The 57671-nt window shown below is 62.4% G+C and carries 33 protein-coding genes (2 of these 33 running past the window's edge); 18 read left to right on the top strand and 15 right to left on the bottom strand.

The annotated features are described in order from the left end of the window. Both SPH52_RS08095 and metG read right to left on the bottom strand, forming a co-directional pair. Positions 1 to 437, bottom strand: partial view of a diguanylate cyclase domain-containing protein gene (locus SPH52_RS08095; RefSeq protein ID WP_411794494.1) — the start only. Its footprint begins 1150 nt before the window's first position; 437 of the gene's 1587 nt are visible here — the first part of the coding sequence; it begins with the start codon at positions 435 to 437; the stop codon falls past the left edge of the window. Positions 438 to 610: 173 nt separating this feature from the next. Continuing rightward, positions 611 to 2653, bottom strand: a complete 2043-nt coding sequence (metG, locus tag SPH52_RS08090) for a methionine--tRNA ligase (RefSeq protein WP_411794493.1) — start codon at positions 2651 to 2653, stop codon at positions 611 to 613. Positions 2654 to 2886: 233 nt separating this feature from the next. Between metG and SPH52_RS08085 the strand changes: the two genes are divergently transcribed. Then, positions 2887 to 3156 (top strand): hypothetical protein, encoded by a 270-nt coding sequence (locus SPH52_RS08085; protein WP_411794492.1) that lies wholly within the window; start codon positions 2887 to 2889, stop codon positions 3154 to 3156. A gap of 206 nt (positions 3157 to 3362) precedes the next feature. Next, on the top strand, positions 3363 to 5738 hold the full coding sequence (locus SPH52_RS08080; RefSeq protein ID WP_411794491.1) for a DNA polymerase II: 2376 nt from the start codon (positions 3363 to 3365) through the stop codon (positions 5736 to 5738). On the opposite strand, the gene SPH52_RS08075 is transcribed toward SPH52_RS08080, so the two are convergent. After that, positions 5735 to 6874: an LBF_2804 family protein gene (locus SPH52_RS08075; protein ID WP_411794490.1), complete on the bottom strand. Its 1140-nt coding sequence runs from the start codon at positions 6872 to 6874 to the stop codon at positions 5735 to 5737. The genes SPH52_RS08080 and SPH52_RS08075 overlap by 4 nt on opposite strands. Positions 6875 to 7169: 295 nt before the next feature. On the opposite strand from SPH52_RS08075, the gene SPH52_RS08070 reads away from it, so the two are divergent. From SPH52_RS08070 to SPH52_RS08060, 3 genes are all read left to right on the top strand, one after another. Further along, complete coding sequence (locus SPH52_RS08070; protein WP_411794489.1) at positions 7170 to 7445, top strand: hypothetical protein; 276 nt, start codon at positions 7170 to 7172, stop codon at positions 7443 to 7445. 228 nt (positions 7446 to 7673) lie between these two features. Beyond that, positions 7674 to 8729: an efflux RND transporter periplasmic adaptor subunit gene (locus SPH52_RS08065; protein ID WP_411794488.1), complete on the top strand. Its 1056-nt coding sequence runs from the start codon at positions 7674 to 7676 to the stop codon at positions 8727 to 8729. Between the two features lie 36 nt (positions 8730 to 8765). Beyond that, positions 8766 to 11834, top strand: a complete 3069-nt coding sequence (locus tag SPH52_RS08060; RefSeq protein ID WP_411794487.1) for an efflux RND transporter permease subunit — start codon at positions 8766 to 8768, stop codon at positions 11832 to 11834. On the opposite strand, the gene SPH52_RS08055 is transcribed toward SPH52_RS08060, so the two are convergent. From SPH52_RS08055 to SPH52_RS08045, 3 genes are all read right to left on the bottom strand, one after another. Beyond that, positions 11831 to 15055: a transglycosylase domain-containing protein gene (locus SPH52_RS08055; protein ID WP_411794486.1), complete on the bottom strand. Its 3225-nt coding sequence runs from the start codon at positions 15053 to 15055 to the stop codon at positions 11831 to 11833. The two genes, SPH52_RS08060 and SPH52_RS08055, sit on opposite strands and share 4 nt — an antisense overlap. Positions 15056 to 15186: 131 nt before the next feature. Beyond that, complete coding sequence (gene thiI / locus SPH52_RS08050) at positions 15187 to 16662, bottom strand: tRNA uracil 4-sulfurtransferase ThiI (protein ID WP_411794485.1); 1476 nt, start codon at positions 16660 to 16662, stop codon at positions 15187 to 15189. A 132-nt stretch (positions 16663 to 16794) separates the two neighbouring features. Next, positions 16795 to 17079, bottom strand: a complete 285-nt coding sequence (locus SPH52_RS08045; RefSeq protein WP_411794484.1) for a hypothetical protein — start codon at positions 17077 to 17079, stop codon at positions 16795 to 16797. Positions 17080 to 17547: 468 nt separating this feature from the next. Here SPH52_RS08045 and SPH52_RS08040 point away from each other — a divergent pair, with 468 nt between their 5' ends. The 7 genes from SPH52_RS08040 to SPH52_RS08010 all read left to right on the top strand — a co-directional run bounded on the left by SPH52_RS08040 (position 17548) and on the right by SPH52_RS08010 (position 38546). Further along, positions 17548 to 19779: a TolC family outer membrane protein gene (locus SPH52_RS08040; protein WP_411794483.1), complete on the top strand. Its 2232-nt coding sequence runs from the start codon at positions 17548 to 17550 to the stop codon at positions 19777 to 19779. A 112-nt stretch (positions 19780 to 19891) separates the two neighbouring features. Then, positions 19892 to 22063: a type I secretion system permease/ATPase gene (locus SPH52_RS08035; RefSeq protein WP_411794482.1), complete on the top strand. Its 2172-nt coding sequence runs from the start codon at positions 19892 to 19894 to the stop codon at positions 22061 to 22063. Further along, positions 22063 to 23505 carry an HlyD family type I secretion periplasmic adaptor subunit gene (locus SPH52_RS08030; protein WP_411794481.1) on the top strand — a complete coding sequence of 481 codons (1443 nt, stop codon included), beginning with the start codon at positions 22063 to 22065 and terminating at the stop codon, positions 23503 to 23505. The genes SPH52_RS08035 and SPH52_RS08030 overlap by 1 nt, the downstream gene beginning before the upstream one ends. After that, positions 23502 to 24116 carry a LuxR C-terminal-related transcriptional regulator gene (locus tag SPH52_RS08025; RefSeq protein WP_411794480.1) on the top strand — a complete coding sequence of 205 codons (615 nt, stop codon included), beginning with the start codon at positions 23502 to 23504 and terminating at the stop codon, positions 24114 to 24116. Before SPH52_RS08030 ends, SPH52_RS08025 begins: the two co-directional genes overlap by 4 nt. 208 nt (positions 24117 to 24324) lie before the next feature. Beyond that, positions 24325 to 33609 (top strand): BapA/Bap/LapF family large adhesin, encoded by a 9285-nt coding sequence (locus tag SPH52_RS08020; RefSeq protein WP_411794479.1) that lies wholly within the window; start codon positions 24325 to 24327, stop codon positions 33607 to 33609. 236 nt (positions 33610 to 33845) lie between these two features. Next, the gene (locus SPH52_RS08015) at positions 33846 to 38126 is read left to right on the top strand and encodes a retention module-containing protein (protein WP_411794478.1); all 4281 of its coding nucleotides are present in this window, start codon (positions 33846 to 33848) and stop codon (positions 38124 to 38126) included. Between the two features lie 90 nt (positions 38127 to 38216). Then, positions 38217 to 38546: a tryptophan synthase subunit beta like protein gene (locus SPH52_RS08010; protein ID WP_411794477.1), complete on the top strand. Its 330-nt coding sequence runs from the start codon at positions 38217 to 38219 to the stop codon at positions 38544 to 38546. Between the two features lie 84 nt (positions 38547 to 38630). Here the strand turns inward: SPH52_RS08010 and SPH52_RS08005 are convergent, their stop codons facing one another. From SPH52_RS08005 to SPH52_RS07970, 8 genes are all read right to left on the bottom strand, one after another. Continuing rightward, positions 38631 to 40556, bottom strand: coding sequence for an EAL domain-containing protein (locus SPH52_RS08005; protein WP_411794476.1), 1926 nt, complete (start codon positions 40554 to 40556; stop codon positions 38631 to 38633). A gap of 76 nt (positions 40557 to 40632) precedes the next feature. Then, positions 40633 to 41352, bottom strand: a complete 720-nt coding sequence (locus tag SPH52_RS08000) for a transglutaminase-like cysteine peptidase (RefSeq protein WP_411794475.1) — start codon at positions 41350 to 41352, stop codon at positions 40633 to 40635. Between the two features lie 144 nt (positions 41353 to 41496). Next, the gene (locus tag SPH52_RS07995; RefSeq protein WP_411794474.1) at positions 41497 to 42672 is read right to left on the bottom strand and encodes a cation diffusion facilitator family transporter; all 1176 of its coding nucleotides are present in this window, start codon (positions 42670 to 42672) and stop codon (positions 41497 to 41499) included. Next, a complete protein-coding gene (locus SPH52_RS07990) occupies positions 42669 to 43862 on the bottom strand; it encodes a 1-acyl-sn-glycerol-3-phosphate acyltransferase (RefSeq protein WP_411794473.1) in 1194 nt (397 codons plus the stop codon). Before SPH52_RS07990 ends, SPH52_RS07995 begins: the two co-directional genes overlap by 4 nt. 33 nt (positions 43863 to 43895) lie before the next feature. Continuing rightward, a complete protein-coding gene (locus SPH52_RS07985) occupies positions 43896 to 44819 on the bottom strand; it encodes a recombination-associated protein RdgC (protein WP_411794472.1) in 924 nt (307 codons plus the stop codon). A 108-nt stretch (positions 44820 to 44927) separates the two neighbouring features. Continuing rightward, positions 44928 to 45347 (bottom strand): acyl-CoA thioesterase, encoded by a 420-nt coding sequence (locus SPH52_RS07980; protein ID WP_411794471.1) that lies wholly within the window; start codon positions 45345 to 45347, stop codon positions 44928 to 44930. 157 nt (positions 45348 to 45504) lie between these two features. Next, positions 45505 to 46056, bottom strand: coding sequence for a CBS domain-containing protein (locus SPH52_RS07975; RefSeq protein WP_411794470.1), 552 nt, complete (start codon positions 46054 to 46056; stop codon positions 45505 to 45507). Between the two features lie 90 nt (positions 46057 to 46146). Then, positions 46147 to 46446: a hypothetical protein gene (locus tag SPH52_RS07970; protein ID WP_411794469.1), complete on the bottom strand. Its 300-nt coding sequence runs from the start codon at positions 46444 to 46446 to the stop codon at positions 46147 to 46149. Between the two features lie 246 nt (positions 46447 to 46692). Between SPH52_RS07970 and gyrA the strand changes: the two genes are divergently transcribed. The 6 genes from gyrA to rpsA all read left to right on the top strand — a co-directional run bounded on the left by gyrA (position 46693) and on the right by rpsA (position 56645). Then, a complete protein-coding gene (gyrA, locus tag SPH52_RS07965; RefSeq protein WP_411794468.1) occupies positions 46693 to 49425 on the top strand; it encodes a DNA gyrase subunit A in 2733 nt (910 codons plus the stop codon). Between the two features lie 197 nt (positions 49426 to 49622). Next, positions 49623 to 50708 (top strand): 3-phosphoserine/phosphohydroxythreonine transaminase, encoded by a 1086-nt coding sequence (serC, locus tag SPH52_RS07960; RefSeq protein ID WP_411794467.1) that lies wholly within the window; start codon positions 49623 to 49625, stop codon positions 50706 to 50708. A 3-nt stretch (positions 50709 to 50711) separates the two neighbouring features. Continuing rightward, a complete protein-coding gene (gene pheA, locus SPH52_RS07955; protein ID WP_411794466.1) occupies positions 50712 to 51803 on the top strand; it encodes a prephenate dehydratase in 1092 nt (363 codons plus the stop codon). A 29-nt stretch (positions 51804 to 51832) separates the two neighbouring features. Further along, entirely contained in the window at positions 51833 to 54103 is a 2271-nt protein-coding gene (locus SPH52_RS07950) for a bifunctional prephenate dehydrogenase/3-phosphoshikimate 1-carboxyvinyltransferase (protein WP_411794552.1), read from the top strand. Then, entirely contained in the window at positions 54100 to 54789 is a 690-nt protein-coding gene (gene cmk / locus SPH52_RS07945) for a (d)CMP kinase (protein WP_411794465.1), read from the top strand. Before SPH52_RS07950 ends, cmk begins: the two co-directional genes overlap by 4 nt. Positions 54790 to 54968: 179 nt before the next feature. Next, positions 54969 to 56645, top strand: coding sequence for a 30S ribosomal protein S1 (rpsA, locus tag SPH52_RS07940; RefSeq protein ID WP_411794464.1), 1677 nt, complete (start codon positions 54969 to 54971; stop codon positions 56643 to 56645). 93 nt (positions 56646 to 56738) lie between these two features. On the opposite strand, the gene rimO is transcribed toward rpsA, so the two are convergent. Then, a protein-coding gene (gene rimO / locus SPH52_RS07935; RefSeq protein WP_411794463.1) for a 30S ribosomal protein S12 methylthiotransferase RimO crosses the window boundary here: on the bottom strand, positions 56739 to 57671 show its 3' portion. The gene runs 429 nt beyond the window's last position; the window shows 933 of its 1362 coding nt (coding positions 430-1362); the start codon falls outside the window, past its right edge; the stop codon is at positions 56739 to 56741.

Raw genomic sequence — 57671 nt, 5'->3', positions numbered from 1 at the left:
GACACGGCAAAGGCGGCCCAGTCACAGGGAGGCATCGTGCCGGGGCAGGAGGTGAATTCGCCTTCCGCGTCGTAGCCCATCACCCAGTAAGGCTCGTTATCGGCGTCCATGAAGAGCATCATCTCGAGATCCAGTGTCTCGAGGGTGGATTCGTAGAGGTTGGAGTCAATGTACTGCGGTCGCTCGCCGCGAACGAAGTCGTAGCTGTCGTCCCAGTGGGCCCAATCTTCCACCAGGCGGCGCATGTGATTGAGTTCGGCGCCTAAGGCGCGCCCGGCACGGTCGAGCTCGGCACTCGCGTACTGCTCTTCGTCCTCCAGCAGGATCGGCATGATCTGGTAGCGTGCGATGAGGACCAGGGCAAGCAGGGCCAGGCACAGCACGGTACACAATGACAGCAGGAAGCGATTACGCAATGAATTGAGCATTGATGTCATTGAGACGTGCCTGTTTCATGTACCGCCACCGAGTGTATGTGGTGTATCGGCACCGGTGTAAGCGATTTCTTACAAACTCTATCGGCTTAGGATGACAAATCTTTAGTGGAATTTGACCTCCGTACCTATGAAAAGCGCGGCCGAAGCCGCGCTTATGCCGGTGCCGTAGCTGCTCATCGCACCCGTTGGCCAGGTTCGGCACCGGAGTCCGGCGATAGCAGATAGATGCCATCGTCGCTCCCTGCGGCCAGTACCATGCCTTCGGACATGCCGAAGCGCATCTTGCGCGGTGCCAGGTTGGCGACCATCACTGTCAGCCGACCTTCCAGGGCTTCCGGGGCATAGGCCGAACGGATACCGGCGAAGACATTGCGTGTTTCGCCACCCAGGTCAAGAGTGAGTTGCAACAGCTTGTCGGCGCCCTCGACATACTCGGCCTTGGCGATGCGCACGATGCGCAGGTCGACCTTGGCAAAGTCGTCGAAGGCGATCGGCTCGGCAATGGGGTCGTCGGCGAGCGGCCCCTTGACCGCCTCCTTGAGCTTGCGTTCTTCCACCAGATCCTCCTTCGACGCCTCGATCATGGCATCGATCTTCTCGCGTTCGACGCGGGTCATCAGCGGCTTGAACTTGGCTATCTCGTGGCTGAGCAGCACCTCCTGGCGGCTTGCCCAGTCAAGCGACTCCAGTTGCAGGAACTGACGAGCCTGCTCGGCCATGGCCGGTACCACCGGAGCCAGGTAGACCATCAGCTGACGGAACAGGTTGATGCCCACCGAACAGACATCCAGCACTTCCTGCTCGCGACCCTCTTGCTTGGCCAGTACCCACGGTTCCTTGTCGGCGATGTAGGTATTGGCCTCGTCGGCCAGCTCCATGATCTTGCGTACGGCACGGCCGAACTCGCGGGCTTCGAAATCCTCGGCGATGCCATCACCGGCAGCAATGAAGCGAGCGACCAGCTCGGGCTCGGCACAGTGGGTCGAGAGCCTGCCGTCGCCCAGCTTCTTGACGAAGCCGGCACAGCGGCTGGCAATGTTGACCACCTTGCCCACCAGGTCGGCATTGACCCGGGCTGCGAAGTCCTCGAGGTTGAGGTCGAGGTCATCGACCCGCGAGGTAAGCTTGGCAGCAAAATAGTAGCGCAGGTATTCGGGGTTCAGGTGTTCTGCGTAGGTTGCCGCCTTGATGAAGGTCCCGCGGGACTTCGACATCTTGGCCCCGTTCACGGTGACGAAGCCGTGGCAGTTCACCGCGGTGGGCGTGCGGAAGTCGGCACCATGCAGCATGGCCGGCCAGAACAGGGCGTGGAAGTAGACGATGTCCTTGCCAATGAAATGATAGACCTCGGCCTCGGAATCCTTCTTCCAGAAGGCGTCGAAATCGATGCCGGTACGGTCGCAGAGATTCTTGAAGCTGGCCAGGTAGCCGATCGGCGCATCCAGCCATACGTAGAAGAACTTGCCGGGTGCATCGGGAATCTCGAAGCCGAAGTAGGGGGCGTCACGGGAGATGTCCCACTCATTGAGACCGGACTCGAACCACTCCTGCAGCTTGTTGCCGATCTGGGTTTGCACGTGGCCACTGCGGGTCCAGCCCTTCAGGAAGTCGGCGAAGTCCGGCAGCTTGAAGAAGTAGTGGGTGGAACTGCGTACTTCGGGCGTTGCGCCAGAGATGGCCGATACCGGGTCGATCAGCTCCGCGGGGGTATAGGTGGCACCGCAGGCCTCGCAGTTGTCGCCATACTGATCGGCGGTCTTGCACTTGGGGCAGGTGCCCTTGATGAAGCGGTCGGCCAAAAACAACCCCTTCACCGGGTCGTACATCTGCTCGATGTCGCGGGTGGCAATGTGGCCGCGATCGCGCAGGCGGGTGTAGATCAGCTCGCTGAAGTAGCGATTCTCTTCGGAATGGGTCGAGTGATAGTTGTCGAAAGCGACCCCGAAGGTAGCGAAATCGGCCTGGTGCTCCCGTGAGACGCGCTCGATCAGCGCTTCGGAGGAAATGCCTTCCTGCTCGGCGCGCAGCATGATCGCGGTGCCGTGGGCGTCGTCGGCACACACGTAGTGGCACTCATTGCCGCAGCTCTTCTGGAAGCGCACCCAGATGTCGGTCTGGATGTACTCCAGCAGGTGGCCGAGGTGGATCGAGCCGTTGGCGTAGGGCAGGGCACTGGTGACCAGGATCTTGCGCGGGGCGCTTGCGTTGTTCGACATATCGGCTCTGGAATTCCCAAGAAAAACAGACTCTCGATTGTATCTGTCTTCCCCTCCCGCTGCATCTGCCGCGGGGTGGGTTGGCACCTTGGGGGCAGGTTGAGGTAAAATGAGGATATCCGTCGTCGGATAGGTCAAACGGATGGACCGCCGCGACTGGACTCAACGCATTGCCCGTTACGCATCATCCAACAAACGAACGAATGACTGAAAACCTTCGTGAGGATGATACGATGAAACTGCGACTCGCTCTGCCCTTGCTTTTCATTGCCGCCCTGCTGGTGGGTTGTGGCACCAATGCCCTGGCGCCGCGCTATACCAGTGAAAACCCCGATATCATGCGCATCAGCAATGAACAGCCCGCCAATCCTGAGAAGACCACCGAAGACCTCGGCTCCTACTGCGTGGAAATCACCGAGACCTGGAACTCCCACGGTAGAACACCGGATGGACAGACTCTGTGGGCCAAGGACACTCAGCGTGCTGTCGTTCCATGTGACTGAGCCCCGGCCAGTTTGTTGAATTGGCAACCCTCGAATCGGCCCATGCCTCTGCATGGGCCGATTGCTTTGGGCGCGCAGCATTAGGCTCGCTTGCTGCCGCTGTGGCTTCTTCTGGGGGCTAGGAGAGTGATAGCGCTGGCAGTCGACGACATCGCGTTGGCCTGCCGGGTAGAATGGCAGGCATGACGGCGGGATAAGAGGCGGCGGTGGAGCAACTGGGGTTCGTGCTGACACGGCACTGGCGGGATACCGCGGCGGGGTGCGAGGTGGGGTTCTGGTTGGCGACCGACGCCGGGCCGCGCTATGTTCGCCTGCCGCCACACCCTTCGGTGGCGTTCTTGCCCGTCGAGCAGCACAGGCAGGCAGAGCGCCTCCTGAGAGGGGAGCAGGGGGTGGAACTGAAGCCGCTGAGTCTTGTCGACTTCCACCATCGGCCAGTGCTCGGGCTTTACTGCCACCAGTATCGCTTGCTCCAGCAGTTGGAGCGCCGGCTCAACGATGCCGGCCTCGATGTCTACGAAGCCGATATACGTCCGCCGGAACGCTACCTGATGGAGCGTTTCATCACTGCCCCGGTGCACTTCGCGGGAAAGGAGGGTGCCGATGGCTCGCTGAGCGATGCCCAGCTCAGGCCCGCGACCCACTACCGCCCCCGGCTCAGGCTGGCGTCGCTGGATATCGAGACCAGCGCTCAGGGCGATCTCTATTCCATTGCAATTGCCTGTGGAGAGCAACGCCAGGTCTTCATGCTGGGGCCAGCCAATGGCCAGGACGGAGAGGCTGAGCGCCAGCGTGACTTTGCCCTTGAGTACTGTGCGAGTCGTGAGGCGCTGCTCTCACGTCTCAACGACTGGTTCGCCCGACATGATCCCGACGTCATCATCGGCTGGAGCCTGGTGCAGTTCGATCTGCGCCTGTTGCAGCGTCACGCCGAGCGCCTGGGCGTTCCACTGCGGCTGGGGCGCGGCGGTGAGCCGCTTGGCTGGCGCGCCCATGGCAGCAACCCCAATCACTTTTTCGCTTCGGCCGCCGGACGGCTGATCATCGATGGTATCGAGGCCCTGCGCCAGGCGACCTGGAGCTTCGCCTCGTTCAGCTTGGAGCACGTAGCCCAGGAGCTGCTGGGCGAAGGCAAGGCCATCGACAACCCCTACCAGCGCATGGATGAGATCAACCGCATGTTCGCCGAGGACAAGCCGGCACTGGCCCGCTACAACCTCAAGGATTGCGAGCTGGTCACGCGCATCTTCGAGAAGACCGAGCTCATCGACTTCCTGCTCGAACGGGCCAGTGTCACGGGGCTACCAGCCGACCGCAGCGGCGGCTCGGTGGCGGCTTTCTCGCATCTTTACCTGCCGCGCATGCACCGGTTGGGCTTCGTAGCTCCAAATCTTCCCCAAGGGCGGAGCGAGGGTGACGACAGTCCGGGCGGTTTCGTCATGGACTCCCGCCCGGGGCTCTACGATTCGGTGCTGGTACTCGATTTCAAGAGTCTCTATCCCTCGATAATCCGTACCTTCCTGATCGACCCGGTGGGGCTGGTGGTGGGACTGGAGGAGCCCGAGTCTCAGACCGTGCCAGGATTTCGCGGTGCCCGCTTCTCGCGCACCCGCCACGCGCTTCCCGATATGGTGGAACGTGTATGGCAGGGGCGCGAGGCGGCCAAGCGGGAAGGTGATGCGCCGCTCTCCCAGGCGCTCAAGATCATCATGAACTCCTTCTACGGCGTGCTTGGTTCCCGCGGCTGCCGCTTCTTCGACCCGCGCCTGGCGTCGTCTATCACCCTGCGCGGGCACGAGATCATGCGGTGCACGCGAGAACTGATCGAGGCCGAGGGCTACACGGTGATCTATGGCGACACCGACTCCACCTTCGTCTGGCTGGGCAGCGCCCATGAGGAGAGCGATGCCCAGGCCATCGGGCAACGTCTGGCAGCGCGGGCCAACCGCTGGTGGCGAGAGCATCTCGCCGCGGAGCATGAACTCACGAGCGCTCTGGAGCTGCAGTTCGAGACCCATTTCCGACGCTTCCTGATGCCCACCATCCGCGGCGCGGAGGAGGGCAGCAAGAAACGCTATGCAGGACTGGTGCGTGATGCACAGGGAGGAGAGCGCGTCGTCTTCAAGGGGTTGGAGACGGTGCGCGCCGACTGGACTCCGCTAGCCAAGACCTTCCAGCAGGAGCTGTATCGGCGGGTCTTCGTCGGCGAAACCTATCGTGATTTCGTGCGCGACTACGTGAGTCGCACTCTGGCCGGGGAGTTCGACGAGCGCCTGGTCTACCGCAAGCGGTTGCGTCGCCGGCTCGACGAGTATCGCCGCAACGTCCCGCCTCACGTACGCGCCGCGCGCATGGCCGACGAGCTCAATGAGCAACTGGGGCGTCCGCGGCAATACCAGCACGGTGGCTGGATTCGCTACGTGATGACCACCACGGGGCCTGAACCGCTCGAGATGCGACGCTCCGCCATCGATTATCAGCACTATCTCAGCCGCCAGCTGCAGCCGGTGGCCGACGCCATCCTGCCCTTCCTGGGCGATGATTTTTCCAGCCTTATCGATCGCCAGCTCGGGCTATTCTAATTCGACGAATTCTGAGCGTTGCCGATTGGTTGCCCATCCATGAACTGGCGGCGCCAGCTGCGGACCTTTTCCTGCGGATAGTCCATGTCACAGGCCTCGAACAGCTCTTCGAGGAAGCGCTTGCGCTTGCCCTTGCACCTTCCGGCAAGCACCGTGGCGGCAATGAGAAGCTCCAGCACCCGGCGTTTCTCCCGGTGCTCCAGGCGATTGAGGGTGAAGCGTTGCTGGGGCCAGTCCACATCAATGCTGTGTTCGCGATTGCCGAAGGTCTCGAGCAGGCGCGAGAGCAGGTAGACATGGTTGGGGTGCGCATCCTGGTTGGCCATGATCAGGGCGCCAAGAGAGTGCAGTACGACGCGGTGGGCCCGCTCGCTCAACGGATCCTGCTCGAGCTGCACGATCAGCGTTTCGATGGCGAAAGGCCCCAGCGCGTGCTCACGGGCCTTGACCAGGATTCGCCAAGTGATGATGGCGTTCCATGCGGCATATAGCGGGCCGGTGACCAGCGGCAAGAGGCCGCGCAGCGCCACGCGGCCCAGCATGCGGCGCAACAGCACGCGCAGCAGGAAGCTGGTGGCTCCAACCTTCATGCGGTACATCACTGCCGTGGCGGTCAGCTTCCAGCGGCTCATCTGGGCATAGGGGTCGATGCCATAGATTCGATGCCGCGGACTGGGAAACTCGAGTGCGATCCGGCTCAATCCGAGCAGGAGCAGATTGGCCTGTGGGCTGTCGCGCAGTGGTGCATCGGCCAGACGACTGATGACGGCCACGCCGCGCAGCGCATTCCAATAGAGAAAGACGATCTCCACTGCGCTGATCAGCCCGGCCACGGCAAAGAAACCTGCCCAGTAGGGCAGTTGTTCTCGAAAGCTCATGTCCTGCATGCCGACGAGCATGCCCTGGCGCATGTACCATTCCATGCCGCCAATGACTCCGCCCGAGATGATGCCGGCCAGCATGGCCAAGGCAACGCCGCGGTGAAACGCCCGCTTGATGGCGGCGAGCTCCTGCCGGCCGCGAGCCTGACGGGGAATGGAACTGCCAGGATTGAGTCGTTGCAGGTAGCATGCGGCCCGGCGTTCGAACACGCTGGGTGCAGGGGCATATTCCCGGTCCGGTCTTGCTTCGGCCATGAATCGTCGTCACATCCTGACTGTGGCTGATACCTTCAGCGTAGCGTGGGTAGATGATCGGTACGAATTGCCAATTTAACGCGGTATCGTAGCCTCGAGAGCCAGGTTGCCTAGCTGCTCGACACGTTCCGACCATGAATGACCATGTGGGCCGACAGACAGTGCGCTATTCTTAGGTAAACTTTGAAAGAACAGTGTTCGAAAAAATATTGACGGCCTCGAAAGCAGGTGTTATCTAGCGCTACCGGCAATGCCTGCCGGAGCGAAATCGACACTTTTCGAGGGTTATGTGAACATGCCTCTGCGCCGCTGTTTGCCTGTAATACTGGTAGCTGCCGCACTGGTTGCCGGCTGTGCCAGCAACTCCACCATTGCTCCCCGCTACACCACCGACAATCCCGATCTGCTGCGAATCGGTGGCGAGCGTCCCTCCAACCCCGACGTCCGTACCGAAAACGCCGGTTCCTACTGCATGGAAATCAACGAGCGCTGGAACGAACACGGCAAGACGCCGGATGGCCAGGTGCTATGGGCCAAGGACACGCTGCGCAGGGTCGTTCCCTGCCAGTGATCGCTTGGTGAAGGTTTATTGCCAAGGCCCGGTGCTCTGCGCCGGGCCTTGTCGTTTTCGGGTCGCTGGTAGTCGACGCGGAGAAAATTCAAACGTATGCTTTAATCCTGCGGATACGGATCCATATGGCTTACATACGCTCCTGTATGGACTATGGTTACTCGTTCAAGTAGTCGGCAGAACATGTCGTAACCTTGCGCAAGAGTGTTTCTACAGGGAGGTCGGTTGATGAAGCGTGCAGTGCTGCTGTTGGCGCTTGTCGCCATGGCATTGGCTGGTTGCGACGGCGAGCGAGCCGCTGAAGACGAGCCCTCGGTTCGGGTGGTGAAGCTCTTCGAGGTAGGCGAGCACTCTCTCGTGCCGAGCCGACGCTTCGTGGGCCGGGTAGAGGCGGTGCGCACGGTCGACATGTCATTTCGCGTGGGCGGGCAGTTGGTCGAGATGCCGCCGCGCCAGGGCGAGCTGATTCCCCAGGGTGAGACGGTCGCCAGGTTGGATCCGACCGATTACGAGCTGGCCGTGCGGCGGGCCGAGGCCGAGTATCAACTCGCCAGGCGCGAAATGGAGCGTACTCGGCAACTGATCGATACCAATTCGATCTCCCAGTCGGCATTCGACGAAGTGCGCACCCAGTATGAACTTGCCGAAGTGCAGCGTGACAGCGCACGCCAGGAACTCTCCTATACCACCATCGATGCCCCCTTCGATGCGCTGGTGACTCGCCGACTGGCGGAGAACCACAGCAACGTGCAGCCCAATACTGCCATCGTGCGTGTACAGGATGTGACGGAGCTACGGGTCAGGATCAATGTTCCCGAAACGTTGATTCGTCATGTGACCGACCCCGAGCGCTTCGAGGTCGAGGCCGAGCTGCTGTCCCAGCCGGGCCAGGGTTTTCCGCTTGAGTACCGGGAGCACGTCACGGAACCCGACGAGGTGGCACAGACCTACGAAGTGGATTTTGCCATCGTCGATCCGGCCGCGGTCGGTGCGATGCCGGGCATGACGGCTTCGGTGGTGGTGTCCTTGGTCGACGCCGTCACCCATGGGGCGCTGAGCATCCCTGTCGCTGCACTCGACAAGGACAGCGAAGGCGGCTTTCGCGTCTGGGTATATCGGTCCGATGACCAGCGGGTGGAGCCGCGTAGCGTGATTGTCGGTGAGATCCATGGCGAGACGGTGCCTGTACTGGCTGGCCTGCAGCCAGGTGAGAACATCGTCGCCGCGGGGGGCCACTTGCTCCACGAAGACGCGCGCGTTAGAGCCATGGAAGAGACCCTCTAGTCGTTTTTTCAGGCGGAGCCTGGTCAGGAGCAGGATATGGATATCGCCAAGTCGTCCATCGAACGGCCGGTCGTCACCTGGCTCATTGTTGTCGTATGCCTATTCGGTGGCATCTGGGGCTTCAACAATCTTGGCAAGCTGGAAGACCCTTCCTTCACCATCCCCAATGCCATCATCAACACGCCGTATCCTGGTGCGACCGCCCAGGAAGTCGAGGAGGAGGTGACCGAGCGCCTCGAGATGGCCATTCAGGAACTACCGCAGATCGACGTGATCGAGTCGCTCTCCATGCCGGGACGCTCGCAGATCGAGGTCGAGGTGGCTTCCACCTACCGTAGCCACCAGCTACCGCAAATCTGGGATGAGCTGCGGCGCAAGGTCAACGACACCCAGTCCGCTCTACCTGAAGGCGCCTCTACCTCGCGGGTCAACGACGATTTCGGCGAGGTCTACGGAATTTTCTATGCCATAACCGCTCCCGGCTACGGTGAAGACGAGATCCGTGACATTTCACGTTTCCTTCAGCGCGAGGTCCTTACTGTGCCCAACGTGGCCAGGGTCACCACGGCGGGGGAGCGCGAGGAAGCAATCTACATCGAGATTCCCAATGAACGGCTCACCACCCTGGGCATCCCCGTCGATCATGTGATCAACACCATCCAGACCGAAAACCAGGTCACTGATGCCGGATCGATGCGCATCGAGGATGATCATGTGCGTATTGTGGTGCGTGCCGGAGTCGACAGCGTGGCCAACATCGAGTCGATTCGCATCGGCCGTCCCGGTACCACCGAGCAGATCTCGCTGGTCGACATCGCCAGCGTGACCCGGCAGGCGGTGGAGGTTCCCGGCCATTTGATTCGTCACAATGGCGAAGCCGCCTTCACCCTGGCGATAGCTGGCGTGGCAGAGGCCAACATCGTTGAGGTGGGCGAGGCCGTAGAGCGACACCTCGAAGCGTTGGAAGGGCGCATACCGCTTGGTGTGGAGCTGCATCCTATCTACGAGCAGCATCGCGTGGTCGACGAGGCGATCAACGACTTCCTGATCAATCTGGCCATGTCGGTATCCATCGTCATCGGCGTGCTGTGCCTGTTCATGGGCTGGCGCGTGGGAATGGTGGTCGGTGCAACCCTGCTGCTTACGGTACTCGGCACGCTGTTCTTCATGTGGGTGTTCGACATCGAGATGGAGCGGGTTTCGCTGGGGGCGTTGATAATTGCCATGGGCATGCTGGTGGACAACGCCATCGTGGTAGCCGAAGGAATGCTGATCAACATGCAGCGCGGCAAGGCAGTGAAGAAGGCCGCCAGCGAGGCAGCCGGCCGCACCCAGATACCGCTGCTCGGCGCCACGGTAATCGGCATCCTGGCCTTTTCGGGTATCGGGCTTTCCGATGACGTCACCGGTGAGTTCCTGTTCTCGCTGTTCGCCGTGATCGCGATCTCCCTGTTGCTGAGCTGGATCCTGGCCATTACCGTCACGCCGCTGTTCGGTTACTACCTGTTCCGTAGCGCCCGGATCGGTGGCGACAAGGACCCGCATGGCGGGCTGATCTATCGTCTCTACGCCCGCTTCCTGACATTGGCGCTACGCCTTCGCGTGCTGACCGTGGCGTTGCTGGTGGGTATTACGGCGGTCTGTGCCTGGGGCTTCACTTTCGTCTCGCAGTCGTTCTTTCCCGACTCGAATACGCCGATGTTCTACGTCAACTATGAGTTGCCGCAGGGCAGCGACATTCGCTCCACCCAGCGCGACGCCGAACGAATCGAGGCTTACCTGCTGGACAAGGCCGGCGTCGAAGCGGTGTCGACTTTCATCGGCGGCGGGGCGACGCGCTTCATGCTCACCTACGTCCCGGAGCAGCCCAACCCGGCCTATGCCCAATTCCTCGTACGTGCGGAGAGCCTGGAACGGATTGCCGAACTCGACCCGGAAGTCCATGCGCAACTCCAGGCGGCTTTTCCCGAGGCGCGGGTGAGAACCCAGCGTATCCAGTTCGGCCCTGGTAGCGGGGCGCAGATCGAGGCGCGCCTGCATGGCAATGACCCAGCAGTGCTGCGTAGCCTGGCGGAAGAGGCCAAGGCCATCATGCGGGGCAACTCTGCCTTGATCGATGTGCGCCAGGACTGGCGCGAGCAGGAAACCGTCGTAGCACCACGTTTCAATGAGGAACGGGCGCGAATAGCGGGCGTTAGCCGCGACGAGCTTGCCCAGACCCTGCAGTTTGCCTCGTCAGGTGTGCGGGCGGGAACCTATCGTGAAGGCGACAACCTCGTTCCCATCATCGCGCGCCCACCTGCGGACGAACGGCACGATGTCTCACGGTTGGCCGACCGCATGGTATGGAGCGCTGCCGAGCAGCGCTTCATTCCCATCGCCCAGATCGTCGACGGCTTCGAGACCGAAAGCGAAGAGGCTTTGATACACCGTCGCAATCGAGTACGCACGCTGACCGTGCAGGCCGACCCCGCTGAAGGCCATACCGCTGCGGCAGGCTTCTCCTCGGTGCGCGGGGATATCGAGGCGATGGAGCTTCCGCCGGGGTATTCGCTCTCCTGGGGTGGGGAGTACGAGAATTCCAGCGATGCCCAGGAATCCCTCGCAAGCCAGCTGCCGCTGAGCTTCGTGTCGATGCTGCTGGTGTCGATCCTGCTGTTCGGCAAGCTGCGCCAGCCCGTGATCATCTGGCTGGTGGTTCCGATGTCGATTTGTGGCGTGGTGATCGGGCTGTTGGTGACTGGACTTCCGTTCTCGTTCACCGCGCTGTTGGGCATGCTCAGCCTGTCGGGCATGTTGATGAAGAATGCCATCGTGCTGGTTGACGAGATCGATGGCCAGATCGGCAGCGGCAAGGAGCGCCTGGAAGCGCTGGTGGATGCCAGCATCAGCCGCCTGCGCCCGGTGGCGCTGGCCGCCGGTACTACCATCCTCGGTATGCTGCCGCTGTTGACCGATGCCTTCTTCAACAGCATGGCGGTGACGATCATGGGTGGCCTGGCCTTTGCCTCGTTGCTGACCCTGATCGCGGTGCCGGTGTTCTACTCGCTGTTCTTCGGTATTCCCTATTCAAAGGACGATACCAAGGATGATCTCAGGGGCTAGCGCAGGGCGAGGTCCGGAGACGAGGAACTACCCTCGCCATCGTCATCCGCCAGCAGATCCACATCGCCATCGTCGGCAAAGTGGTATTCGAGCCGGGGCATGGGAGGGCAGGAGCCAGTACCGGGCGTGAGATAGGGGCGCAGAATCGGCTCCATTCCCTTGAGCACCTGCACCGGCAGGGCGGAGGTAAAGCGGAAGTCGTCCGAAGCCGTACCCGCCACATAAGCAGTGAGGGTGCCGAAGTGGTTGTCGCCGAGATAGAAAACGAAAGTGGCGGTACGGTTGCGCGCACGCGAACTGGTGACGTGCCCACCGCGGCCTACCGTTTCGATACGATTGTTGCCGGTGCCGGTCTTGCCCCCCAGAACTAGCGGCGTGCCGTCCTCCAGGGCGAAACTGCCCTGCAGGCGTCTGGCGGTACCGCCTTCGACCACCTGCGACAATGTCTCGCGCAGCACGGCGGCTACCTCTGGCGCCATGACACGCTGGGCTCGCCCAGGGGCCGGCAGGAAGCGAGTTTCGTAAGGCGTGTCGGCGGCGAAGTGCAGCTCATCGATACGCAGGGTGGGCTGCCTTACGCCATCGTTGAGAATGATACCCATCAATTCGGCCAGTGCTGCGGGGCGATCACCCGACGTGCCCACTGCGGTGGCCAGCGAAGGCACCAAGTGTTCGAATGGGTAGCCCAGACGCTGCCAGCGCTCATGGATGTCGAGGAACGCTTCGACTTCGAGCATGGTGCGGATACGCACGTCGCGAGCGCTGCGGTGGCGTGTCCGGAACAGCCAGCCGTAGACCTCCTGTCGCTCGTCGGCACTTGCTGCGGCTGCCTCGGCGAAGCTGGCCTCGGGATAGTCGAGCAGATAACCCAATAGCCACAGCTCCAGAGGATGGACCCGGGCGACGTAGCCCTGGTCGGTGAGTGAATAACTGCCGGGCGCGTAGCGCTCGTAAAGCGTGTCGATCTCGCGTTCGCTCAAGCGGGTGGCGTCGGGTAGCTGGTTGCCGAGGAAGGTAGCGAAGTCTTCACGGCTGGCTTCCGGGAACAAGTAGCGGTGTACCGCGGCAAGGCGGGGCGCCGAGACACTGAGCCCTTCGAGGAACGTCGCGAGACGCTCATCGCTATCCAGGTTGCGATACTTGCGCCAGAAGCGCTGCAGGAAAGTGCGCCCCTCGCGGTCGGCGAACAGGCGCAGGTACTCCATGCGCCGGGGGTCGCGGTCATCCTCCAGCAGCTGTGTGCGGTGTTCGCTACGGTGCGTGCTATAACGCACCAGATCCCGCATCACGCGAATGAAGGGCAGGTTGAGTGATTCTCGCATGGCTTCGGAAAGGGTTGGATTGCGACCGTTGTCCTCGCGGCGGAAATTGCTGAATGTGTGCCGTCCGCCCCCGGTGAAGAAGGCCTCTGCCGGGCTTGCCGAGTAACGCCGCTCCATGGCCATGGCCAATAGCTCGTCGAGGGCCAGGTCAGGCGCTTCGATGAGCCGATCCAGTACCCAGCGGCTGAGCACATCCTGGCGGTCGGTCTCGACCGCGCGCAGCTCATCGAGGCTCTTGCTGCCATGGCGTGCATGCAGTTCGGCGATCACTTCCAGGTAGGTGGCCAATACCCGCAGCTTGGCGGTGGAGCCGAGTTCGAGTTTGCTACCCTCATTGATGTCGAAGGGTTGGTCGGTGTTGTCGGTCTGCACACGCACCATGAAGCCATCTTCACTACGCTCGAACAGGGTGAAACTGTAGCGCACGTCCTGGGTTCGGTCGGGAGCGAGCAGCCGGTCTCCCAGCAGGCCGATTTCAGCGGCGAACTCCGGGTCCGCCAGGCGATGCAGATAGGCGGTGACTTCGCGTTGGAGGTTGGCGCTGAGGGTCGTGCGTGCGCTGAGATCGAGCCGGTCGAGGTCGTAGAGAGACATGCCGAGCATACCGCCCAGGCGTTGGCGGGCGACCTGCACCGCCTTGTCCGGCTCGATGCGCAGGCTGAAAGGCGTCTCGGTGTAATCGCGGAAGGTCAAGCGCTGCCCCAGTGCCGCCTGGGCGAGGCTATCGGATACTACTCCCTCCTGGAGCAACAGACGCAGGTAGCTGTCGGTCAGTCCTTCGAGTGACCTGCGCCCCCCCGCCAGGTACCAGGAGGGGCGCCGCTGCGCGATCATCAGTGCCACGACCTGGCGCAGGGCCAGCCCTTGCTCCGCCGGGCTGTCGACTTCATCGAAGCCGATCGACAAGCGGCGATTGAACGTATTGAAATCGGCACCGAACCAGGCCCACAGTCCGTCGCCGATGCCATGTACCTCGCCGTAGCCGGGGGCGGCCGAAAGCGGCACGGTGTTCAGATAGTCGAGCGCCACGTCCTGGCGAGCGGTCAAGGTCTGGGGGCCATGCTGATAGCTGCGTACACTGGCCGAGATCATTTGGCGCAGCTTCTCCCGGGAAGAGTCGGTCAGGCCTTGGGGCGAATGGCGATATTTTTCGAGTTGAGTGGCCAGAGTGCTGCCACCTGCCGCTTGTCCGGGGAGGTCTAGGGCGCGGCCGACCTGGGACAGGGCCGCCTTGGTGAAGCGCGGCCAATCGACGGCTGGGTTGGCGTACGGTGTGCTCTCGTCCAGCAACTGCCGGTTCTCGATGAACAGCAGGGTTTGCAGCACGACCGGGGGGATCGTGTCGAAACTGGGGTACTGACGCTGTGGGTGTCGGAACTGATAAAGGGTATCGCCCCGGCACTCCTCGATGTACAGACCGGCCTGGGTCTTTTCCGGGTAAGGCGGGAAGAAGCCACGGCGGGTGTAGTCGAGCAGGGCAGGCGAGAAGCGCGCCTGCTCGGTGACCTCGTAACCGCGCGACAGGAGACGTACCTCCAGCTCCGGCAACTGGGTATAACCCAGGCGCTGGTCGAAGGGGCCGTGATTGGGGAACTGAATCTGGTTGCTGCGTCCGGGTTCCAGCGTATAGCGCAGGGTCGTGGCGTAGCGTGAAAGTTCCTGGGCCTGGAAGTGCGACGTCTTGGCCTCGGCCACCAGCAGTGTGGCAAGCGTCACGCCGAAGAGAAACAGCAGGATGCCCAAGGCCAGGTAGAGATAACGGTGAGACGATGCTTCTCGCGGTGCCGGAGCGAGCTTCGGTTCCTGAATCAGAGGCGAGCGCTTCTCGAGCGACTCGCCGTTGTCGAGCCACGCCACGGTAGACGAATCCCGGCGTGACGAAGACCTGCGCGCACCCATACGTCACTCCCACCGCGACCTGTTAATTTTGTTTTAGCTCAGTCCGGCGGGGCAATAAAGTGGTTGCTAAAAAAGAATTTGTAACAGACGCCGACCAACGGTTTGCTGGTGCAACGCGTAATACCTATTTCTTACCGGGCGCGATAGACCCCGAAGTGCCTCAATCCGCGATCATGCAGGTGCATGGCCTGCATTCGGCTCATTACACCCTGGGCGCAGTAGAGCAGGTAGCGACGGTCGTTGGGTAGGGCCTCGGCACGTGACTGCAGTTCGAAGAAGGGAATTTCCAGGCACTCCACCTGTTCGAGCCTGAGCGGAGCAGCCTCGCGTTCCGCCAGAGGGCGAATGTCGATCACGCTGATGTCGGATGCATTGGCGATGGCCAGCAGGTCGGTCACTACCTCCAGCTGCGGCTCACTGCAGGGCAGCGGTTCCAGTAGTCTGTCGGAGCGAGTCAGTACGGCCAGCTCCACGGCCGCGTCGAGCACGTTGAAGTCAAAATTCCTTTCGGCAGCGACGATCTTGTCGTGGCGCGCCTGGGTGTTGGGTCGCTGGGATACGGCGCCGCACACCTCCGGCATGCCTTCGGCGAATGGAGCGGTGCCGATCTGGCGGGCGGTATCGATGATCGTCTGCTTGTCCTCGGCAATCAGCGGGCGCAGGATCGGCACGTCGCTGGCCTCGTCGATGAGCACGAGGTTGGTCAGGCTCTGGCTCGAGACCTGGGCAATGGCATCACCTGTCACCAGCATGGGAATGTGCGTGCGTGATGCGATGCGGCTCGCTGCTCGCACCATCATGCGCTTGAGCACCACGCCGATGAGTCCATCGGGTATGCTGCGCTGCAGTTCCGCCACCACGCCCTCGAAAGGAACGGCGAAGAACTTCACCCGATGCGAGCGACCATAGGTCTCCCACAGGTGGGCCGAAACCTTGCGTACGGCGGCTTCATGGCCGGCGCCGCCGAGTTCGAAGAACAGGAAATGCGTCTTGATGCCGCGCCGCATCATCTTCCACGCTGCCACAGGCGAATCGTAGCCGCCCGAGATCAGTGCCAGGGCCTGCCCCTGCAGGCCCAGGGGGTAACCACCCAGCCCCGGCCAGCTCTGACGCACCAGGCGCAGGCGGTTATCGACTACGTCTACCCTCACATCCACATCTGGCGCCTTGAGCTGAACCCTCGAACCCGGCGCGGCATCGAGCAGTTCCGTGCCGAGGTGACGCTCGAGATCCTCCGAGGTGAAATCATGCTCGCCACGGCGCTTGACCGTGATGCGGAAGGTTCGTCCTGCGATCGCATCGCGCCAGACCGGCAGCAACCGTTCGGTGGTATCGGCAAAGGAGATGAAGGGGACCTCCTCCACGCACTGCACCTCGTGGATGCCGGGGATGTGGCACAACATTCGTGCCAATTGCCGATGCCATTCGGGGCTGGCATCAACGGGTACCTGCACGCTCAGGGCATCCCAGCCACCCTGAACGTGCACACCATCCCCTAGAGGGCCCAGCACGTTGCGGATGTTACCGACCAGGCAACGCGTCATCTGGCGGCGCACGGAGCGCGACTTGATGGTGATCTCTGGAAACAGCTTCAGCAGGTAATACATTGGCAAGTACTTGTAAAAGATTTGGAAAACAATTGCTTGCCATTATACCAGAGCAGCGGGCAGGCGTGTGCCGCGTTGGTGGTGAGGCCGGCTCGAGCGGGTGCCATGGGCGCCCGCCGGGCGTCAGAAGCATCAGTAGAGGGCCTGCTCCTCGCTGATGACTTCCTTCAACAGTTCCAGAAACAGCCTGTCGGCTTCCGAATGCTCTTGCGGATCCTCGGGTATGTGGACGCTGGTGGTGTCGGAAATTTCGTTGGCGATGCGTGCCTGGGCACCTTCCGAGTTGCCTTCGCCGTAGTGGCGGCGTGCGATCTCCAGGGAGCGCTCCAGGATCTGGGGCTCCTGGAGCAGTTTCTTGATGAAACCGCGCAGCTCATTGATAACGCGCGTTTTCTGGATTTCGGACGAGGTAGACATGACGTCTCTCCTTGTGCTGATGGCTCATGTCGGTCATGAGGCTGACGATAGCATGTTTGGCGGTTGCCTGGAGAGCGTACTCGTTTGCTGGGGGCGTGGTCCTGATGGGCCTGGCACACTACCGGGCTCATCATAATTAATGTCATGCCAAAGGTTGAAAAACGGTGACGAGAAACTATTGGACTTTTCTGCTGCCTCGGTTACGCTAGCTTACAATTATGTAACAACTATGCCTGACGGCTTCCCATGCATAAAGAAGTAACTCCAGACGCTCCAAAACAGAGTTGTAGAGTTACATTATTGTTACACGAAGCGATGTCGGTCGGGCAATAAGGTTTCCAAGGGAATCGGGAAAGGATGCACCATCCGGGTCACCCCGGGTGAGCCCCGTAATAACAAGAACATATCTTCACAACTCTACGGATTGCCTGTGCAGACGGGGCGTCCGAATCATGAAAGGGAACACCCATGACAAATGCGATCGACCTCTCTCGTGCCCATCGGCTGGCCAAGGCCATGATGGTAGGCTCATCTCTTGCGCTTCTCCCCGTGGCCGCCGCGGTGGCACAGACACTGCCGCCAGGTCTGGCAGCGCCTGGTTCTGCAGACATCCAGCAGGTAGTGCGTCAAGCGCTTACCACCAACCCTGAGGTCAAGGCTGCGTTGAATGGCCTGAACGCCGCCGGACATGACACCGGCGTTGCTCGTGGCAACTACCTGCCGAGCATAGATCTGGCTGCCGGCATCGGTCGCGAGGAGAGGGAAGGTGACGGGCGCGGCAGCTACGATACCGACTTCGCCGAGCTGCGCCTGACCCAGATGATCTATGACGGCTTTGCCACTCGCAGCGAGGTCGAGCGTCTCGATCGTGCCGAGCTGGTGCGCTACTACGAACTGCTGGGTGCCAGCGAGAACGTGGCACTCGAAGCGACACGTGCCTACCTCGATGTCAGCCGCTATCGTGAGCTGGTACGCCTGGCCCAGAGCAACTACGCCGATCACCTGCGCGTGTTCAACCAGATCGAGGAGCGCGTGCGTTCCGGGGCCGGGCGCGGAGTCGATCTCGAGCAGATCAGCGGCCGACTGGCCCTGGCTGAATCGAACCTGATGACCGAAGCCTCCAATCTGCACGACGTCACGGCACGCTACCAGCGTATCGTCGGCGGCCTGCCGGCCGAGAATCTGGCTCCGGCACCGCAGCTCGACAATCGTCTGCCACCCTCGGTGGCCGAGGCAGTCAACCTGGCGTTCCAGGGCAACCCCGATTTCCATGCCGCCATCGAGAACATCGAAGCGGCCAGAGCGGAGCAGACAGGCACCAAGGCTGGATTCCAGCCGCGCCTGGATCTGCGCGGTCGTACAGGCACCAACAACAACGAAAGCGGCTACGATGGCTTTGGTCGTCGCGATCGCCACAGCATCGAGCTGGTCGCCAGCATGAACCTGTATCGTGGCGGCAGCGACCTGGCTTCGTTCCGGGCGGCCAGCGATCGCGTCGAACAGGCGATCGATCAGCGCGACCTGGCCTGCACCAACGTGCGCCAAACCACTCAGATCGCCTTCAACGACACCCAGCGCCTGCGCGAGCAGATTCGCTATCTCAACGATCACCGCCAGTCGATCGACCGCGTTCGTGGTGCCTACCAGCAGCAGTTCGACATCGGTCAGCGCACCCTGCTCGACGTTCTCGACAGCGAGAACGAATACTTCGAGGCAAGCAGGGCGTACACCAATGCCGAGTACGACATCGCCCTCGCCGACGCCCGTACCCTTGCTGCCATGGGCCAACTGATGCAGGCCCTGGGCGTGATGCGCGACGACATGCCGACCCTGGCCGAGCTGGGCAGCGACGGTGTGGCACTCGACCCCAGTATTCTCTGCCCGGTCGAAGGTCCCAGCGGCTACACGCTTGCCGACTTCACTCGTGGCATCAGTGCGCCGGCACCGACACGCGCCCCTGACATCACGCTTTCTGCCGATGCCCTGTTCGCCGTCAACAGTGCCGAGCTGGGTGCCGATGCGCGTCAGGAACTCGCCGAGCTGGCGGGCCAGATCCGTAATCGTTCCGACCTGGCACGGGTCTTCATCGCCGGCCATGCCGACAGCACGGGTAGCGATGCCATCAACGATCCGCTCTCCCAGCGGCGCGCCGACAGCGTGGCGGACTACCTGGCCAGCCAGGGTGTCGACCGCGGCCTGATCCAGACCCGCGGCTACGGCTCGCGGCAGCCGGTGGCCACCAACGATACGGTGGAAGGACGTCGTCAGAATCGTCGTGTCGAAGTCACCCTCGAGCGCGTTGGGGAAAACCTCAACCTGAGCGCGGTGCAGGAGTGGCCCGGTGAGACGAGCCAGGCAACTGCTTTCATGGTGCAACCGGGCATTGCCGCAGCCTGGGGTGAAACCCAGCCCGTGGCCAGCGTCTATGGCGAGTTGGAAATGGTTGCGCAGCCCGAGCATCAGCTGACAGCTGTCGAGCAGGGTGCCTACCTGCAGGTGGTGGCGCTGCGCAGCTCCGAGCGTGCACAGAGTGTCGGTCATCAGCTCAGTGACACCTTTGCGCAGCCGATGCGGCTGGTCAGCACTGCCGATCTGCATCGAGTGCAGCTTGGCCCCATCGGCGACCCTGGCGAACTGGCGGCCCTGCGGGCCGAACTGAAGCGTCTCGGCTACGCCGACAGCTACGTCGTACAAGGCTGAACGACCTGGGGTAAAGGCTGTCTGTGTCGAGTTCGCTTGACACAGACAGCGATCGTTGTATAAGTACCACCCCGTCCGGCAGTGCCGGACGGGCCTCATACCCGAGGTCCACGTGACACAGCAAGAAGTATTGGATTCCTCACTGAATGCAACCCGCTCCGCAGTTCGCGACGAACTGCTCGAGTGCCTGCAAACCATTGCCCTTGCCCATGACCATGCAGTAACGCCGGATTCATTGACTGCGGGCCTGCCATTGGAAGAGGGGCGCCTCACCCCTGGTGTCTTTCCTCGCGCGGCTGCTCGGGCCGGCATGACGGCACGCATCGTCAAGAGCCGCTTGGTACAGCTCAATCCGGCGCTGTTCCCCGCCTTGTTACTGCTTGAACCAGGACGTGCCTGCGTGCTCGTGGCATTGGACCTCAAGGCGCGCCGCGCCAAGGTGGTCTTCCCTGAACTCGGCGATGCCGTTACCGAGGTCGAGCTCGACGGGCTGGCCGAGAGTTACAGCGGCCAGGCCATCTACGTACGCCCGCGCTTCCGCTTCGATGCGCGCGGCCCCGAGGTTGGCAAGCAGCGTGCCCGCCACTGGTTCTGGAGTGTCATACGTGAGAACCGACGGCTCTACCGCGATGTGATCGCCGGTTCCGTCATCATCAACCTGTTTGCAGTGGCCATGCCGCTGTTCGTACTGAACGTCTATGACCGTGTGGTACCCAACCACGCCACCGAGACGCTGTGGGTGCTGGCTGCCGGCATCTTCATCGTGCTCTGTTTCGATCTGGCGTTGCGCATGATGCGCAGCGCCTTCGTCGATCTGGCCGCGAGCCGGGCCGACGTCAAGCTGTCATCAAGGATCATGGCCCAGGTGCTGGGCCTGCGCATGGAGGCCCGGCCGGCCTCGACCGGATCGTTTGCCTCGACCCTGCAATCCTTCGAATCGGTACGCTCGTTCATTGGCTCGGCCACGGTGGTGGCGCTGGTGGACCTGCCTTTCGTCCTGTTCTTCGCTGCTATCATCGCGCTGATCGGTGCGCCGCTGGCGCTGCCCGTGCTGGCCGGCATCGTCATCGTGCTGCTCTATGCCATGGCGGCCCAGGGCAAGCTGCACGAACTCTCCGAGACCACCTGGCGCGTCAGTGCCCAGCGCAATGCCACGCTGGTTGAATCGCTGTCGCATCTGGAGACGGTCAAGACCCTGCGTGCCGAGAGCCGCCTCCAAGGAAGCTGGGAAAAGGCCACGGCCTTCCTGTCGCGCACCTCGGCGCAGCTACGCCTGGTCAGCACCTCGGTTTCCAACGTGGCGATGTGGGCCCAGCATACCGTCGCGGTATGCGTGATTCTGATCGGCGTCTACCTGATCATCGACGGCAACCTTACCCAAGGCGGGCTGATTGCCGCCTACATGCTGTCGTCCCGCGCCATGGCACCCGTGAGCCAGGCTGCAGCACTGCTGGCCCAGTACCATCAATCGGCCACCGCCTTGAAGTCTCTCAACGATGTCATGCAGCGTCCCGTGGAACGCCCCGAGGGCAAGTCGTTCATCTCCCGGCCGGTCATTGGTGGTGAACTTCGCTTCGACAAGGCCTCGTTGCGCTACCCGGACGAGGAGCGCGATGCACTGCGCGACATCTCGCTCAAGATAGAGCCCGGCGAGAAAGTGGCTCTGCTCGGTCGCGTCGGTTGCGGCAAGACCTCGCTCAACAAGCTCTTGCTGGGTTTGTATGCCCCCACGGCGGGCTCGGTGATGATCGATGGTGTCGATCTGCGCCAGTTCGATCCCGTCGAGCTGCGACGTCACATCGGCTACGTGCCGCAGGACGTCAGCCTGTTCTTCGGTTCACTGCGCGACAACATCGTGGCCGGTGCCGGTAGTGATGGCGTCGACGACGAGGCGCTGCTGCGTGCGATCAGGCTCAGCGGCCTGGAAAGCCTGGTCAACGGCCATCCCCACGGTGTCGAGCTGCAGGTGGGCGAGCGCGGCCAGATGCTCTCGGGCGGTCAGCGCCAAGCCGTGGCCATCGCGCGGGCGCTGGTTCACGATCCGCGGATCCTGTTGCTCGATGAGCCCACCAGCGCCATGGACCACGCCAGCGAAGAGGCCTTCAAGGTCAATCTCAAGCAGTACGGAGAGGGCAAGACACTGGTCGTGGTGACTCATCGTACATCGCTGCTGTCGCTGGTCGATCGCATCATCGTCATCGACGCCGGCAAGGTCGTTGCCGACGGTCCGCGCGACAAGGTCGTGGAGGCCCTGCGTAAGGGACAGATCGGGAGGGCAAGCTGATGACCGTCATGTCTCCCAAGGCAAAGGGCAAGAGTGCCGAGCAGCAAGGGTTCGAGGCGATCGGGCGTTTCACCGACGTGGGTGGCAAGCCGTTTCGTCCTTTCATGGATCGCTTGTTCTCCAAGCGGGTCACCGCCTCCCACCTCAATCGTGACTGGGCTAGCGACGCCGACTGGGCGCGCATGCAGCAGGACCCGATCCGGGCACGGCTTTTCCTGTATACCGTGCTGCTTGCCTTCGCCGCGCTGATTGCATGGGCCTATTTTGCCTCGATCGACGAGGTCACGCGCGGTACCGGCCGAGTGATTCCCTCCAGTCAGCTGCAGAAAGTGCAGTCCTTCGACGGCGGCGTGGTGCAGCAGATCCTGATACGGGAAGGGGAACTGGTCGAGGCGGGGCAGGTGCTCATGCGCATCGACCCCACTCGCTTCGTCGCCAATTTCCGTGAGAACCGTGCCCAGGCATTGGCCCTTCGCGCCCGTGCCGAGCGGCTGCGCGCCCTGGCAACCGATACGCCCTTCAATCCTGACGACGAGTTGCGCAACGAAATCCCCGAGATCGTCGCCCAGGAGCGTGAAGTCTATGAGAGCCGCCGTGAGGAACTGCGCGAGCAGGAGAGCATCCTGCGCGACCGTATCCGTCAGCGCGAAGAGGAGCTCAACGAGGCCAAGGCCCGGCGCGACACTGCCCAGCGCGAGGCCAGCATGGCCAGCCAGGAGTTGAACCTGACTCGGCCGCTGTTGGCCTCGGGGGCAGTTTCGGAAGTCGATATCCTGCGTCTCGAGCGCGAGGTTTCCCGCGCCACGGGCGAGCGCAACCAGGCGGCGGCTTCCGTCGCTCGACTTGAGGCTGCAGTGGAAGAGGCGCGTACCCAACTACGCGAGATCGGCGCCGAGCGACGCAGCAGCTGGCGCAACGACCTGGCTCAGACCACCGGCGACCTCGGTGCTCTCGTTGAGTCCAGTGCCGGCCTGGAGGATCGGGTGCGTCTCGCCGAGGTTCGCTCGCCGGTACACGGCATCGTGCAGCGCCTGGGAATCAATACCCTTGGCGGTGTCGTGCAGCCGGGGCAGGAAGTGGTGGACATCATCCCCAGCGACGACCAACTGCTGGTCGAAGCGCGCGTCGCCCCGCAGGACATCGCTTTCCTGCGCCCGGGTCAGCCGGCCACCATCAAGCTGACTGCCTACGACTTCGCCATCTATGGTGGACTCGGGGCCGAGCTGGACCATATCAGTGCCGATACCATTACCGATGACAATGACAACACCTTCTACCTGGTGCGTGTAAGAACGCTCGAAGGGGAAAACCTGGGTAGCGACATCCAGGTCATACCCGGCATGACGGCCCAGGTCGACATCATGACCGGCAAGCGCACCGTGATGCAGTATTTGCTCAAACCCGTACTGCGGGCGTGGAGCGACTCCATGGGGGAACGATGATGGCAGTCCTGTTCGTTAGTCAGAGGCGCGCAGAGATTCCGCGGTTGCACAGCGCCTTTCCCGATGTCAGGAGAATCAATTCTGACCAGGCACGTGTCATGGTGGTGAGTGGCGATCGTGTCTGGCTGATGACGGATCACCCGAATTGGTCGGTGTTGTCAGCGGCGCTGGCTGCCCAAGGCGCTATCATCGTCGTCATGTCACTGGTACCGAGCGAAGCGGAAGCCCTCAAGGCGCTACAGGCCGGGGCGCGTGGCTATGTCCATGCGCTCTCACCAGCCGAACTGCTGGGGCAGGTCGCTCTGGTCACCGCTAACCAGGGCATCTGGGTGCCGGCCGAGTTGCTCAGCAAGGTGGTCGGAGCTGCATTCGTCACCTTGGGAGGGCGCGGAAGTCTGCCACAGGAGAGTCTGACCGCACTGACGGAGCGTGAGCGTGCCGTAGCATTGGCCGTAGCGGAAGGGCGCAGCAACAAGGAGGTTGCCCGCCAGCTCGATATCACCGAGCGTACGGTCAAGGCGCATCTCGGCGCGGTATTCCGCAAGCTCGGCGTACGCGATCGCATGCAACTGGTGCTCAGGCTTTCCAGGCAGGACGAGAACGTCGCCTGATTCATAATTTTTTTATAAAAGAACGGCTTATCGAGAAATTGATAAGCCGTTCTGTTGTTTTTGGCGTTACCTGTTTTACTCACTGTCCATCGGTCCAATATTCATGTTTCTGTGTGTAACCTAATGTGTGTCGTCATGAGTGGAAGTAACGACTCTACCCCTTGGAACGCATAACCGAAAAAAACACAGACGAAACAGGGAGCATGTCATGGCCATTGCCACAGTTATCTCGATTACCGGTCAAGCCTGGGCGCGCGACGCTGAAGGCAACCTGCGCGAACTGCGCGTGGGCGATACCCTCCAGGAAGGTGAGGTGCTGGTCACTTCCGACGCAGGAAGTGCTCAGCTCGACTTCGGCGACGGGCTGGATCCGGCCCTGGTCGAGGGTGGCGAACAAGTGGTCATGACTCCCGAGCTCGACGCCGATGAGGCGGTAGATGTTTCTGAATTCGCCGCTCTGGATGAAGACCTCGATGCTCTGCTGGCGGCATTGGACGACGACAGCATCGACCTGCTCGACGTACTCGATGCCACCGCTGCCGGTGCCGGCCCCGGTGGCGCCGCCGATGGTGGCCATAGCTTCGTGCGCCTGGCGCGCATCGCGGAGGACGTCAACCCACTGGCGTTCGAGTATGGCCTGGGGCAGGCCAACGAACTTCCCGAGATCGAAGGGGCTGCGTTCCTGACGGCGGAAGCCGTAGAGGAGATCGCACCCACTGCCGGCAGCCTGGATGTCGGCCTCTCCGATGCTCTGGTCGCCGCGTCGGGCTCTGTCATCAGCGGCACGTTGCCGTTCTCCTTCGGTAACGGGGAAAATGGCAGCGTCACCTTCGCCGACATGCATGGCGTCGAAGCCCAGGTCGGTCAGGAAAGCATCGTCTATAGCTGGGATGCCTCCACCAATACGCTCACCGCTTTTTCACCAGCCCGTGGGCTCAATATCTTCACTATTGAGGTCAACCCTTCCACCGGAGCGTTCACTCTCACTCAAGTGAACAATCTCCTGCATGAAGAAGGCATGGACGAGGCGCTTGCCAGCCTGATCTATACCGTGACCAGCTCGAGCGGCACGGCAACCGGCACGCTGAATATCACGATTCTGGACGATAGCCCGAGCGTGGAGGTCGGCAGCGTCGATCTTGGCCAGATCGTCTTGACAGTCTTTGACAGTGAGACCGTCGATGGTACCTCCACTGCGACAGGCAGCGTAGCCGCAGCCTTCGAATCCGCTATCAGCGTCAATTACGGCGCCGACGGTGCGGGCAGCGTCGTCGTCGATGGCTACGCCCTGAGCCTGGGCAACGTAGAGCACGGCCTGACCAGCGGCGGCATGCCGATTGTCTTCAGTCTCGAAGACGGCGTTGTCATTGGTCGCGCTGGTGAAGCTCATGTGCTGCGCATCGAGATCGATGCCGCCAGCGGTGAGGTCACCGTGACCCAGTCCGGCCCGGTGGATCATTCCGAGCAGGGGGTCGACAGCCTCCAACTGCCGGCGGGCCTGGTGGGCGTGAGCGCCACCGTCACCGTGACCGACGCCGACGGCGATACCGCCACCGACACCCTGACCGCCGACCTGAGCGGCAGCATCAGCATCGTCGACGACATGCCGGCCATTGAAACGGATCCCGCCGAACTGGCCGAGCTGGTAGTCGATGAAAGTGCCTTTGGCGAATCGGTGACCGTCGACTTCTCCGGCGCGTTCAAGGTGGCTTTCGGCGCCGACGGCGAAGGTAGTGTCAGCTACAGCCTGAGCGTCGAGGGTAGTGGCGCCACCGGCCTCATGACGACCGACGGCGGCCAGGCCATTACCCTGGTCGAAGCAGACGGCATGATCATCGGCCAGGCTGCCGACGGTCGGGCGGCCTTTACCATCAGCGTCAATGCCGCTACCGGTGAAGTGACCCTGACTCAGCATCTGGCCCTGTCTCACCCGGACGGCACCAACCCGGCCGACGTGCTGGGCCTGGCGGGTAGCGGCCTCACGCTCAACGCCACGGTCATCGACGGCGACGGCGACACCGTCAGCGCCGGTATCGACCTGGGCAGCCAGCTCAGCTTCGTCGACGACGGCCCGCAGGCCAACAACGACCTGGCTCTTGTCCAGTTGGGCCGTTTCGAGAAGTCCGGCAACGTCATGGCCAATGACGACCAAGGTGCGGATGGCGCCGAAGTCACTCACGTTCAGTTCGGCAACGAGATTGTCGAGCTGGTCGATGGCAAGGCCACCATTCAAGGTATCCATGGTGAACTGACCATTTACTCCAATGGCGACTATACCTACGTCCGCGGCGATACCCCGAACCACCAGGGCCTGTTCCTGGACAAGTTCACCTACACCCTGACCGATGGCGATGGTGACACCGACACGGCCACGCTGAGCGTGAAAGGCTTCGATTCGCCAGTCGGCATCATCAACCTGCCCGTGTTCGGCCAGGGCGCGCACCTGGTCGTCAACGAAGCGCACCTGTCGAACGGCACCAGCCCCAACGAAGGTGCCCTGACCCAGGGTGGCAGCTTCCTGGTCAGCGCGGTGGATGGCCTGTCCCAGTTGACCATTGCCATCGGTGAAGGCGACGACCAACTGACGCTGATCGTGACGCGCAACCCGGACGGCAGCTTCAACTACGACGGCGCCTCCATCGACGTGCCGAACGGCTACAAGCTCGAGGTCACTGGCATCACGCAACTGCCGCTGGGCGGCTATCGCGTCAACTACGAGTACACCCTGCAGGGCAACAAGGCCCATACGGGCAGCGAAGACGACGCCTTGATTCGCGACTTCACCATTACGGTCACGGATCGTGATGGCGACACGGCAAGCAGTAGCCTCAAGGTCAAGGTCATCGACGATGCGCCGGAAGCCGACCTGGGTGGTGCACGCGTTGCGATCGAAGGTGGCGAGGCCGTCACCGGCAGTTGGAGCACCAAGGCAGGCGCCGATACAGATGGTGCGCAGCAGCTTATCTCCATCAATGGCGGGGCGGAGCAAGCGCTACAGTTCGAGTACGCTTATGAGCTGGCTGAGGGCACGCTGACCTTCCATGAAAACGGCACCTGGACCTTCGTGCCGGGCACCAACCTGAACCACAACATGAAGCAGTCCATCAGCTTCGAGCTGATCAAGGTCGATGGCGATGGCGACCGCGCCAGTGACACCCACCGCATCAAGATCAAAGACGGTGAAGGGCCGACACCGGGTGGCGAAGATGGTGTGGGTAGCAGCGTAGAGTTGGTTGTCGACGAGCGCGGCCTGCGTGAAGGTGGTGATGTCGAGCAAACTACTGCCGAATCCGAGCTCACCTTCACCGCGGGCAGCGACAATATCGTGGACTTCGCCTTCGTCAACCCGGGCGCCATCAGCGTGGTCGGCCTTGAGGAAGGTGTCGAGCTGGTTTGGGAAATCAACGAAGCGGGCGAACTGATTGGCAAACTGAATGACGAGCCGGTGCTCAAGCTGACCCTGAGCGGCGGCGAAATCGTCGCGGGTGACAGCGGTACGGTGACCGTTAACGTCGAGCTGATCGGCAATCTGCCACATCACGTCAGTGTCGATGAGCTGACCATCACTGGCGTTCAGGTCGTGGCACGCGACAGCGATGGCGACGTCTCCGCACCGGGCAGCGTCAGCGTGCGGGTCGACGACGACCTGCCGAGCGTCGAGAGTACCAATCCCTCCGGTCATGAAGTCGTCATCACCAACATGGACAGCCTTGCCGGCTATAACAACAGCTTCGGCTACTACATCAAGGACGAGAACGGCAATCCGACGAACGGCATGGTCATCTGGTCGAACGTCAAGCAGGACAAGGGTGCCAGCTATGTCCTGGAAGGCTATGCGCCGGGCGAGGTCGGCTACTTCATCATCCCGAACGGGGCGAACCTGAACCCCGGCCTCGGGAATGAAACCGCCATCGAGTTCATCCAGGTCGAGAACCCGGATGGCATCCTGGTCTGGGTGGCGGTGCCGGTGGGCAGCAGCGATCCCTTGACGGGGCAGAATCCCAAGGCGCCCGTGCTCTTCAACGATGCATCGCTCAATCCTGGCGGCACTTCTCACGTCGAGAACAACGCCCAGGATGGCGATCTCAACTGGGAAGACGTCTACGGCCCTGGCAGCGATAACGACTTCAACGACGTCAACATCCGGGTGGAGTGGAAACCCGCCAACCTGACCGTGGATGAGTCGAAGCTCGACGTTACGGCAGAGTTCGACTTCTCCGGCTATTTCAGCGCCGAGTATGGTGCCGATGGTCTGCAGACCCGTGGCTACAGCCTGAGCGTGTCCGAGGATGGGGCCGACTCGGGCCTCGTCGACACCCAGACGGGGCAAGCCGTACTGGTCAAGGTGGAAGGTGGCAGCGTCATCGGCTATGTCGAGGTCAACGGCGCCCATGTGCCGGTCTTCACCCTGACCGTTGATGGCAACGGTGTGGTCACACTCGACCAGCTTCGTGCCATTGCGCATCAGGGCGTGGGTCAGACCGGGGCGAGCGATGCCGCCAATATCCTCGCCAACGTCATCTCCCTGACCAAGACCGTGACCGACAGCGACGGCGATGTGGCCAAGGCCTCGATCGACATCGGCAAGGTCATCTACTTCCTCGATGACGGCCCGACAGCCGTTGATAACGAAGCCAGCCTTGGTGCCGGTGAGTTCGAGCTCGAGCAAGGCAACGTTCTTGCCAACGACCAGTTGGGTGCCGACGGTGGCACGGTCACCGCAGTCAATGGCATCAATGTACCCGCCGAAGGGACGGTCGAAATCCCCGGCCAGTATGGGGTGTTGACCATCGCGGCCGATGGTACCTACACCTACGTACGCAACGCAGGTACGCCGGGCGGGGTGAGCGATAGCTTCACCTACACCCTGACCGATGGTGATGGTGACAGCGACACCGCCGTCCTGACCATTACCATTGGCGATGCGCCGGTCACCATCGACAACCCGACAGGCGCCGAGGGCCACCACGTCGTGGTCAACGAAGCCTGGCTGGAAGGTGGTACCGCTGCTGGCCAGGGTGAACTCACCCAGACTGGCAGCTTCACCATCAATGCTCCGGATGGCGTGAAGACGCTGACCGTGGGCGGCCAAGCCATCGTCCAGAATGGCCAGATCGTCGCAGAGTTGCCGACCATCACAACGCCGGGCGGTAACGTCTTGCAGATCACCGGCTATAACCCGGCCACTGGCGAGGTCAGCTACAGCTATACCCTCAACAACGCCAAGACCCACGGCGAAGGCGAGGATGATCTCGAGCAGAGCTTTGCCATCCACGTGGAGGACCTGGACGGCAGCGTGGCCAACGGCGAGCTGTCGGTGCAGGTTCTCGACGATGCTCCGATTGCCGAAGACGACAGTAACAGCGTGGCGGCAGGCGAGTTCACGCTGGTCGAAGACGGCAACTTGCTGACCAACGACAAGCAGGGAGCCGACGGCGCTCGGGTCACCGAAGTCAACGGAATTCCTGTGCCTGCCGAGGGTACGGTCGAGATCGTCGGCGATCACGGTGTGCTGACAGTAGCGGCCGATGGCAGCTATAGCTACGTACGCAACGCCGGCACGCCGGGCGGGGTGAGCGACAGCTTCACCTACACCCTGACCGATGGCGACGGCGACAGCGATACCGCAACGTTGACTATCGACATCGGCGATTCTCCGGTCGATATCGACAATGGCAAGCCCGCCGGCCAGGATGCGCACCTGATCTTCAACGAAGCCTATCTGCCAGGTGGGACACAGCAGGGTGATGGCCCGCTGGTACAGAACGGCAGCTTCACCATCAGCGCTCCAGATGGCGTACTCAACCTGAGCGTCGGCGGTCAGTTCATCGTCAAGGATGGAGTCGACCAGGCGCTACCGACCATCGTGACCGAGGGTGGTAACACTCTGGCGATCACTGGTTATACAGCCAATGGCAACGGCACCTACACCATCAACTACGAGTACACGCTCAACGCCAACAAGGACCACGAACAGCCGACGAACGACGAGTCGCTGACCCAGTCCTTCGAGATCGTGCTCGTCGATACCGACGGTGATACCGCCAACAGCAACCTGCTGATCAAGATCCTGGATGATGCGCCTGAGTTCGGAACACCGGAGGACGCATCACTCGGCCTGGACAGCGGTAGCTCAGCGACTGGTGACCTGGACCTCACCATTGGTGCGGATGCCGATGGTGCCCACATCTCCCAAGCCAACCTGCTGGTGGACGACCAAGGCTATATCCTGGTTCGCTACGAAGAGAATGGGGTGGACAAAACCGCCTATCTGACCTCGGGTGGCCAGAAGCTGGTTTACGTCTTCGACGCCGAGAGCCAGCAGCTCGTCGCCTACAAGGAAGGTGAAGACGCCAGCAATCCGGTCCTCACCATCGACTTGAGCGTCGGCAGCAATCAGTACGTCGTCAACGTGCTGCAGCCGCTCGATCCGGTGGCGGTATCGTTCACCACGGAAACCGTTGGTAACCAAGGTGGTGGCATCGATGGTGAGCTGGTCATCAGCAACCCGAACCTTTCCGTCCAGTTCACAGGTATGGGTGGGGCGGTCAATTATTCGACCAATGGTATCGGTGTAGGCAACAACCTGATTGGGGCCGGTCAGACCCTGATCGCCCAGTTCGACCAGACGTTGACATCGTTGTCCTTCGAAATGGGCAATACAGGAGCGTTGAGCTGGGAGGTCTTCAGCAATGGTGAGTCAATAGGCACTGGTAACGGGACGACAGCTTCCTTCCCGGGAGGCTTCGATGAAATTCGCTTCTATGGAAGTTCTGGCGGTGGTCAGTACAACGTCAATAACTTCAAAGGGGTATTCCTGGATGCCGAGCTTGGTTTCACGCTGCCGGTGGAAGTCGTTGCCGTCGATGGTGACGGCGATACCACCGACGCTTCGTTCAATATAGGCTTCGAGCCCGGTGGTGCCGTGGATCTCCCCGAGCTGCCCACGATCCTGGGTCTGACCGCTAGCGATGTGACGGTCAACGAAAAGTATCTGGAAGGTGGCACGGCCGAGGGTGAAGGAGAAGCCGCCGATAGCGGTAGCTTCAAGCTCTCCGCTCCGGAAGGGTTCGGCGCACTGCTGATCGCCGGAACCAAGGTTTCGGGCGATGGCGAGCAGCAGGGCGACAAGGTCAAGCTGAGCGCAGGCGACCTCGAGTCGCTGGCGGGCGGCAATGTCATCGTGATCGGGACGCCGGAAGGCAACACCCTGACCCTGACTGGCTACGATACCGGAACGAATGAGGTGAGCTATAGCTTCGAGCTGGGCGGCGCCATCGAGCACGCCACTGGCGAAGGGCGCAACGAGCTGACGAAAGAAGGTATCCAGGTCGAACTGGTGGATGGGCTCGGCAACATTGCCTACGGCACCATCGATGTGGTGATCGTCGACGACGTGCCGGAGAGCTTTACCAACGTCCAGGCAATCCAGGTGCCCGTCAGTGAACTCGAAGTGGGCGCGCTGAATGCTGGCTGGGACAACGTGAAGGGAACCTCCGGTTCAGGAAACATCACGACCAGCAGCAATGCCAGCGGCATTGCAATTCAGTGGGGCGGCAGCAGCGGCTCCGGCTATCAATTCGTCTACGCCGATGGCCTCACTGGCTCCGCAGGAGTCGCCACCGATTCATTGTTCTCGCTGGGCACGTTCACCCATAACAACTTCGTGATCAGCAGTGGCCAGAAGACGCTGGATACGGCTGAACTCGAAGTGACTTTCAAGGTCATGATCGACGGTGTGCTGACCGAGGTCACCACCACGATCCAGCTCAAGCATGAGGAGACGCCCAACAACAAGACGCCGGCCACTCACCCGGATAACGACGATATCATCAAGATCGTCAATCCCGACCAGGAGGTGACGATCCAGGTGGGCGATCGTGAGTACGTACTCAAGATCAAGGGCTTCCTGGATACCAATGGCAACCTCGTCGATACGGTCTATACCACCGAAACGCAGGCGACATCGTTCGAACTCTTTGCCGAGATCGCTTCGACCGATGACCTGCCCAGCGTGGAAGGCAAGGTCGAGGCAGACTGGGGTGCCGATGGCGCGGCAGAGGAAGACAGCCTGCTGTGGGCCGATGGCCAGGGCGGTACGCTTGCCAGCGGCACGGTGGAAGGTCAGTTCGGCACGCTGACCGTGAATGCGGACGGCAGCTACACCTACGTGGTCAGCCGCAGCGCGCGTGACGGCATGAAGGCAGGCGAATCCTACCAGGATGAGTTCACCTACTACCTCACCGATGCCGATGGTGACAGGGTGGAATCGAAACTGACCATCAATCTGGCAGGTGTGCCAAACGGTATCGTTGCTAGCGACAACGTGGCGATTGCCGACGTCTCGCTGATCGACATCACGCCGGCTCCGATTCAGAGCCAAGTCATGGGCAACAAGACCTCGCATCACACTACCAACGGCTCGCGCACCGATAACTACAGCGAGACCTTTACGGTCGGGGAAGGCGGTACCGGCCAGTTCAGCTTCAATGCCGGCTTCTCGACACCGGGGAACTCCAACGCTTCCTTGACCTGGAGCCTGTGGCAGAAGAACGATAGTGGGCAGTGGGTGAAGCTGCCGGATATTGGTGGTGCGGCAAGCAGTGGTATCAACGTTGTCAATGGACTGGAGGCTGGGGAGTACCGGGTCGATTTCAGTGCGACGACGAGTGGTCGTTCGGGGAATATTTTCAACTATACCTACTCGAGCGTGACGATCAGCAGTGTCAACCTGACCGTTCAGCCCGATAGCTATCAAGAGACCCAGATCACCGCGGTTGAAGGCAACGTGCTGACCGATCCGGGCATCGATGGCAGCACCGATATCCCGGGCTCCAGCGGCACGCTGCTCAAGGCGCTGGTGGGCAGTGACTATCTCGATGCCACAGAAGGCGGCCTCGTCATTGCCGGTCAGTACGGAACCTTCACCCTGTACGCCAACGGTGACTACCGCTACGAGCCGGATGCTGACGTGGCCAATGTCGGCAAGATCGACAGCCTGTCCTACCAACTGGTGCATCCGTCCGGTGCGACTGCCGAGGCGTCTCTCCAGGTGGGCATTACCGGGCCTGGCGTAGACAGCTTCGTCTGGGGCACCGGAGGTGACGACACCCTCACCGGCGGTGACGGCAATGATGTCATTGTCGGTGGTGCTGGCGACGACATCCTGGTGGGTGGCCTCGGCGCAGACACCTTCGTCTGGAATCTTGGCGACCAAGGGGTAGCAGGGAGTGCCGCGATCGATACGGTCAAGGACTTCTCGCTTGCCGAAGGCGACCGTCTGGATCTGAGCGACCTCCTCAGCGACAACAGTGGCCCCGAGCACCTGCGCTTCGAAGCCGAAGAGGGCGGTAGTACTACGCTCTACATCAGCACCAGCGGTGGGTTCGGTAGCGAAGACGGTTTCAGCCGCGATCTTGCCGATCAGGTCATCGTACTGGAGAACTTCAGTGGAGATCTCGAGGCGCTGAAGTCGAGCCTCAACATCGATTGATCCCAATCTGAGGGAAGCGCCCGGCCTTGTTCAAGGCCGGGCGTTTTTTATTGATAATCACTCACGTCTTATTTATTGACCGACCTCATCTTTTTTGCTCACCCTGTACCTCAGTCCAATATCGCGCCGTAAGCCTTGGCTCATACTTCATCTCAAGCACGCCCCTCCAGGCACGGACCGTTTGGCCGTGGCGAGCCTCGTAAAAAAGTTCTTCCACTTTGCGGGGTATACCCAAAATGTCTATTGCAACTGTTCTGTCCATCTCCGGTCAGGCCTGGGCTCGTGATGCCTCGGGCAACCTGCGTGAACTGCGCGTCGGAGACGCGCTGCAGGAAGGAGAAACCGTTGTCACTTCCAATGGAGGGGATGTGCAGCTCGACTTTGGCGACAACCTCGACCCAACCCTGATCCAGGGGGGTGAGCAGGTTGTCATGAGCTCCGAGCTGAATGCCGATCAGCCGGCCGAGGCGAGCGACTTCGCTGCCCTCGACGAAGATTTGGAAGCGCTGCTGGCGGCGCTCGATGATGATGCCATCGATCTGCTCGACGTGCTCGATGCCACTGCGGCCGGAGCTGGCGGTGGTGGTGCAGCCGACGGGGGCCATAGCTTCGTGCGCCTGGCGCGTATTGCCGAAGATGTGAATCCTCTGGCGTTCAACTTTGGCTTGAATGACTTGGGCGGCCTGCCAGAAGAGCAGGGCGGAGCCTTCCTGCTGGCGGAAACGGAAGTAGAAGAACCGGAAGTACCCGTGGTCATTGCACCGACTGCGGAAAGCTTCGAGGCCACGCTGCTCGATATAGAAACATTGAACGAGCCGGGTTCGGTAGCCAGCGGCGTGCTTCCCTTTACCTTCGGTACCGGTAGTGGCGGTACGGTGACCTTCGCTGCCATGGATGGAGTGGTACTCCAGGTTGGCGGCGAGACGCTTACTTTCAGTTGGAATGCCGGTACCAATACGCTGCAGGCGGTTTCCGAGGCTCGTGAGATCACCATCTTCAGCATCGAGATCAATCCCACCACCGGTGCCTTTACCGTGACCCAGGTCAACAGCCTGCTGCACGGAGAGGGGATGGATGAAGCGCTTGCCAGCCTGGTCTATACCGTGTCCAGCAGTAGCGGTAGCGCCACGGGTACGCTCCAGCTTACTTTCGTTGACGACGCACCGCTGGCTCTCGACGACACCGCCAGCACCGGCGAAGACACCCCCGTCACCGTCAACGTGATGGCCAACGACACCGGTGGTGCCGATGGTGCCACCCTGACCGCGGCGAGCCTGCGCAACCCGAGCCAGGGCACGCTGAGCTTCGCGGCCAACGGCCAGGTCACCTTCACCCCGGCGCCCGGCTTCGAAGGCGATGCTGTGATCGACTACACCATCACCGACGCCGACGGCGATACCGCCAGCGCCACCCTGACCGTGACCGTCGCGCCCGACTCCGTACCGGTCATCGCCATCAGCGCCGACAGCGACAGCGTCGCCGAAGCCGGCCTGCCGAACGGCAGTGCGGCGGGTGACGGCTCCCACGTCACCCAGGGCACCTTCAATATCGACACCGGCAATGACGGCCTGGCAAGCTTGGTCATCAACGGCGTCAACGTCACCGCCGGCGGCACGGTCACGGGCAGCCACGGCAGCCTGGTGGTCACCCCGGGGTCGGGCGGCAGCTACAGCTGGACCTACACCCTGAGCGGGCCCACCAGCGGCGATACCACCAGTGACAGCTTCACCCTGGTGGTCACCGACAGCGACGGCAGCACCGCCACGGACAGCTTCACCGTCGACATCGTCGACGACGTGCCCGTGGCGCGTGACGACACCGCCAGCACCGGTGAAGACACCCCCGTCACCGTCAACGTGATGGCCAACGACACCGGTGGTGCCGATGGTGCCACCCTGACCGCGGCGAGCCTGCGCAACCCGAGCCAGGGCACGCTGAGCTTCGCGGCCAACGGCCAGGTCACCTTCACCCCGGCGCCCGGCTTCGAAGGCGATGCGGTGATCGACTACACCATCACCGACGCCGACGGCGATACCGCCAGCGCCACCCTGACCGTGACCGTCGCGCCCGACTCCGTACCGGTCATCGCCATCAGCGCCGACAGCGACAGCGTCGCCGAAGCCGGCCTGCCGAACGGCAGTGCGGCGGGTGACGGCTCCCACGTCACCCAGGGCACCTTCAATATCGACACCGGCAATGATGGCCTGGCAAGCCTGGTCATCAACGGCGTCAACGTCACCGCCGGCGGCACGGTCACGGGCAGCCACGGCAGCCTGGTGGTCACCCCGGGGTCAGGCGGCAGCTACAGCTGGACCTACACCCTGAGCGGGCCCACCAGCGGCGATATCACCAGTGACAGCTTCACCCTGGTGGTCACCGACAGCGACGGCAGCACCGCCACGGACAGCTTCACCGTCGACATCGTCGACGACGTGCCCGTGGCGCGTGACGACAACGGTGGCACCGTCACCGAGGATGCCGTCGAGAACGAACTCAGCGGCAACGTGCTCGGCAACGATAGCTTCGGTGCCGACGGCCCTGTTGGCAGTACCGCCAGCGTGGTCTGGAACGTCAGCGCCGAACAGCTGGCCGAACTCAGTAAGTATGGCACTCTGGTGCTGAATACCGACGGTAGCTGGAGCTTCACTCTCGACAACAGCCTGGCCGCGGTACAGGGGCTGAATGCCAGCGACCTGCTGAACTTCAACCTCGGCTACACCATTACCGATGCCGACGGTGATACCGCCAGCGCGACGTTGTCTTTCGCCATCCAGGGAGCCAACGACAGTGCCCAGGTAACGGTCAACGTCAGCGGAGCCGACAGCACCGTCCATGAAGCCGGCCTGACCTCCGAGGCGGATACCCGCGAGAGCGCCAGCGGCAGCTTCCAAGTGACGGCCAGCGACGGTATTGCCAGCGTTACGGTCGGTGGGCAGTCTTTCACACTGGCTCAACTGCAGGGCTTCACGGCTGCTTCACCCTCGGTGGGCATTGTGACTTCCATGGGCACGCTCTACCTGACCGACTACAGCGGCTCAGCCACGGCGGGCACCGTCAGCTACACCTACACCCTCAGTGAAGCCCAGGCCCATGGTGCCCCCGGCAGCAGCACCGATGGCACCCTGACCGACAGCGTGGCGCTGAGCGTAAGCGGTGTGGGAGGCAGCAGTGGCAGTGCCAACCTGTCCATTGCCATCATCGACGACGTCCCGGTGCTGAATGTCACCAATGCCGTCTCGCTCAATGCCATCGGTGTCAGCTTTACCGGCACACTCGCCGATATCGGCGCCGACTTCCCCGGCAGTGTGACTCTCTCCGGCACGCCGCCGGCAGGGCTTACATCGGGCGGCAAGGCAGTTACCTACCAACTGTCGGCTGGCGGTAGTGTGCTGACAGCGACGGCAGGCGGTCAGGAAGTGTTCAAGCTGACTGCGCATCCGGACGGCACCTACACCTATGAGCAGTTCCAGCCCCTGGACCTGGCCATCCTCAATTCCAACCTCCAGGGCTCGGTAGGGGCCAGCGGTCCGCAGCCTGCCTACTTCATCTATGAAGACGGCACCTTTGGCTCGAACGCGAATGCAAAGCCTTGGTCGGTCAAGATTACCGGCAGTCGCGACGTCAACCCCAGTACCCAGGGCATGGGGATTCATAACAACCAGTTCGATACTGGCGAAACCATGCGCCTCGACTTCGATAACGAGGGCATCAGCGGTACTGTGAACCTGGCCTATGTCGCCAAGATAGGCATCAACGGTCTGGATGGCAGTGAGACCGTGGCGTATACGGTGAAACTCAGCGATGGCACCAGCCTGACGGGTATTGCAACATCCGCTTCGCTGGTGGATGGAAGTCTGTTCATCACTGCCTCGCCTGGCACCTATATCGACTATGTCGATCTCGCCGCCGGGCATAACACCTCTGTACGGATCACTGCGATATCGACCTTCACGTTGGACGACGGGGTGCCGAAAAACCTGGAGTTCGGGTTTACCGCAACGGATGCAGACGGCGACAGCGTGACTGGGTCGCTGAACGTCACGGTGCAGAACAGCAATTCGCTGAGCGGGAATGCCGATGACAACATCGTTGCGGGTGGTGCGGGGGCGCAGACCTTGTCAGGCGGCGCGGGCAACGACACTCTCATCGGCGGGGCGGGCAACGACACCCTGTTCGGCGGCGATGGTGACGATGTGTTCCAGTGGAACTTCGGCGATCAAGGCACGACGAGCGCACCGGCCATCGATACCGTGAAGGACTTCGGCCTCGGTGAGGATGTGCTGGACCTGGCGGACCTGCTGCAAAACGAAAGTGTCGAAGATATCGACAATTTCATCTTCGCCGCGCAGGAAGGGGCCAACACCGTACTCTACGTCAACCATGACGGCGGTATCGGTACGGATGGCAGCAATGCCACCCAGGTGATCGTGCTGGAGAACTTCAGCATGGACGGTGCCAGTTCCACGGTGTTCCTCCAAGAGATGCTGGACAACGGACAGCTGCAGATCGACCAGTAACATGTCGTTGAGCTAGACCCTCGCCCTGCCTGGAGACACCGGGCAGGGCGCTTTGTTATTCTGGGTAACCATCACGCGAGGGCGTCACTCATGTTCATCAAGCGAGACGAATCCGGCCAGATCGAGCAGGTCAGCCGTGAGGCAACCGACGAGTGCCAGGAATTCGTGCCGCCCGGCTCGCCCGAGCTGCAGAACTTTCTATCGGCGGGAACGGGTGCCGAGAATCTGGCCCTGTCGAAATCCGACCTGGCCTTCGTACGGGTACTCGAAGACGTGATCAACGTGCTGATGGACAAGGGCGTGATCAGCTTCACCGACCTGCCCGAGCCCGCCCAGCAGAAGCTGATGGAACGTCAATCGCTGCGTAAGCGCAGGAACAGCGTGGGCCTGATGTCGGATAGCGACGACGGCATTATCTGAGACTTGTGGTTGAAACGACAGGATTGAAACGACAAGGCCGGCGATTGCCGGCCTCCTGAGATCACGAATGATGCCGTGCTGCGGTCAGGCGTCGTTCTCGCCGCTGCCCTCGCGATGCCGAATTCCCGGCCCCGTTACGCCATCCAACCCCAGCTCGAAGAGTGTGTCTGCAGCTCCCTGGCTCTCTACGCCCTCCGCAATGGCCATGATGCCAAGCGAATGGGCCAGCGTGGCCATGCCGCGCAGCAGGCTCTGTTGGTCGCTGCGGTCCTCGATCTCCTGACTCAGCGCGCCGTCGATCTTCATGAAACTCAGGCCCAGGTCCTGTAGCCCCTCGATCTTGCCGAACTGGGTGCCGACGTGCTCCAGGCCGACCCGGCAACCCAGCCCAAGTAGGGCATGGCAGAGTGTCTTCAGCGCCTGGGGCTGTTGCATGGCAACAGATTGCGGCAGCTCGAACCACAGCTTGCCAGCGATGCCCTGGTGCGCAGCGACGCGAGAGAGCAGCTCGCCGACGAAGTGACCGTCATTGAGCGATTCGGCCGAGAGGTTGATCGCTACCGCCTTGCCGCTGGATGCGACATCCTCCAACGCCGCCGAGACGACGGCCAGGTCGAGGGTCGGCGCCATCGCCAGGCGCGATACCCAGGGCAGGAAGACCCCCGCCGGACGCCATTCGCCTTTCAGGCGCAGTCGCGATGGGACCTCGTAGTGAACCAGCTGGCCTTGTGCATCGAGTACCGGATAGTGCGCCAGGAAGACCCCTTGCTCGAGGGCATCGCCAAGCGCCTGGCGCCACTCGTCATGGCGCGTGAAGAGAACGCTGCTGGCCGGCTGGTCGACGATCTCCTGGCCGTTTTCACCGCGTGCTTCCGCCGACGCCAGCGCGCCGTCGAGGCTGGCCAACAGCTCGGCCTGGCTTTCGCCTTGGCTGTACTGCCGCAGGGCGGAGGGCAGGGACGTGCTGACGGCCTGTTCACCACTCAAGGCGTCGAGATGTTCTCGGAGTGCCTTGCCGATAGCATCGAGGTCGTGGTGACGCGGCAGGATCACGCCGAAATCGCTGCCGTTGAGGCGCCCGACCGTGCCCAGGCCGTGGGCGCTGGCGACCTGTTCGAGGCGTCGAGCCAGTTGCTTCAGCAGGGCATCCGTTGCCGCATGCCCGAGCTGCTGGTTGAGCTCGGCCAGACGAGCGACGCGCACCATGGCCAAGGTGCCACTGGCGTCGTCCTTTTCGCTCTTCAGGTGTGCCTGCAACTGATCGAGGAAGGGCGAGCGCGTCAGCGTATCGGTTACCGGATCGTGTTGCATACGCCGCCGCAGCTGGTCGAGCTTGTCGCTCTCTTCACCCAGCATATGGCGTACGGCCAACGAAAGCTGGTTCATGGCCTGAACGACTTCGCGCAGTTCCCGGGTGCGCGGCTCACTTGCCGTCATGAAGCGGCGCTGGCCGATGGCCTGGGCCTGGCTAACCACATTGCGCAGCGGGCGCCGGATGGTGCTTACGATCCAGCTCGCCAGCAGCAGGCTGATGGCACCGGCCACAGCGAACCAACCGGCCAGTTCCAGGGTGCTGCGCCATAGCGAGCGGTAGGCGAAACTGTGCTGGCTTTCCAGTTCCAGGGTGCCGTACTGCTGCCAGCCATCCTGCACCACCGCACGGCCCGATGGCACATCGAAACGCACCAGCTCGACGAACCATGCCGGTACGTCATCGATATGCGGGCTTGCAATGCGCTGCTCAATGACGTCGCCTTCGGCGTCGCGCAGTTCGATGCGCTGGTAATGGCCGGTGTCGAACTGGGCCGACAGTAACAACTCCAGGATGACCGGATCCTTCTCCATCTGGCTCATCGACAAGGCCAAGGCATTGGCGTTGTCGTTGTTCTTGATCTCTATCTCCTGCTCGATGTAATGACGGCTGCTCGTCACACCGATCAGCAGGCTGCCGACGAAGGCCAGCAGCAGCAGGGTCGCAATGGTCAGCCAGAGCTGCTTGATCAATGACATGTCTTCGTTCCCCCCGGGAATGAACGCCCTGATTCGTTCCGTTGTGTCGTTCGTTTCTTGTTGTCTGGCTTGGTCATCAGATGAATCCTTGCTGCTGCATGCGCTCGATCACGCTACGCCAGCGCGACAGACGTGCTACCGGATCGGCTCGCGACTGGCTGGAGCCTCCGGCCCACAGGCCCTCGCTATTGAAGCTGAACACGGGGTCGAGATCGGTACGCTGGGTGGCGGGCGTGATGGATGGCACGAGATTGTCGAGCACCTGAGGCACCGCCGTCGGTGTCTCGTAGTAGCCGAGCACCATGTGCGCCTGGGTGATCTGGCTGCGCCCGATACGGGCACGAACGTAGATCATGCGTAGCTTCGAACCCGGTACGCCAAGCTCCTTGAGGGTGACGTACTTGGCGATCGAGTAGTCCTCGCAATCGCCTTGGCGCTTGCCCATGGTTTCCAGCGGTGTTGCCCAGTGGTCCTCGGCGCCCCAGTTGTTGATGTCCTCGACCCAGCGCACGCGGCGATTGAAGAAGTCGTTGACCTCGCGCAGTTGGGTGTCGAGATCGGCACCCTGTAGCCGGTCGAGCAGCGCGAACCACTCCTCGAGAATGACGAGCCCCGAGCTGCCATACAGGCGCTGCATGCTGTCGCGCAGGCGCGCGCGGTTGATCCTGGCCTCGAGCGTCGTCGGCGAAAACCCCAACCCTGCGGCCAGCAAAAGCCCGCCCAGGCCGGCCAGGAAGCGGCGACGGCTGGGCCTGGAGATAGGGCTGAAGCCATGTGGGGCAGAGCGATCCGTCATCGAGGCGTCGCAAGAGTGTTAAGGAATGTAAGCCATGGGGCGAGTATAGAGGAGCAGGATGCCAGTACGATAGAGATGACATTTCACGTACTGGATATTGGAGAGCGGCTCAAGATTCGCCGAGCGCAGGGCCGGCGAAGCTGGCTAGCTTTTGCCCGGCCCCTGCCACACGCGCAGCCTGCCCGCCCAAGTCAGCTCCCGGGAAGCCTCGCGCAGCTCGCGGGCGGCATCTTCCAGGCTTTGCTCCGCTGGCAGTTGGCGTACATAGACCGAGATATCGATCTGTTCCGCGAGATAGTGCAGGTCGAATGCGATGCGGTTCTGCCAGGCACTGCAATTCTGCCATGCCGCATCGAGCATGCTTTCCACGTCTTGGCGCAGCGGCAGGCCGGGGCGCAGGCTGTGTTCGAGCTGCTCGGAGTCGTCTTCAGGGTCGATATGGAAAGTCACGTCGGCCAGTTCGGGGTAGGCGTTGCGCAACTGCCGGCTCACCGCATTGCCTATCTCGTGCGCCTCGGAAACGGTGAGTCGCGGTGGCACCACGATATGCAGGTCGAGCACCACGTGGCTGCCCACCGAGCGGGTACGCAGGTCATGTACGCTGTCCACGCCGGGTACCGCTTCCGCGATGGCTTTCATCCGCTCTTGATCGCCTTCAGGTAGGGCGGTATCGATCAGCTCGCGTCCCGACTCCCATAGCAGCCGCCAGCCCACCTGGCCGACCATGACGCCGACGATGATGGCAGCCACCGCATCGACCCAGCCGGCGCCGAACTGTGCTGCCACCAAGCCGACGAGTACCACACCGGTCGAGAGCGCATCCGAACGCGAGTGCCAGGCGTTGGCCTCGAGCAGCCGCGAGCGCACGCGCTTTGCTACTGCGAGGGTGTAGCGGTAGATCCACTCCTTGGCGAACAGGGAAATCACGGCCACCGCAATGGCCCACAGCCCCGGGGCGGAGATCGGTTCGCCTGCTATCAGCCGGGTGAGACTGGCCCAGGCGATGCCGCCGGCAACGAAGATCAGCACGCTGCCCAGCCACAGAGTGGCCAACGTCTCGATCCGGCCGTGGCCGTAAGGGTGATCGCTATCGGGTGCCTGGCGGCCGAAATGGGTCGCCGCCAACACGAAGCCGTCGGTCACCAGGTCGGAAAAGGAGTGGATACCATCCGCGATCAGGGCGGCCGAGCCGACCAGCATGCCGGTTACGAGCTTGAGCAGGCCGACGGCGAGGTCGACCACGGCACCGATCAGGGTGACCCGGTGGGCTTCACGTGTCTGAGCGCCGGGGTCGGGCGACAGGTGCGTGTATTCGTTCACTTGGACGATGTCGGGTCAGGGTTGGTGAGTCGAGCCGCCTTGTTGCGCACGGGGTTGGCATATTGAGCCAGCCACCAGCTACGCAGCTCGGCAGGCACCTCGTTCAGACGTGCCTGGAAGCGTGCCCTGTCGACGTCGCTGACCTCGCTCATGTCGAGTAGTTCAGGTGCATCGCCCAGCGCCTCCAACGCCAGGTAATGAGTAGGGAAAAGGTGATATCCGCCGATCACCTGACGGTCGATCTCGGCAACCACGGCCTCCGGTGTATCGAAGCCGGTGCCCAGCGGTTCGCCGAAGCGCAGCTCCACGCGCCCCTTGTGGCCGGTGATACCCGCCACGATGGAGCGGATGTCCTCGAATTCGCTCTTCTCGTAGCGCCCCTCGCTATGAATGGCGTGCAGCTCACGCGCCTTCTGCAGGTCGCAGGGATCGTACTCGTAGCTGATCGAAACCGGCACCAGGCGCAGCTCGGCGATGGCATCGCCGATGGGGGCGCTGCGATCCTCCTGACGCCTGGCCATGGTCAGCATCTTGATGATGGCCGTATCGGTACGGTCGATGCCGTCCTTGGCACGCCCCTCGCGCTGAGCCATCCATATCGAGTGGTTGTCCGCGGTGATCGAGTGACGGATATAGCTTGAGAGATTCTGGTAGGCGACCAGCATGGCGCGCTTGCCGCGCAGGGCGCGGGGCACGATGAAACTCTTGTTGAGCCGCATCAGGTCGGTGACATAGGGCTTCTTGAGCAGATTGTCGCCGATGGCGATGCGTACCGTATCGCGACCCGCCTGGTGCAGCGCGTAGTTGACGAAGGCCGGGTCCAGCGAGATGTCGCGATGGTTGCCGATGAACAGATAGGCAGTGTCGGGGTTCAGGTGCTCCAGCCCCTCGACGCGAAAGTCATCGGTCGAGGTACGGATCATGCGCATCATGTAGTAAGCCACGCGCATCTGGAAGTCGTGCACACTGGCCACGCCTCGCGTTTCACGGCGAATGGCGTAGGAGGCCAGGGCACGGGCCACCCAGGGTAGCGTCCGGCTCAGCCGTGGCAACCGGTAACGAGTCAGGGCGTCGAGCAGCTCCCGATTGGTAGCCAGGTTCGCCAGTACTGCCGCTACCTCGTCGTCACGGTAGGGGCGGATGTCGGCCCAGGGATCCGTTGAAGTCGTACCTGTCGCGGTGTCGGTCATGGATGTGTCTTGGTTGCCGGGTTGGGTCATGCACTATACCTGCGGGGCGGCATTGGCCTCGCCGCCTAGCCAGGCGATCAATTGTTCGATTTCTTCAGCCAAGGCCTGGGTCATCAGCATGAAATCGGCTTCGAGGCGCACGGTGGCATCGCCATCGTCCTCGATTTCGCCCGCTTCGTCGATAAGGGCGTCACTGAACCGCAGGGACTTGAGCGTCAGGTCGTCGTGCAGTACATAGGCGAGCCGTCCCTCGATTTCCACCGCCAGGCGGCTGGCCTGCCTGCCGGTGGCGAGGAGCTGCTGGATCTCGTCGCTGTCCAGATCCACCTGGCGCGCACGCAGTACGCCATCGTCGCCCTTGGCCTTGAGTTCGACCTGGTCGCCAAGCTGCAGCGCGGCCGGGCGCGAGTCTTCTTCGGCAAGCCATTGGGTCATGACGCGCATCGGTAGGGTCTGGGTCGCCAGCGGCGTCACTTTCAGGCTGCCAAGCGTTTCGCGCAAGAGGTCCAGCGCCTCTTCGGCGCGCTTGCGCGAACTGGTATTCACCGCGATCAGGTTGCGTCGGGTATCCCACCACAGGTCGACCTTCTGGCTGCGGATGAAGGCCCGCGGCAGCAGTTCCTCGTAGATCTGTTCCTTGAGTTCCTGCTTCTCCTGGCGACGTAGTTTGCGACCTTCGCTGGCCTCGATGTCGGCACTGCGTTCTTCCAGTTCCTCGCGCACCACGCCGGCAGGCAGCAGCCGCTCATGGCGCAGCATGGTCAGCAAGCGCTGCCCCTGCAGTTCGTGCAGCAGCGCTGTGCCGGCGCGACCGGCAGGGGGGCACCACCCCACGCGCCTGGCCTCCTGGCTGCCGGGAGTGCGGGCCGCCTGCTCGGCCAAGGCCGTTGCCAGGTCAGCGGCCGGAATGGTCGCTGCCTCGTGCAAGCGGTAAAGGTGCAAGTGCTTGAACCACATGGCGCAATTCCCTGATCAAAAGGACGCATATTATGGCGAAGGGGAAGCGGGGGTGCCAGTGGCGTTGTGGTTCCATGATTCGCTCGAACGCTCGTTCATCGTCCTGGATCACTCCAGGACCAGAGGAAGGAGCTGGTCGCGCAGCGCTCCGTCGATGGTCTGCGGTTGGTTGGTTTGCATGTCGAGCAGCACGAAAGTAATGGCGGCCCGGCTGACCAGGGTGTCGTCATCGAGGCGATGGATTTCCTGGATCATCTTTCCGCTGCGCGTGCCGATGGCCGAGAGGCGGCTGCGGATCTCGAGATCGTCACCGGCTACCGCGGCGGCACAGTAATCGATATTGATGTTGACGGCGACGAGGCCGATGCCGGCTTGCTGGAGCGGGGCGATCAGTTCGGGGCGCTCGTCGAAATAGGCCCAGCGCCCCTCTTCGAGAAACTCCAGATAACGCGTGTTGTTGACATGGCCATAGCCGTCCAGGTGGTAGCCCCGTACGCGCAGGGTGGTGCGGGAGATGCGTGGATCCATGCGGTACTCCTTTTCGCTGGGAGGGTGTCGGCAGAAACAAGCGCTCAGGATTCCAGTCACCCAGGGCAGTTTCAAGCAAACGATTGTTTCATGGTCGAGGGTGGGGACTGGAAAGTGGAGACGGAGGCGGCCAACGGCAGCCCCCGTCTTGGGCGGGTCAGGCTTTCAAGACTTCGATGATGGAGGCCTTGGGCTTGAGCGAGAGACGACGATGTAGCCGCTCTGAGAGTTCGCTTACGGAGATCAGTCCGCGAATCTGATGCTCTCCGTCCCTCACCAGGCAGTAGGGTTCGCCGGCTTCACGCAGTGTGGCTATCAGGTCGGCGACGGTGGCTCTGGCCAGGACATCGTAATCCAGGGCCGGCATGGCGGCCCGGGGCTGCATCAGGTCGCTGGCGGTCAGGCTGTCACGGTCGATACCAAGACGGTGCAAGGCTACCAGAATGCTCTGCTCGGAAAGGCGATCCATTGTCAGCACGCCGATCAGTTCCCGCTGTCGGTCGATGACCAGCCTGCTGCCCACGCCCTCCGTCACCATTTGCTTGGCTACCTCGAGAGCGGGGGCCGAGGCGCTGACGGCGTGAGGCCAATGCTGGCGAAAGTCGGTCATCAGGCTCAGGGCCGGGGAGTGTTCGTCGATATCCGAGAACTCTTGGGGAGTAACCAGGTGATCGGCGGTGTCGAGTCGGGAAAGGGGGAGTGTTTTCATAGGGCAAACCTCTGAAGGTGCCGGCATCCATCAGATGCGGGGCGACCGTAGATATCAGCTCGCGTTGAGCCGGAATTCGTGGGGCAGGGTTCAGAGGTAGTGCGGTGGGGCGCGGGCGGGGGGCAGTGTTACCTGGCGGCAGGCGAGCGCCGAGGAAGCGAGCACGCCGCTAGCGCATGTGGGCGCCCAATGGCCGAAGGTGACGAATGGCACCGGCCCGACATCTTCGCTATCCGCGTCGAGCGACGACAACGACAGGGAGGTGTCGAGATGAGTGAGTTCGGCCAGCGCCTTGGACGGGGTATGCAGGCCATCCTCGACCGCCTGGGAAGCCGAGATCGGCAGCCCGACGAGCAGGGCAGCGAGGACGGTCAGCAGGAGTCGTTGCATTAGGCCATGAATCATGATGGCTGGGGCGGACGCGTGTGCATTGACACAAGCTAGCGCAACAGAGTCGGGATGGCTACCGTCGCAAAAAAGAAAGCCCGGCGGGTAGGTGCACGGCATTACCTCAAGCTGCCTTTGTGTTGGTCGGAGTGGTATCATGCCAGGCTGAAATGGCGCACCAAGCCTCAGGCAAGAGTCGGGCATCTCGGGGTGCGCTAATATGCTGCAGTGCAAAGGATTCGACGACCCATGGGTGACATCGCCAGAGAGATTCTGCCAGTCAACATCGAGGACGAGCTGAAGCAGTCGTACCTCGACTACGCGATGAGCGTGATCATTGGCCGAGCGCTGCCGGACGTGCGCGACGGCCTCAAGCCGGTGCACCGGCGCGTGCTGTTCGCCATGCACGAACTCGGCAACGACTGGAACAAGCCGTACAAGAAGTCGGCCCGCGTGGTGGGCGACGTCATCGGTAAGTACCACCCCCATGGTGACAGTGCGGTCTACGACACCATCGTGCGCATGGCGCAGCATTTCTCCATGCGTCATGTGCTGGTCGACGGCCAGGGCAACTTCGGTTCCATCGACGGCGACAGCGCCGCGGCCATGCGTTACACCGAGGTGCGCATGGCCAAGCTCGCCCATGAGCTGCTGGCCGACCTAGAGAAAGACACCGTTGACTGGGTCGACAACTACGACGGCACCGAGCGTATTCCCGACGTGCTGCCGACCAAGGTGCCCAACCTGCTGATCAACGGCTCCTCGGGTATCGCCGTGGGCATGGCCACCAATATCCCGCCCCACAACATGGGTGAGGTGATCGACGGTTGCCTGGCCCTGATCGACGACTACACGCTGACCGTCGACGACCTGATGGAGTACATCTCGGGTCCTGATTTCCCCACGGCCGGCATCATCAACGGTCGCGCCGGCATCCTCGAGGCCTACCGCACCGGCCGCGGGCGCATCTACGTGCGTGCCCGCCATACCATCGAGCACGATGACAAATCCGGTCGCGACCACATCATCATCACCGAGCTGCCGTACCAGGTGAACAAGGCGCGGTTGATCGAGAAGATTGCCGAGCTGGTCAAGGACAAGAAGATCGAAGGTATCGCCGAGCTGCGCGACGAGTCCGACAAGGATGGCCTGCGCGTGGTGATCGAGGTCAAGCGCGGTGAATCCGGCGAAGTGGTGGTCAACAACCTTTTCGCCCAGACCCAACTGCAGAACGTCTTCGGCATCAACATGGTCGCCATCGAGAACGGCCAGCCCAAGATCCTCAACCTCAAGGAGATCCTCGAGGCCTTCATTCGCCACCGCCGTGAGGTCGTCACCCGGCGCACTTTGTTCGAATTGAAGAAGGCCCGCGAGCGTGGCCACATCCTCGAAGGCCTGGCCGTTGCCATCTCCAACATCGACGAGGTGATCGAGCTGATCAAGGCCTCGCCGAGCGCCGCCGAAGCCAAGGAGAAGCTGCTCGACAAGGTATGGCCGCCCGGCCAGGTCACCGCCATGCTCGAACGTGCCGGCGCCACCTCGTGCAAGCCGGAGGAACTGGAAGAGGGCTTCGGTCTCAACACCACCGGCACCGAATACCGTCTCTCACCGGCCCAGGCCCAGGCCATCCTCGAGCTGCGCCTGCACCGTCTGACCGGCCTCGAAACCGAGAAGCTGCTCGACGAGTACCTCGGCATCCTTGAGAGAATCGCCGAGCTGATGGCGATCCTGGCCTCCAGCGAACGCCTGCTCGAGGTGATTCGCGAGGAGCTCGCCGCGGTGCGCGAACAATTCAGCGACCCGCGTCGTACCGAGATCCAGGCCAGCCACCTCGACCTCTCCATCGAGGACCTGATCGCCGAGGAGGATATGGTGGTCACGGTTTCGCGTACCGGCTACGCCAAGACCCAGCCGCTCTCCGACTACCAGGCCCAGCGCCGTGGCGGGCGAGGCAAGTCGGCCACGTCCATGAAGGACGAGGACGTCATCGAACACCTGCTGGTGGCCTCCACCCACGACACCGTGCTGCTGTTCTCCAACAAGGGCAAGGTCTACTGGCTCAAGGTCTACGAGATGCCGGCCGCCAGCCGTGGTTCACGTGGCAAGCCGCTGGTCAACCTGCTGCCGCTGGACGAAGGCGAGGCGATCAACGCCATCATGCCGGTGAAGGACTACAGCCCCGACTGCTACATCTTCTTCGCCACCGCCAAGGGCACGGTCAAGCGCACCAGCCTCGATCAGTTCTCGCGGCCCCGTAGCGTCGGCCTGATCGCCATCGATATCGACGAAGACGACCGCCTGGTGGGTGCTGCCATCACTTCAGGCAATGACCACGTGATGCTGCTGTCCTCCAACGGCAAGGCGATCCGCTTCGAGGAAACCAACGTACGCGCCATGGGCCGTACCGCTCGAGGCGTACGTGGCATGCGCCTGCTCGAAGGTGCCGAGGTGATCAGCCTGATCATCCCGCAGAGCCAGCAGATCGACGCCGACGCCGACATCGAAACCGAGGGCGAAGAGGGCGCTGCGCTGGAAAACGGCAACGGCGGGCAGATCTACATCCTTACGGCCTCCGAGAACGGCTACGGCAAGCGTACCCGGCTCGAGGAGTTCCCGCTACGCGGTCGCGGCGGCCAGGGTGTGATCGCCATGCAGACCAGCGAGCGCAACGGCTCCCTGGTAGCGGCCATGCAGGTCTACTCCGCCGACGAGATGATGCTGATCACCGACCGCGGCACCCTGGTGCGTACCCGCGTCGATGAAGTCTCGATCACCTCGCGCAACACCCAGGGCGTCATGCTGATCCGCCTGGGCAACGACGAGAAATTGGTCAAGACCGTGCGTATCGACGAGCCCGAGGAAGTCGAGAGCGAAGTCATCGAAGGCGAGTCCGAAGAGACAGCGTCGTCCGATGGAACGAGTTCGCCGGAGCAGGGTGCGGATGAGGGTGGCACCATGGACGAGACCAAAAACGACGAGTAAAGGCCTGCCGCGCCATGCCGAGCGATGAGCGCCGGGGACCAGTCGAAGCGAGGGTCTTTTGCCAGGGATGGCAAAAGTAGCGCCCAGGGAAGGGGTCGCAGCGCCCTCGCGCAGGCTGGTCGCCGGGTTGGCTCATCGTCAGCTAGGGCGCTCATCTCGCCTCGACATGATATGAGCAGAACGGAACCACGACGCTGATGACACGCCACTATAACTTCTGCGCCGGTCCTGCGGCGCTGCCCACCGCGGTGCTGGAGCGCGCGCGGGAAGAGATGCTCGACTACCACGGCCGCGGGCTGTCGGTGATGGAGATGAGCCACCGCTCGCCCGAGTTCGTGGCCATCGCCGAGCAGGCCGAGGCCGACCTGCGCGAGCTGCTCGCCGTGCCGGCCAACTACAAGGTACTGTTCCTGCAGGGCGGCGCCAGCCTGCAGTTCTCCATGGTGCCGATGAATCTGCTGGGGCGGGGCGGTACGGCCAACTACCTGTACACCGGTATCTGGGGCAAGAAGGCGCTGGCGGAAGCCAAGCAGCTCGGCTTCGCGGTGCACATGGCCGGTTCCAGCGAGCCCAGCGGCCACTCAGAGGTGCCGGCCCAGGCGGATCTGGCGCTCTCGAGCGATGCTGCCTACCTGCACTACACCGCCAACGAGACCATCGGCGGGCTCGAGTTCGACTACATTCCCGATGTCGGCGTGCCGCTGGTGTGCGACTACTCCTCCAGCATCCTGGCCGAACCTCTCGATGTGTCGCGCTTCGGCGTGATCTACGCTGGGGCGCAGAAGAACATCGGCCCGGCAGGCCTGACCCTGGTACTGGTGCGCGACGACCTGCTCGAGCAGCGCTGCGAGCGTATCCCCAGCCTGTTCGACTACCAGGCCATGGCCGAGGCGGGCTCCATGGTCAACACGCCGCCCACCTATGCCTGGTACCTGGCGGGGCTGGTGTTCCAGTGGCTCAAGCAAGACATCGGTGGGCTCGAGGCCATGGGTGCGATCAATGCTCGCAAATCAGCCAAGCTCTATGCGGCGATCGACTCGAGCGGCCTTTATTCCAATCCCATTGCGCCGCGTAATCGTTCACGCATGAACGTACCCTTCGTGCTGGCCGACGAGCGTCTCGACAAGCCGTTCCTGGCCGAGGCCGAAGAAGCCGGGTTGCTCAACCTCAAGGGCCACCGCAGCGTCGGCGGCATGCGGGCGAGCCTCTACAACGCCGTCCCCGAAGCGGCCGTCGATACGCTGATCGACTTCATGGCCGACTTCGAGCAACGCAGGGGATAAGTCATGACCGATACCCCCATCAACCTCGACTCGTTGCGCGAACGTATCGATTCGCTCGACAACGAGATCCTGCGTCTGATCAGTGCCCGGGCCGAGTGCGCCAAGCAGGTCGCCGAGGTCAAGACCCAGAGCGACCCTGGTGCCGTGTTCTATCGCCCCGAGCGCGAAGCCCAGGTGCTGCGTCGAATCATGGAGCTCAACCCAGGGCCGCTCAACAGCGAAGAGATGGCGCGGCTGTTCCGCGAGATCATGTCCGCTTGCCTGGCGCTGGAGCAGCCCACCAAGGTGGCCTACCTCGGCCCTGAAGGCACCTTCACTCAGCAGGCAGCGCTCAAGCACTTCGGCGAGAGTGCCGTCAGCATGCCCATGGCCGCCATCGATGAAGTCTTCCGCGAAGTGGAAGCCGGTGCGGTCAACTACGGCGTAGTGCCGGTGGAAAACTCCACCGAGGGCGTGGTCAGTCATACTCTCGATTCGTTCATGGACTCCTCGATTCGCATCTGCGGCGAGGTGGTGCTGCGTATCCATCACCATCTGCTGGTGGCCGACACCACGCTGCGTGACAAGGTCTCGCGGGTCTACTCCCACCCGCAGTCGCTGGCGCAGTGCCGCAAGTGGCTGGACGCCCATTTCCCCCGGGCCGAGCGGGTGCCGGTATCGTCCAACGCCGAGGCGGCGCGCATGATCAAGAGCGAATGGCACAGCGCTGCCATCGCCGGCGACATGGCAGCCAAGCTCTACGGCCTGGAGAAGGTCGCGGAAAAGATCGAGGATCGCCCCGACAACTCCACGCGCTTCCTGATCATCGGCAGTCAGCACGTGCCCATGTCGGGGGAGGACAAGACCTCCATCGTCGTCGCCATGCGCAACCAGCCGGGCGCCCTGCACGACCTGCTCGAACCGTTCCACCGCCACAGTATCGACCTCACTCGCCTGGAGACACGCCCTTCACGTACCGGGGTGTGGAACTACGTGTTCTTCATCGACTTCAAGGGCCACGTCGATGAGCCGCGGGTCGCTGCGGTGCTCGAGGAGGTGCGCCTGCGCGCCTCGGAACTCAAGGTGCTCGGCTCCTACCCCGTGGGCGTGCTGTAGGCGTGGTGGAGCGTCATAGCAGAACCGTACTGCCGGACGAAGCGCGCATCCTCATCGTCGGCCTGGGGCTGATCGGTGGCTCGCTGGCTGCCGCGCTGCGTGCCGCCGGTTTCAGGGAAAGCATCCACGCTTGCGACCCGGACCCCGGAGAGATCGAGCGCGGCATCGAAATGGGCCTGATCGAGCATGGCGACACCCGGCTCGCGCCGCTGGTGGAAGGCGCCACGCTGATCGTGCTGGCCGTGCCGGTGCTGGCCATGCAGGGTGTGATGACCGAACTCGCCACGGTACTGCCGCCAGAGGCATTGGAAGGCGAAGACCCGCGCGTAGTGATCACCGACGTCGGCAGCACCAAGGCGGCGGTACGCGATTGCGCCCTGGCGGCCTTCGGCCGGCTGCCGGCAGGGCTGGTGCTGGGCCACCCCATTGCCGGTTCCGAGAAGAGCGGCGTGGCAGCCTCGAATCCACGGCTCTACGCCAAGCACAAGGTGATCCTGACTCCCGGCCCCGAGACTTCCCCGGTCGCCGTGGCTCGGGTGCGCGCAGTGTGGCGGGCCTGTGGTGCCGAGGTGCTGGAGATGGAGGTCGACCGGCACGACCAGGTGCTGGCGCGTACCAGCCATTTGCCGCACCTGCTCGCCTTTTCGCTGGTGGACACCCTGGCGCGTCAGGACGAACGCCTGGAGATCTTCCGCTACGCCGCGGGCGGCTTTCGCGACTTCACCCGCATTGCCGGCAGCGACCCGGTGATGTGGCGCGACATCTTCACTGCCAATCGCGATGCGGTGCTCGCTTCCCTGGACGACTTCGAGGCGGGGCTCGGCCGGCTTCGCCAGGCGGTGGAAGCGGGCGATGGCGATGCTATGCTCTCCATCTTCGACCGTGCCAGCCACGCACGACACTACTTTGACTCTCTCCTGAACCAGACCAGTTATCAGGCGGAATACCAGATGCAAGAACAAGGCAAACTCACTTTCCGTGCCGCTCCCGGTGGCCGTGTCTCCGGGCGTATCCGCGTGCCGGGCGACAAGTCGATCTCCCACCGCTCGATCATGCTCGGGGCGCTGGCCGAAGGTGTCACTGAAGTGAAAGGGTTCCTGGAAGGGGAGGACAGCCTGGCCACCCTGCAGGCGTTCCGCGAGATGGGCGTGGCCATAGAGGGCCCGCACCAAGGTCGCGTCACCGTCCACGGCGTCGGCATGCATGGGCTCAAGGCGCCTTCCGGCCCGCTCTACGTGGGCAATGCCGGTACCGCCATGCGCCTGTTCGCCGGCCTGCTGGCAGGGCAGGGCTTCGACACCGAGCTGATCGGCGACGCCTCGCTGACCAAGCGTCCCATGGGCCGCGTGGCCGACCCGCTGCGGCTGATGGGCGCTAAGATCGACACCGCCGAAGGCGGCCGGCCACCGCTGAAAATCCACGGCGGCCAACGGCTCAAGGGCATCGACTACGAGATGCCCATGGCCAGCGCCCAGGTGAAATCCTGCCTGCTGCTCGCCGGGCTCTATGCCGAGGGAGAGACCCGCGTGCGCGAGCCGGCCCCCACCCGCGATCATACCGAGCGTATGCTGGCCGGTTTCGGCTATGACGTGCAGCGTGATGGCGATACCTGCTGGCTGCGTGGCGGTGGCAAGCTCAGCGCTGCACCCATCGACGTGCCGTCGGACATCTCTTCCGCCACCTTCTTTCTGGTGGCCGCGGCGATCACGCCGGGCTCCAACCTGATTCTCGAACACGTGGGCATCAACCCGACGCGCATCGGCGTGATCAACATCCTCAAGCTGATGGGCGCCGACCTGCGCCTGAGCAACGAGCGCGAGGTAGGCGGCGAGCCGGTGGCCGACCTGCACATCCGCTATGCGCCGCTCAAGGGCATCGATATTCCCGTCGACCAGGTGCCGCTGGCCATCGACGAGTTCCCGGCGCTTTTCGTTGCCGCCGCCAGCGCTACCGGCACCACCCGTCTGCGTGGTGCCGAGGAGCTGCGGGTCAAGGAATCCGACCGCATCCAGGCCATGGCCGACGGCCTGGCGACCTTGGGCGTGGAACATACCGTACTCGAGGACGGTATCGACATCGTCGGTGCCGGCGACCGCGAAGTCGCCTACGGCGGTGGACGTATCGACAGCCTGGGCGACCATCGTATCGCCATGGCCTTCGTGGTGGCCTCCCTGCGTGCCGGTGAAGAGATCGTCATCGACGACTGCGCCAATGTCGCCACCTCCTTCCCGGGGTTCACGGAACTCGCTCGCACGGTAGGTCTCAGAGTGAGCGAGGAAGCGCAAGAGGAAGGGGCATGAATGATACGGCCAAGGTGCTGACCCTTGATGGACCTGGGGGCGCCGGCAAGGGCACCATCAGTCGCCTGGTCGCCGAGCGCCTGGGCTGGCACCTGCTCGACAGTGGGGCGCTGTACCGACTGACGGCGCTGGCGGCGCAGCGTCACGGGGTGGCACTCGATAACGAGCCTGCCCTGGAGCGGGTGGCCGCCGAACTCGACGTGGTGTTCCTCGCCGAGGAAGACAAGACGCGCGTACTGCTCGAAGGCGATGACGTCAGCCACGAGATCCGCACCGAACAGGTAGGCGATGCCGCCTCCCAGGTCGCTGCCCTGAATGGCGTGCGCCAGGCGCTTCTGCAGCGCCAGCGCGACTTCAAGAAGCCTCCTGGGTTGGTGGCTGACGGGCGCGACATGGGCACCGTGGTATTCCCCGATGCCGAACTCAAGGTATTCCTCACCGCAAGCCCCGAGGAACGGGCGCGCAGGCGCCACCTTCAGTTGCAGGAGGCGGGGGTGGATGCTAGTCTATCGAGTCTTTTGAAGGAAATTCAGGCACGCGATGCACGCGACATGCAGCGCAGCGTGGCTCCCCTCAAGCCGGCCATTGATGCCATTACGCTTGATACCACGAGCCTGAAGATACCGGAAGTGGTGGAACGGTTGACGGAGTGGCTGGCCGAGCGCGGCCTCGCCCCCGAGACTTGATCTCCCTTGCGGCGCCCTCGAGCGGATGTCATGGCATGGTCGGGCAACACCATTCTTGCAAGCCCGGCCAGGTCCAACCAGCGCTAACATCCTCGGGGGTTTGGTAAATAAGGCCCGCACTCGCTGGTGGTGCGGAGAAGGCGGCAACGCCTCAACACCGTTGATCACGTAGGAAAATCATGAGCGAAAGCTTTGCTGAACTGTTTGAACAGTCACTGCAGGACATCAACATGGAGCCGGGCGCCATCGTCACGGCTACCGTCGTCGACATCGAAGGTGACTGGGTTACCGTCAATGCCGGCCTGAAGTCTGAAGGGCAGATTCCCGCGGCGCAGTTCCGCGACGACAACGGCGAGCTCAACATCGCCATTGGCGACGAAGTCAGCGTTGCCCTGGAAGCCGTCGAAGACGGTTTCGGCGAGACCCGTCTGTCTCGCGAGAAGGCCAAGCGCGCCGAAGCGTGGAAGATTCTGGAAGCGGCCTTCGAGAAAGAAGAAATCGTCAAAGGCGTGATCAACGGCAAGGTCAAGGGCGGCTTCACCGTCGACATCGACTCCATCCGTGCCTTCCTGCCGGGTTCCCTGGTCGACGTGCGTCCGGTGCGCGACACCACGCACCTCGAGCACAAGGAACTCGACTTCAAGGTCATCAAGCTCGACCCCAAGCGCAACAACGTGGTCGTTTCGCGCCGCGCCGTGCTCGAAGCCGAGAACAGCGCCGAGCGTGAAGCTCTGCTCGCCACCCTGCAGGAAGGCCAGCAGATCATCGGCATCGTCAAGAACCTGACCGACTATGGCGCCTTCGTCGACCTGGGCGGCGTCGATGGCCTGCTGCACATCACCGACATGGCTTGGAAGCGCATCAAGCATCCGAGCGAAATCGTTGCCGTGGGCGACGAGATCAACGTCAAGGTGCTGAAGTTCGACCGCGAGCGCAACCGCGTCTCCCTGGGTCTGAAGCAGCTGGGCGAAGATCCGTGGGTCAGCATCACGGAGCGTTACCCCGAGGGTACCGTGGTTCAGGCTCGCATCACCAACCTCACCGACTACGGCTGCTTCGCCGAGCTGGAAGAGGGTGTCGAAGGCCTGGTTCACGTCTCCGAGATGGATTGGACCAACAAGAACATCCACCCGTCCAAGGTCGTCAACATCGGCGACGAAGTGGATGTCATGATCCTCGACATCGACGAAGAGCGTCGTCGTATCTCCCTGGGTATCAAGCAGTGCACCGCTAACCCGTGGGAAACCTTCAACGCTCAGTACAACAAGGGCGACCGTGTGTCCGGTACCATCAAGTCGATCACCGACTTCGGTATCTTCATCGGTCTGGAAGGCGGTATCGACGGCCTGGTTCACCTCTCCGACCTCTCCTGGTCCGAGACTGGCGAAGAAGCCGTGCGTCGTTTCAAGAAGGGCGACGAAGCCGAAGCCGTCATTCTCTCCATCGACCCGGAGCGCGAGCGCATTTCGCTTGGTATCAAGCAGCTCGATTCCGACCCGGTGGCCGAGTACCTGTCCGTCAACGACAAGGGCTCCATCGTCTCCGGTCGCGTGATCGAGGTCGATGCCAAGGAAGCTCACGTCGAGCTGGCGACTGACGTTGTTGCCATACTCAAGGCTTCCGAGATCAGCGCTGACCGCGTCGAAGACGCGCGCAACGTGCTGAACGAAGGCGACACCGTCGAAGCCCGCATCGTCAGCGTCGATCGCAAGAACCGCGCGATCAGCCTGTCGATCAAGGCCAAGGACCAGGACGACACCCGTCAGAACCTGAAGAAGCTGCGCGAGCAGGAAGTCGAAACCGGTGGCCCGACCACCATCGGCGACCTGATCAAGCAGCAGATGGGTCAGGACTGATCGTCCTTCGGGCTCCGCTTGCGGAGCCCGAACCAGGCTTTACAGCCAAGAAAAACGCCACCCTAGGGTGGCGTTTTTGCGTCTGGCTATCGCTTATGCCGAATAGAAGTCCATGAACTTCACCGGTTTCTCTTCTTCTATTACCTCTGCCCAGAGATCGTATTCATCGGCGTTGGTTACGCGGGCACGGACGACATCTCCCGGGCGCAGGGTGCGCTTGGCATCCAGGAACACCATGCCGTCGATCTCCGGGGCGTCAGCTTCACTTCTACCGATCGCGCCTTCCTCGTCGACCTCATCCACCAGCACTTCGATCTCACGGCCGATCTTGCGCTCGAGGCGGGCGGCAGAAATTTGCTGCTGGTGCGCCATGAAACGCTCCCAGCGCTCCTGCTTCACCTCGTCCGGTACCGGTTCCAGGCCCAGCTCGTTGGCCGGCGCGCCATCGACCGGGGAGTACTGGAAGCAGCCCACGCGGTCGAGCTGAGCTTCGCTCAGCCAGTCCAGCAGATACTGGAAATCCTCCTTGGTTTCGCCGGGGAAGCCGACGATGAAGGTGGAGCGAATGGTCAGCTCGGGGCAAAGCTCGCGCCAGTGCTTGATGCGTGCCAGGGTCTTGTCCTCGAAGGCGGGGCGCTTCATCGCCTTGAGTACCTTGGGGCTGGCGTGCTGGAAGGGAATGTCCAGGTAGGGCAGGATCTTGCCCTCGGCCATCAGTGGAATCAGCTCGTCCACGTGAGGGTAGGGGTAGACGTAGTGCAGCCGCACGCGAATGCCCAGCTCCGAAAGCGCCTCGCACAGTTCGGTGAGCCGTGTCTTGACCTCGCGGCCACGCCACTCACTGGGGGCATAGCGAAGGTCGACGCCATAGGCACTGGTATCCTGGGAAATTACCAGCAGCTCCTTCACGCCGGCCTTGGCCAGTCCTTCTGCTTCTCGCAGTACGTCGCCAACCGGTCGACTGACCAGCTTGCCGCGCATGGAAGGAATGATGCAGAAGCTGCAGCTGTGGTTGCAGCCCTCGGA

Origin of the sequence: Halomonas sp. A29, from assembly GCF_046723295.1 — a bacterium.
Taxonomy (GTDB): domain Bacteria; phylum Pseudomonadota; class Gammaproteobacteria; order Pseudomonadales; family Halomonadaceae; genus Halomonas.
This window is presented reverse-complemented; position numbering and strand designations above follow the sequence as displayed.

Coding starts and splice junctions, on each gene's coding strand:
- SPH52_RS08020 (WP_411794479.1), top strand. CDS start 24,325: ATGGCCATTGCCACAGTTATCTCGATTACCGGTCAAGCCTGGGCGCGC.
- SPH52_RS07990 (WP_411794473.1), bottom strand. CDS start 43,862: ATGACCGACACCGCGACAGGTACGACTTCAACGGATCCCTGGGCCGAC.
- SPH52_RS08025 (WP_411794480.1), top strand. CDS start 23,502: ATGATGGCAGTCCTGTTCGTTAGTCAGAGGCGCGCAGAGATTCCGCGG.
- SPH52_RS08045 (WP_411794484.1), bottom strand. CDS start 17,079: ATGTCTACCTCGTCCGAAATCCAGAAAACGCGCGTTATCAATGAGCTG.
- SPH52_RS08010 (WP_411794477.1), top strand. CDS start 38,217: ATGTTCATCAAGCGAGACGAATCCGGCCAGATCGAGCAGGTCAGCCGT.
- SPH52_RS07975 (WP_411794470.1), bottom strand. CDS start 46,056: ATGAAAACACTCCCCCTTTCCCGACTCGACACCGCCGATCACCTGGTT.
- SPH52_RS08075 (WP_411794490.1), bottom strand. CDS start 6,874: ATGGCCGAAGCAAGACCGGACCGGGAATATGCCCCTGCACCCAGCGTG.
- gyrA (WP_411794468.1), top strand. CDS start 46,693: ATGGGTGACATCGCCAGAGAGATTCTGCCAGTCAACATCGAGGACGAG.
- SPH52_RS07970 (WP_411794469.1), bottom strand. CDS start 46,446: ATGCAACGACTCCTGCTGACCGTCCTCGCTGCCCTGCTCGTCGGGCTG.
- SPH52_RS07985 (WP_411794472.1), bottom strand. CDS start 44,819: ATGTGGTTCAAGCACTTGCACCTTTACCGCTTGCACGAGGCAGCGACC.
- cmk (WP_411794465.1), top strand. CDS start 54,100: ATGAATGATACGGCCAAGGTGCTGACCCTTGATGGACCTGGGGGCGCC.
- SPH52_RS08000 (WP_411794475.1), bottom strand. CDS start 41,352: ATGACGGATCGCTCTGCCCCACATGGCTTCAGCCCTATCTCCAGGCCC.
- SPH52_RS08085 (WP_411794492.1), top strand. CDS start 2,887: ATGAAACTGCGACTCGCTCTGCCCTTGCTTTTCATTGCCGCCCTGCTG.
- pheA (WP_411794466.1), top strand. CDS start 50,712: ATGACCGATACCCCCATCAACCTCGACTCGTTGCGCGAACGTATCGAT.
- SPH52_RS07980 (WP_411794471.1), bottom strand. CDS start 45,347: ATGGATCCACGCATCTCCCGCACCACCCTGCGCGTACGGGGCTACCAC.
- SPH52_RS08055 (WP_411794486.1), bottom strand. CDS start 15,055: ATGGGTGCGCGCAGGTCTTCGTCACGCCGGGATTCGTCTACCGTGGCG.
- SPH52_RS08060 (WP_411794487.1), top strand. CDS start 8,766: ATGGATATCGCCAAGTCGTCCATCGAACGGCCGGTCGTCACCTGGCTC.
- SPH52_RS08015 (WP_411794478.1), top strand. CDS start 33,846: ATGTCTATTGCAACTGTTCTGTCCATCTCCGGTCAGGCCTGGGCTCGT.
- rpsA (WP_411794464.1), top strand. CDS start 54,969: ATGAGCGAAAGCTTTGCTGAACTGTTTGAACAGTCACTGCAGGACATC.
- serC (WP_411794467.1), top strand. CDS start 49,623: ATGACACGCCACTATAACTTCTGCGCCGGTCCTGCGGCGCTGCCCACC.
- SPH52_RS08065 (WP_411794488.1), top strand. CDS start 7,674: ATGAAGCGTGCAGTGCTGCTGTTGGCGCTTGTCGCCATGGCATTGGCT.
- SPH52_RS08005 (WP_411794476.1), bottom strand. CDS start 40,556: ATGTCATTGATCAAGCAGCTCTGGCTGACCATTGCGACCCTGCTGCTG.
- SPH52_RS08070 (WP_411794489.1), top strand. CDS start 7,170: ATGCCTCTGCGCCGCTGTTTGCCTGTAATACTGGTAGCTGCCGCACTG.
- SPH52_RS08040 (WP_411794483.1), top strand. CDS start 17,548: ATGACAAATGCGATCGACCTCTCTCGTGCCCATCGGCTGGCCAAGGCC.
- SPH52_RS08030 (WP_411794481.1), top strand. CDS start 22,063: ATGACCGTCATGTCTCCCAAGGCAAAGGGCAAGAGTGCCGAGCAGCAA.
- thiI (WP_411794485.1), bottom strand. CDS start 16,662: ATGTATTACCTGCTGAAGCTGTTTCCAGAGATCACCATCAAGTCGCGC.
- metG (WP_411794493.1), bottom strand. CDS start 2,653: ATGTCGAACAACGCAAGCGCCCCGCGCAAGATCCTGGTCACCAGTGCC.